This is a genomic window from Polynucleobacter sp. JS-Fieb-80-E5, from assembly GCF_018882015.1.
Classification (GTDB): Bacteria; Pseudomonadota; Gammaproteobacteria; order Burkholderiales; family Burkholderiaceae; genus Polynucleobacter.
Genome location: NZ_JACVPH010000007.1, coordinates 56,330 through 112,441, shown reverse-complemented (window position 1 = coordinate 112,441; position 56,112 = coordinate 56,330). Strand labels below are relative to the sequence as shown.

Below are 56,112 nucleotides of genomic sequence, written 5' to 3'. Positions count from 1 at the left end.
TCAAAGCATCAGCGATGTCATGATTGGTTACAGAACCAAACAAACGACCGTCAACACCCGCTTTTTGACCGATTTCGAGAACCAAATCTTTGAGCTTTGCGCCAACTACTTCAGCAGCAGCCAATTTCTCAGCAGCTAATTTTTCCAACTCAGCACGACGAACTGCAAAATCAGCAATTGCTGCTTCAGTTGCACGACGCGCTTTGCGTTGTGGGATTAAAAAGTTACGAGCGAAACCGTCTTTAACGCGAACCACGTCGCCAAGGTTGCCCAGGTTAGTTACTTTTTCTAAAAGAATGATTTGCATTGAGGGCTCCCAATTATTTCTTATGTTGATCGGAGAATGGCAATAAAGCCAAGTAACGAGCACGCTTGATAGCAGTGTCTAACTGACGCTGATACTTTGCTTTTGTGCCTGTCAAACGAGCAGGGGTGATCTTGGCGTTTTCGCCAATGAAGTCCTTCAATGTATCTACATCTTTGTAATCAATCTGTTCTACGCCAGCAACAGTGAAACGGCAATAACGCTTACGCTTGAACAATGGGTTCTGAGCTGGTTTCTTTTTGAAATCGGGTTTCTTTCCAAACGCCATGATGATTTCCTCTTTAATTTTTCAATTGAATATGGGTAATATGGAAAACAAGTCTTTGATTACGTAGAGTCTTGGGTGCTAAGAATCCTTCAAACACTGCCTCAGTTCCCAAATCCATTCGCTCTAAGTCCTTTTGTATCGGACCGATTGTGATGGCTTCAACGTTCATCTGAATTTTCCTTGCCACTCCTACCTCGTTTGCTTGGCCGCTATGTTCTAGCTGGCAATGCATCACCGGTATTCCTGCTGGTGTAAATCGAATCGCGTCTTTAGATACCAAGATTGCAGTGAGGGTGAAATGATTCAACGCCGCTCCGCTTCTCTGATACGTTTTCTAGTCTGTGTATTCCTCTTCAAATTTCTAACTTAAGCTGTCGCTACAGGAGCGTCGGCTTGAGCAGATTTACGCGCTTCTTCACGTTGTACTTCTTTCATCATGATGGAAGGCTCTGTTTCAGCTTTCTTAGTCTTGATGATGAGGTGACGCAAAACAGCATCGTTAAATTTGAACGCATGCTCGAGCTCTTCCAGAGTTTTCTGGTCGCACTCAATGTTCATGCAAACGTAATGGGCTTTAGCAAGCTTGTCGATCATGTAAGCCATCTGACGACGACCCCAGTCTTCCATACGATGAATTTTGCCGCCCGCAGCTGCTAATGTAGCTTTGTAACGATCGATCATCGCTGGCACTTGCTCGCTTTGGTCCGGATGGACGATAAAGACGATTTCATAATGACGCATCTAACACTCCTTAAGGATAGAGTCACCTGGGCGTCTTGCTAAGTTCTGATGGTTGTGAACTCAGCGCCAGTGTGACAAGGTAGTAACAAATTGTAGGTACTGCTAACAACACTTTTACAACTGCTTTTCAGCACTTACCGTATTACAGGCAAGACCGCTATTCTAGCAAAAAAATCCTGCCAAGTCAGGGATTTACCAGCTACTTGGGCTTGTTTTTCTGCATTCAACGCTAGCTGGAGTGCAATTCTGGCCCTAGGAGCAGTAAGACTGCCTGATGCCAAACACCCGCCAATGTCTTTTTCAGGCAAATCAGATAGGGTTTCACCCGCGCCCGTTCTTGTAGTTCTCACCAAGGCAATTCCATGCTTTACCGCTGCTCCCAAGGGATCTCTCCAAGCATCATGAAAGCATCCCATGCCAGAACCCGCAAGGACCAAGCCCTTTACTTTGGAGTTCAGCCAATGGGTAATCGTTTCTGAGCGAGCACCTGCATGGCTTGTCAATATCTCTACCCAAGACCATTCGCCCTCTTTAGGAATGGGCAAATCCTCACTCCAAAGCGCCTGAACCGCCTTCACCCCAGACAGCCAGGATGGATTAATCAGCCCAACTGAGCTGCTAGGAGAAGCTTGGATAGGCGCATTGAGGGCGCTACCGTGGCGTTTTGCTAGGTCCATAGCCAAACAACCCCTGCCATCCATTACGGCATATATGCCGCCTGGGCAATCATCTAATGGGCTAGATGCCCAACGAATAGCATCCAGCAAGTTGGATGGACCGTCCGCCTTAGGGGCATTGGACGGCAACATGGAGCCCGTTAAGATCACTCTTTTGCCTAAATTTTGAGCATATTTACCGCAAGTCAGCTGCAAAAAGATACCCGTCTCTTCAATCGTGTCGGTTCCGTGAGTGACCACTATCCCTTTAACCAAGGTATTAGCAAGGGTCTCTCTTACAGCCTCGCCAAGTAAGGTCAATAGGGGCTCTGTCAGGCTGCGGCTATTGATATTGGCAACCTGCCTTGAAACTAAGCTAATGCCTTCTGGGACGGCAGATTGAATATGGGTAAGTAAGGAGGCGACTTCGACCTGGCCAGCTTCATATTGCATAGGTTTATCTGTCGGGCTCGGCGCCAAACCGGCAATCGTGCCGCCCATTCCCAACACCAAGATGTGAGGTGAGGTTTCGGAAGTATTTTGTTGAGAGCTCATACCTCATTATCCCCCTTAAATAGCTTGATCTATCAAATACTGCTGTATACAATCCCAGTATGGACATAAATACAGTTGATTTTCCGGAGGGGCTGACTGCCCTCCCCAAGCTCACTCCACGTCAGAATGAGATTTTGGAGCTGATTACTAAGGCCATCGATGAAAGCGGTCTGCCACCCACTCGTGCAGAAATAGCCACGCAACTTGGATTTGCTTCTGCCAATGCTGCCGAAGAACATTTGCGCGCACTTGCCAAAAAAGGTTACATCGAATTAACTCCCGGCACTTCACGCGGCATTCGAATTCCGCAACGATTTAATCAATCGCACAATAGCAATAAATACCGCCAACTTTCTTTACCGTCAGGCGCATTGCAACAACTCACATTGCCATTAATTGGTCGTGTTGCCGCTGGATCTCCAATCATGGCTGTGGAACATATTGAAAAGCATGTTCCAGTTGACCCCAATTTATTTAGCAAAGGTGCTGATTACTTATTAAAAGTAAAAGGAATGAGCATGCGCGATGCGGGTATTTTGGATGGTGATTATTTAGCAGTCAGAAAAACAACTGAAGTTCGCAACGGTGACATTGTTGTTGCTCGCCTTGATGATGAAGTGACTGTGAAGCGTTGGCAACAAAAGAAAACTGCAAACGGAATGGTCATCGAATTACAAGCAGAGAATCCAGACTTCAAAAACATTTTGGTTGACGATCGTCAGCCCAACTTTGCTATTGAAGGCCAGGCAGTTGGCCTGATAAGAGCTGAAGGGCTGTAAGCTCAAGCCGCTAAAGCAAAAGGCCTCTTGTTAGAGGCCTTTTTTATTTACTACCTTACTCAGTCAAATCATTTACGAGTTGGAGCAACTACGTTTGCATTCTTTGGTGAAGAGGTCACGATGATGACTGACTTAGGGCCGCCGAGAGATCCATCCACGATTTCAACAGTAGCAGTTCTATCGCCTTTAGTGAAAACCAAAATACTCGTTTTTGCTTTCACAGCAGTCACTGTTGTCCACCCACCCTTTGGATATTCTGATTGGAAAAATGCGTAGACATCAGTTGCACCTTGAAGTGCATTGACTACCGCTCTACCAACCCATTCGTTGCCACGGCCAATAATGATGGAATCACCACCAGACAGTCTTGCGCCTTGCGGCAAAGGCATGTCACCCAAAAGTTGGGACTGCACTTCTTGAATCTCTTCCGCTGTACCAGTTGGAGAATCTCCCGAACTAGCACATGCGCCCAAGAGTGCTGATAAAAATAATGCGAGGGCACTGATTTTCAAAGTTTGAATTGTGATCATGTGGGTTATATTTGATTAAGGTGGTTGACGCTTTTTACTTACGATAGTTAAAAGTATTTTAGGTGATGTACCTAATTCGTCAAGACAAATTATTGGAGGCGCGTGAGGGAATCGAACCCCCGTACGAAGCTTTGCAGGCTCCTGCCTAACCACTCGGCCAACGCGCCATACTCTTGAATCAAAAATGGGAAGCTTTTGAGGGCTTCCCATGGAACTTGGAGCGGGAAAGGAGGTTCGAACTCCCGACCTATACCTTGGCAAGGTATCGCTCTACCAGCTGAGCTATTCCCGCATAACAGGGCAATAGTTTAACAAACAATCTGCAAGAAAGCATTATTCCCAACAAAACCTAAAAGCCAAGGGAATTCAACCTCCCTGAAAAGCTTAACTGGCTGGGCTTTACAACGCCTAGTCTATTTTTCCAGCGAGCTGAGGCAACGCCTTTTTCATGTAATAGAACATCGACCAAAGGGTTAAAAAGGAGGCAATCCAAATTAACCAGGTACCTACTTGCGCACAATTTAACCAACCAAATAAGGTGTCATTGAGCAATAAAAAGGGAATGGCTACGAGTTGAGCAGTCGTTTTGAGCTTACCAACCATATGAACTGCCACACTTTTTCCGGCCCCTAATAAAGCCATCCACTCTCTCAGAGCGGAGATCGTGATTTCACGACCAATGATGATGAGTGCAACCCAAACTTGCACTCGATCCATATTCAATAAAACCAATAGTGCAGCTGCAACAATCAGCTTGTCTGCAACCGGATCTAAAAATTGGCCAAATGCCGATTCTTGTTTTAAACGGCGGGCCAAGAAACCATCTAACCAATCAGTAATGGCGGCAGAGATAAAGATGATTGCGGCAATCAAATTCTTATCAAACGGAGTAAGCCAGGAATTGGGAAGATAAAAAATAGCTACCAATAGCGGAATCGCAGCAACACGCAACCAGGTTAGGGCGATCGGTAGATTGAAAGGCATTGGATAAGCATAACCCAAGAACGGTCAATGCTCCTAGTGAAGCTGACGATATATCTGTTCAGCAAGCGTCAAAGAGACGCCTTCAACACTGGCAATCTCTTCGATACTGGCATTAGAGACGCCCTTTAAGCCACCAAAACGAGCCAATAACTTTTGACGACGCTTGGCACCAATGCCCTCAATCTCCTCTAGCCGGGAGATTGTCCTAGCCTTAGCGCGTTTAGCGCGCATGCCGGTAATCGCAAAGCGGTGCGCCTCATCCCGTATCTGAGCTACTAATAGTAATGCTGCACTGTCGATACCCAACTCCAACTCCTTACGTCCATCTGCAAATATGAGTGTTTCCAGTCCAACCTTACGACCTTCACCCTTAGCAACACCCACAATCAAACCCACATCCATGCCAAATTCAGAAAGAACTTGTCTTGCCATTTCTACCTGGCCTTTGCCGCCGTCAATCAAAATCACTTGAGGAATCTTTTCAACAGGCAGTTCTTGAAAATTAGCATAGCGTCTCTGCAAGACCTGGCGCATAGCTGCGTAATCATCACCTGGTGTGATGTCATTAATATTGAACCGTCGATACTCACTCGACTGCATCGCGTTTTTGGCATACACCACACAAGATGCTTGGGTTGCTTCACCAGAGGTGTGGCTAATATCAAAACATTCGATGCGCAACTGCTCAAGACTTTCCAATTCGAGGCTCAAGATATCAGCCAATGCACGTGCCCTAGCCAACTGTCCACCCGTCTCAACTAAGCGTTTAGTAAGTGCAATCTTCGCATTTCCCTCTGCCATTCCAAGCCAGTGACGTCTTTGACCTTGAGGTTGGTGCAAGAAAGTAATTTTTCTACCAGCTTGTACATTTAATAGCTCGTGCAAATCTTCAGGCGGAGATTCATTGAGTTGAGTCAAATCATCACTCGCTGATTGCAGGGCATGATTTAGAACGAGTACAGGTGGAATTAAATTGGCAGCAGTTTCATCCGCATGCTCTTCTAAATAATGCTGCGTAATAAAGGCCTCTAGTATTTCCGCAGGGGATGGCAACTCACCGGAAGTGGAGCGCAGACCTTTGGGAAAATACGCCCTATCACCCAAGTGACGGCCGCCACGAATCATTGCTAAGTTCACACAAACCATGCCCTCCATTTGCGCTACAACGATCACATCCACATCACCCTCACCCTCAGCAACGGTATCCATCGACTGTTGCTGCAACACACTGGATAAGTCAGCAATGCGATCTCGCAACACCGCAGCCATCTCAAACTCCATTGATTCGCTATGTTTGTGCATTTCTTTTTCAAGCTCGGATAACACTCGGCTGTGATCGCCCTCTAAAAATCGAGTAGCTTGAGCAACATCCTGCCCATACTGCTCAACACTGAGGCGACCGACGCATGGGGCACTGCAGCGATGAATTTGATGCAAGAGGCAAGGACGGCTGCGATTCTTGAAAACAGAATCCTCACAAGTTCTTAAGCGGAATACTTTTTGAAGAATCTGCACGCTATTGCGTACTGCCCAGCTATTCGGGAATGGTCCAAAGTAATGATTGCGCTTATCCACTTTTCCACGATATGACGCTAACCTGGGAAATTGATGCCCCGTTAACATCACATAGGGATAAGACTTGTCATCACGAAAGAGAATGTTGAATGGGGGAGCCAACTCTTTAATGAGATTGTTCTCTAGAATAAGGGCTTCCGTTTCAGTCCGTGTTACCGTTGTCTCATAGCGGGCAATTTTGCCCACCATCAGCTCGATACGCGGTGATAACTGGGTACGCTGGAAATAACTAGAGACACGCTTTTTGAGGTTGCGCGCTTTGCCTACATACAGAATATGTCCCACTTCATCAAAAAAGCGATATACCCCCGGCAATCCGGGTAGCCGTTTAACATCCTGCTGAAGGGTTTCGAAAAGCGAATTACTCATGCGTTGGGATATTTTCTGCCAAATCGTCGATAACTATGGTGATGCCGGTGTTTGCTGGCGTCTAGCCCGAAGCTTATCAAGCAATCATGGGCAAGAGGTTCGTATTTTTTGCGATGACCTGCCAACCCTTAATTTACTCGCATCTGGAGTAGACCCATCCATTAAGCAAAAAATTGATACGCAGCCATGGGAGGCTAGTCACGCTAATGCTCGTCACCCAGTAAAAATACCCGATGTTGTGATTGAGGCCTTTGGTTGTGAATTACCAGAACGTTACTTGGCAGGCCTATTTATCGCCCCGGTCAAACCCATCATCATTAACTTGGAATACTTGAGCGCAGAGCCCTGGGTGATTGATTTTCATGGCAAGGCCTCACCTCAATCACACGGCATTCCGAAATATTTTTTCTTTCCCGGCTTTCAGGATGAGGCGGGTGGGCTATTGCTGGACCCCATTCCACCAGAAGGTCATCTTGTGGCAAAAAATATTCCTGACGATCTGAAGGCTTCCTGGTCCAAGCTGCGTACTGGGGCAAAAAGAATCAGTGTTTTTTGCTACCCAGGCGCTCCTCTCAAAAAATGGCTAACTGACTTAGGCCGTCTTGGTGAAGATTTTGATGTCTTACTTGCTCATGGTCATGCTGAGCAACTCAGTCTTTATGGAGAGCACCCCATCTCTCTACCCAACAATATCCAGCTGCTCTCAATGCCATTTGTATCTCAGGATGAATATGACTGGGTGCTATCGCAATGCGACTTTAACATTGTGCGAGGAGAGGATTCTTTTGTGCGAGCGCAGCTTGCGGGCAAACCATTTATTTGGCACATCTATCCACAAGAAGATCGCGCCCATGAAGTGAAATTAGCAGCGTTTCTGGATCTATATCTGGAAGAGGCTAGCCAAGAATTAAGGTTGGCTACCATTGCCGCCATGACCTGGGCAATGCCCGGTGAATGGTTTGGCAGCCTGGATGCTTGGAATGCGCATGCCAAGCACTGGCGCACCCATTTACTAGAAAAACAAGCGGATGGCGGCTTGCCAGCACGTTTAATCCGCTTTGTCGCCTAATCCCAAGCAATAAAGGCTTGCGGGCGGTTACAATCTTGTTTTTGATTAAAACCGCAGAAAATTAGCTCTGCCCCCAGGAATAGCAAGATGAAAACAGCACAAGAACTCCGCGTTGGTAACGTAGTGATGATCGGCACCGATGCCCAGGTCGTTTTAAAAGCAGAATACAGCCGCTCTGGCCGCAACTCCTCTGTTGTGAAAATGAAATTTAAGAATTTGTTAACTGGCGCGCCAAACGAAGGCGTTTACAAAGCGGATGACAAGTTTGATGTTGTGATTCTTGATAAGAAAGAATGTACTTATTCTTATTTCGCAGATCCAATGTATGTGTTTATGGATACTGAATACAACCAGTACGAAGTTGAAGCTGAGTTCATGGGTGATGCATTGAACTATCTCGAAGAAAGCATGCCATGTGAAGTGGTGTTCTACGAAGGTAAAGCACTCTCAGTAGCAATGCCAAACTCATTGGTTCGCGAAATCATCTACACAGAGCCAGCGGTTAAAGGTGATACCAGCTCAGGCAAGGTATTAAAGAACGCAAAATTGGCAACTGGCTATGAATTGCAAGTTCCATTGTTCTGCAATACTGGCGACAAGATCGAGATCGATACTCGGACTGGCGAATATCGTAGCCGCGCTAACTAATTTGTAATTAACTAGCTAAAGATGTTAAAAAGCCCGGCATGCCGGGCTTTTTTATTTCTACAGACCAATATTTACTTATTCAGCAATCAGACTTAACTGCGCAAGTAAGCCTTTAGCGTGCTGGTACTGAGCCTCGTTCTGCAACTCACTCCATGTCGGCGCTGGCGCCACCGGCATCAGACGATTTAAACGTACCGCAGATTCAGATTGTTTTGCTTTTGAGACCTTGAGTTTGGAGAGCAATTGATCCGCAAGATCTGGGCGATTGCAGATTAACACTGCATCGCAACCAGCATCTAAGGCCATTTCAGCGCCCTTCACTACTGACCCTGCAACACTTGCACCCTCCATCGACAGATCATCACTAAAGATCACACCCTCAAAGCCTAATTCTTGACGGAGGATGGAATGGAGCCAGATCTTTGAAAATCCTGCTGGGTTCTTATCTACCTTTGGATAGATCACATGTGCCGGCATCACCGATGCCAAGCTCAAATCGAGCCATTCATACGGCTTAGCATCATCACTCAAGATTTCTTTTAACGAGCGCTCGTCTACCGGAATAGCTACGTGCGAATCAGCCTCAGCCCAGCCATGCCCAGGGAAATGCTTGCCGCAGTTGGCCATGCCAGCAAAACGCAAACCTTCATTCAGACTCTTCGACAAAGCAAAGACTATTTGTGGATCACGGCTAAAAGACCGATCGCCAATCACGCCACTGCGACCAAAATCTAAATCCAGCACTGGTGTAAAACTGAAGTCAACTCCACAAGCACGTAGTTCAGTAGCAAGCACATATCCACAGGCTGTAGCAGCAGCCATTGCGATAGCAGCAGATTCTGCAGCATGGGTTGATTTATTTTTAGCGCTCCACAATTCACCCAATTTACGCATAGCTGGTAAATGGGTAAAGCCATCAGTTCTTGCGCGCTGTACTCGACCACCCTCATGATCAATGGATATAAGCACATCAGGACGCAACTTCTTAATGGCAGCAGTTAATTTAGTAAGTTGCTGACGATTGGCAAAGTTCCTACCGAATAAAATAACGCCGCCAGTTAGGGGATGCAAGATGCGCCGACGATCCTCGGCATTTAATTCCAGACCAACTACATCTAGAGTGATTGGGCCGGGGGTCATGGTTGACTTACTCATTTCTTCCTCTATTTCAACTGTAGTTTTTATTTACTTTTGAGTAACGATGACATGTGCAATTGCCATATCTTGCTCATCACTCACAGTAACGTGAGCTTCCCAATTTTTTTCTTTCATAAATAGCGCCAAAGCTCCTAAGTAAGAAGTAATTGGCTTGCCACTAGGCTCATTTAGGGTTTGGAGTGAACGCCAAGTCATCGGCATTCTCATTCCCAAACCAATCGCTTTTGAGAAGGCCTCCTTGGCAGCAAAACGGGTGGCTAAGAATGCAATACCACGCTTGTGATTTCTGGCAAGTCGGTGTTTAAAAACTAACATCTCATCTGGCCCCAGAATTTTTTCAGCTAGGCGGCCATTAGTGCGATCGTACGCCGCTTGTAAGCGCTCAATCTGTAGAATATCTGTGCCGATACCGATGATCATATTGACTGTAATGGCTTTTTTGTTATTTGCTGTTATTAATACTTAAGCGCTGGCTCTGCCCTGATCCATCAAGGCTTTCATGTCGATAATTGCTTTTTGCCAACCCTTAAATAAGGCCTCAGCAACAATGGCATGACCAATATTGAGTTCAGATAATTCTGCAATTGCCGCAATCGGTTTCACATTACCTTCATGCAAACCATGACCGGCATTGACTCTGAGCCCGATACTTTTTCCGAATATTGCAGCCTTACGAATACGCTCTAACTCTTTAGCCTGGTCGATGCCAGATAAATCGGCGTAACGACCGGTATGCAATTCCACTACGGTTGCACCAACTTCTTTAGCTGCTTGGATTTGTTTTTCTTCTGGATCAATAAATAGAGATACTCGAATACCAGCATCAACTAATTTTTTTGTAGCGGCTTTCACCGCCTCAAAATGCCCTAAGACATCCAAACCACCTTCTGTTGTAACTTCTTCACGCTTCTCCGGAACCAGGCACACATCGTGTGGCTTAACCTTGCATGCGATATCAATCATTTCGGGCGTCACTGCGCACTCTAAATTCATGCGCGTTTTAATGAGTGGGTGCAGTGCCAATAAATCCGCATCTTTAATGTGACGACGATCTTCTCGTAAATGCAGAGTAATTAAATCAGCGCCAGCCTCCTCAGCAAGGGCTGCTGCTCTCAGTGGATCAGGATAGATCGTACCCCTTGCATTACGCAAAGTGGCGACGTGATCAATATTGATACCCAGTTCAAGGCTTGGATGGCTGCTCATCTCTGTAGATTACTAGATTTTCTTTAAATCAATCAAAATTTGGCGAGTCGTCAATACCTGATCCTGCAAGTGCAGGCCAAGAAGAAAACGCATCAATTGCTTACTCTCAGAAAGCGTCTCAGGGTCTGAGAAATCCCCCGCCGCAATTGCTAAAAGAGATTTCCCAGTGAGAACGGGCCAATGTCCTGGATCATCCACTTGAACTGGGCGAACACCCCGCTCTGGTTGATAGATGTATTGCTCTTGAGCCAGGGGCGCTTCATTGGTTTCAACGCAGCGATCCAAGGCAGCCGCATAACCCGTCTCTTGCAAGAGTGCCAACTCAAATGGACGCAAAATCTCTTCTAAGCCCTTAGACTCGAACTCCAGATTTGATAAAGCATTAATAGTCTCGGAATAGCGATCGTAAAGCCTTTCGTAATCATCTTCACGCGCTAAAAACTTGACGAGCAATTCATTGAGATAGAAGCCGCAGAGTAAAGCATCGCCAACCAAAGAAGGCATACCTCCCACCCACTCTGACTTCGTTAAAGTGCGGAGCTCTGATTTACCACTCCAAGAAACAAGCAGTGGCTGGAAGCGCTGCAATACCGGCCTTAGTGTGGAGTGCGGACGCTTGGCGCCCTTAGCAATTAAAGCCATACGGCCATATTGCCGAGTAAAGACATCCAGAATTAAGCTGGTCTCTTTATAGGGAATGCTATGCAATACAAAAGCAGGCTCGTCAGCAATGCGAATCGAGGCCATGAAACTTATTCCAGACCTTGAGCCCGCAATTCAGCTCGATCATCTGCCCAGCCACGCTTGACCTTAACCCAAGTCTCTAAAAAGACCTTGCCGTCAAAGAGCTTTTCCATATCGATGCGGGCATCAGTAGAAATCTTCTTGAGACGCTCACCCTTTTGACCAATGATCATTGCCTTGTGGCTATCGCGATCAACCAAAATGGTTGCGGCAATGCGACGCATCTTGCCATCCATCTTGAACTGATCGATCACTACCGTGCTGGTGTAAGGCAGTTCTTCACCAGTAAAGCGGAATACTTTTTCACGCAGAATCTCAGCAGCTAAGAAGCGCTCGCTACGATCGGTAATAGTGTCGCCATCATAGACAGCCTCAGCCTCAGGCAGATAACCCTCGAGAACATCTAACAATCTTTCAATATCACCAGGACTCTTGGCGCTCATCGGCACGATCTCAGCAAACTCACACTTCTGATCTTCATGGCCACCTAGTTCGCACCAAGGGCGAGCCATATCTTTAATGAAGCTAAGGAGTGCTTGGTCACGCTCTGATGGAGTCTGAAAGCGGCTGTTAAACAAGTCCAACTTATTTAAGACCAGAACAACTGGTAAGTCATCCGGCAGGAGCTTTAATACCTTTTTATCATCTTCACCAAAGTACCCAGCCTCAACCACGAAGCAGGCGACATTCACGTCTTGCAAGGCGGTGGTTACAGTGCGATTCAGCGCTTTATTTAAGGTGTTCATTAAACGTGTCTGAAAGCCTGGGGTATCGATAAAGATAAACTGCGCTTCTTCGCGATTCTGAATACCCAAAATACGGTGGCGTGTAGTTTGCGCCTTGCGAGAGGTAATACTGATCTTCTGACCAACCAATGCATTCAGAAGGGTTGATTTACCCATATTAGGACGCCCAACAATGGCGATGGTGCCGCATCTAAACACGATTAGCCCTTCAGCTTAAGGTTGAACTGCTCTTCGGTCACTTCCTTTTTGGCTGCCTTCTTTTTGGCCGACCGAGTCTTCTTAGGTTTACGAGATTCTTGCGGCAAAGCCTTGAGCATAGCAATCAAGGCCAACTTTGCTGCGGCTTGCTCAGCTGCACGGCGCGAGGCACCCTCACCTTTGACTGCCACTTTGTGACTAGGAATCAAGCACTCCACCTCAAACTGCTGATTGTGTGCAGCACCAGTAGTGCCGGTAACGTTATAGGTCGGCAATGGCAATTGATAGCCTTGCAAGCATTCTTGCAATAAAGTTTTGTCGTCCTTACCTAAGGTTTTAGGATCAACGTGCGCCAAGATGATGGAATACAGCTTACCTAAGCTGGCCTTAGCTGCATCAAAACCACCATCCATAAAGATCGCACCAGTCACCGCTTCTAAGGTATCAGCAAGGATAGAGGGGCGACGGAAGCCACCGCTCTTCAACTCACCTTCGCCCAGGCGCAAGTAATCCGACAAGGATAAAGTTTGGGCAATTTCGTATAAAGCTTGTTGCTTTACTAAGTTTGCACGTACGCGAGAGAGGTCGCCCTCATCTAAATCTGAATAACGCTCATAGAGCATTTCAGCAACAACGCAATTCAGAATAGAGTCGCCCAGAAATTCCAAGCGCTCGTTATTTTTCTTGCTATGACTACGATGAGTTAGCGCTTGATTTAGTAGCTCCGGCTTCTTGAAGGTATAGCCAAGGCGCTCTTGCAACGGTCCAGTTTCGATAACGGCGCGCGCATTCATAATATTTACTCGAATCCACCAATGCGGCCAAGATTACCCAGGTTCAACCAAACAAAGAAGGCCTTACCGACAATGTTTTTATCCGGTACAAAGCCCCAATAACGTGAGTCTGCACTGTTGTCACGGTTATCACCCATCGCGAAGTAATGCCCTGGAGGTACTTTGCAAGTTACGCCAGACTGCTGGTACTGGCAGAACTCAGAACCTGGAAAACGTTCAGTCGGAAATACGGTGGCTAGACGATCTGGGTCATTGAGGATGTCATGACGATTGCCGCTTAAGTCTGCTGGGAAAGTCTCTGTGAAACGTTTGGCATAGCGCATATTCTCGGGATCGAGATACGGCTCGCCACCACTATATTGCAGAGGCTGACCATTAATAGTCAGGCGCTTATTTTCATAAGTGATTTCGTCACCCGGCAAGGCCACTATGCGCTTGATGTAATCCACCGACTCATCACGTGGGTAACGAAACACGACAACATCACCGCGCTTGGGTGATCCCAAGTCAACGACTTTTTGATTGAGCACCGGTAAACGAATTCCATAGGTAAATTTATTGACCAAAATGAAGTCGCCGATTTGTAATGTAGGGATCATTGAGCCAGAAGGGATCTTAAAAGGCTCAGCGATAAAAGAGCGCAATACAAATACCGCACAAATTACTGGGAAGAAACCTGCTGTGTATTCAAGCCACAAAGGCATACGGTCAATACCAGCCAAACGTCTTTGCGGGGCAAAGTGCAATTTGTCAGCAACCCAAGCGATTCCAGAAATAATCACCAAGATAAAAAGGACTAGAGCAAAGTTCATTAATCCTCCACCTGCAGAATAGCCAAGAAGGCTTCTTGTGGAATTTCCACGTTACCGACTTGCTTCATACGTTTCTTACCTTCTTTTTGCTTCTCTAATAACTTACGTTTACGGGAGATGTCACCACCGTAGCACTTAGCCAATACGTTCTTACGCAATGCCTTGACGTTTTCACGCGCAACAATATTGCTGCCAATTGCCGCCTGAATAGCCACATCAAACATTTGACGAGGAATAATGCCGCGCATCTTGGCTACCACTTCGCGCCCGCGATGTTGACTATTGCTGCGGTGAACAATCACAGAGAGGGCATCTACCCGCTCACTATTAATCAGGATATCGACCTTAACAACATCTGCTGGGCGATATTCTTTGAACTCGTAATCCATTGAGGCATATCCGCGTGAGATGGATTTCATTTTGTCAAAGAAGTCCAAAACAATCTCGGCCATCGGCAACTCATAAGTGAGCTTGACCTGACGACCTAAGTAATTCATGTCCATCTGAATACCACGCTTACCGACGCACAAGGTAATCATCGCCCCTACATACTCTTGCGGCATGTATAGATTAACTGTCACGATAGGCTCAAGAATCGTATTGATCTTGCTGGCCTCAGGCATCTTCGACGGGTTATCCACCATCATGAGCGTGCCATCAGACTGCTCCACTTGGTACACCACCGTTGGAGCAGTCGTGATGAGATTCATGCCGTACTGACGCTCTAAACGCTCTTGCACAATCTCCATGTGCAACAAACCTAAGAAGCCGCAGCGGAATCCAAAACCTAAAGCCTGAGATACCTCTGGCTCATACAAGAGTGAGGCGTCGTTTAACTTGAGCTTTTCAAGGGACTCACGCAACTGATCGTATTCACTCGCTTCTACTGGATATAGGCCAGCAAAAACTTGGGGCTTCACTTCTTTAAAACCGGGCAGTGGCTCGGCTGCAGGAACTCGCCCTTGCTGCCCAGGAGTATGTGTCACGGTGTCACCAACCTTGGCGGCCTTTAATTCTTTAATGCCGGCAATCACAAAACCCACTTGACCAGCAGATAACTCTGGACGATCGACTGACTTCGGACTAAACACGCCTACATGCTCGACTAAATGGCTTGAACCATTAGCCATCAAGGTGATTTTTTCTTTTGGTTTTAAGGTGCCATTCACAACGCGCACCAACATGACAACGCCTACGTAATTATCAAACCAGGAGTCAATAATCAAGGCTTGCAATGGATCTTCTGCATTACCCTTTGGCGGCGGCACTCTGGCGATCATTTCCTCGATGACATCCGCAACACCCAAACCTGTTTTGGCTGAGCAGGTGACGGCCTCAGAAGCATCGATACCAATGACGTCTTCAATTTCTTTTTTAGCGCGCTCAGGATCGGCTTGGGGCAAGTCAATCTTATTGAGTACTGGTACAACCTCAACGCCCAACTCAAGCGCCATGTAACAGTTGGCAACCGTTTGCGCCTCAACACCTTGACTCGCATCTACGACTAACAACGCACCTTCACAGGCAGACAAAGAGCGACTGACCTCATAAGAGAAGTCGACGTGTCCCGGGGTGTCAATCAGGTTGATATGGTAAATCTTGCCGTCTTTGGCTTTGTAATTTAAAGCTGCGGTTTGCGCCTTAATAGTGATGCCGCGCTCACGCTCAATATCCATTGAGTCTAGAACTTGGGCCTCCATTTCACGATCGGAGAGACCGCCACAGAGCTGAATAATGCGATCAGCAAGCGTCGATTTGCCGTGATCGATATGGGCGATGATAGAAAAATTGCGGATTAAATCCATAGCGTCTTAATAGGTCATTCAAAAAACGCCTTGTCAGAACGCACCACGATGATGCGCTGCAAAAAGTCGTCTTAAAGTGATTGTAATGGGTGGCGCCTAAAAGGCGCCAAACCGCTTTTTTAGGCCCAAAATGGGGTTATTTAGGCCTTACAGGAACGACTAAAGTACTGTCAGCGCGGCGGATAAAGACCGGTACAGCCTTATTGGCGTCCAAACCCTTAACTAGAGCCTCAAACTGCTTAACGCTTGTAATATCAGCATCTGCCACCCGAATAATGACGTCAGCTGGTCGAATCCCCGCTTTTGCCAAAGGGCCATCCCCTAAACCGGTTACCTCAACCCCGCCCTTGATATTCAAATCCTTCTTTTTGGCATCCGATAGTTCACCAACAACAACTCCCAGGGTATTGGCGCTATTGCCATTTGCCGCAGGGGCATCTGCCTTTTTATTAGCCGCCTGAGTAGATTCGGTATCAGTTACGGTAACTGTTAAATCACGGGTTCCACCTTTACGCCAAACTTGAACTGGCACGGAAGTGCCTGGCTTCGTTTCGCCAACTACTCTGGGTAAGTCGGTTGATTTAGAAATCTCGCGCCCGTTGAAACTCAGAATCACATCACCCGCTTCAATGCCACCAGCTGCTGCTGGTCCACCTGGCTCGACATTGCGAACATATGCACCACGAGGTTTACCTAAACCAAGACTCTCAGCAACTTCTTTTGTCATTTCACCCAAAGCAACACCAATTCGACCACGAGTCATCTTGCCATTAGTGCGCAATTGATCTGCAACACGCATTGCCTCATCAATCGGAATTGCAAAAGAGATACCCATATAGCCACCAGAGCGACTAAATATTTGCGAGTTGATACCAATCACTTGACCAGCAGTATTTAAAAGTGGTCCTCCGGAGTTTCCTGGATTCACAGCAACGTCAGTCTGAATAAAAGGTAAGTAGTCACCTGTATCGCGACTCTTCGCCGACACAATACCTGCAGTCACCGTGTTCTCAAGGCCGAACGGGGAGCCAATTGCTAGCACCCATTCACCTACACGCACCTTGGATGAATCACCTAAAGGTAGCTTTGGTAAATCACGTGCTTCAATTTTCACAACCGCAACATCAGTGCGCTTATCCATACCAAGCAACTTTGCTTTGAACTCGCGCTTATCAGTCAGAGTTACATAAATAGTAGTGGCACCTTCAACAACGTGAGCGTTAGTCAAAATCAAACCATTGGATTCAATAATGAAACCAGAGCCTACGCCACGATCTGCTTCTTGCGGCTTGCCTGGATTAGGTTGCGCCGGTTTAGGTCCGTTAGGAATTCCTGGAATAGGTACGCCAAAGAAACGGCGAAAGAATTCCGCTTGATCTTCTGGCATCCCAGGAATGCCACCTTGCGCTTGCTGCACTACTACTTTTTCAGTGGTACGAATATTGACAACTGCAGGACTTGCGCGTTCAACCAAATCCGCAAAGTCAGGAATAGTGACTCGAGGATTTTGAGCTAATGCAGGCGGAATAAACGCAACTTGCCCCAGACCAAAGATAGCCAAGAGCGCAATTAAATACTTTTTCATAATGCTATAGACCTACTTGGTGAAAACCAACAATGAAGATATTAAGAATATTAGGTCAGCTTGCCAAAAATCAAGGTACCGTTAGTACCCCCAAAGCCAAAATTGTTTTTGACTGCATGGTCAATCTTCACATCCCTAGCGGTATTGGCGCAGTAGTCCAGGTCGCACTCAGGATCTTGATTGAAGATATTGATAGTAGGTGGTGATTTTTGGTTATGAAGAGCCAAAATCGTGAAAACAGACTCCAAGCCACCGGCGCCGCCCAAAAGGTGGCCAGTCATCGACTTGGTAGAGTTAATTAAAGCCTTTTTGGCATGATCGCCCAAAGCAGCTTTAATCGCTTCGGTTTCATTCTTGTCGCCCAAAGGCGTAGAAGTTCCGTGAGCATTTAAATACTGAATTTGATCTGGATTGAGTTTGGCATCGCGCATTGCATTCACCATGCAACGACGGGGGCCATCCATATTTGGTGCAGTCATGTGATAAGCGTCACCGCTCATACCGAAGCCCAGTAATTCGCAATAGATTTTTGCGCCACGGGCTTTAGCGTGCTCATACTCTTCAATCACAACTACACCTGCGCCTTCACCCAGAACAAAACCATCGCGGTCTTTATCCCAAGGGCGTGATGCGGTAGCAGGATCATCATTGCGAGTAGAAAGCGCTCTTGCAGAAGCAAACCCACCAACTCCTAATGCGGAGATAGTAGATTCAGCACCGCCAGCAACCATGACATCAGCATCACCGTACTGAATTAAGCGTGCAGCCAATCCAATGCTGTGTAAACCCGTTGTACAGGCTGTTACCGCAGCCACGTTTGGACCTTTGAGACCAAACAAAATGCTGAGGTGGCCAGAAATCATATTGATGATGGAGCCTGGAACAAAGAAAGGGGAGATACGACGAGGGCCACGAGCCAATAACTCAGCGCCCGTTTCCTCAATCATAGGTAGGCCACCGATACCGGAGCCAACCATGACGCCAATACGCTCAGCGTTTTGTTCGGTGATCTCTAAACCACAGTCGCGAATGGCTTGCGTACCAGCAGCAATGCCGTAATGGATAAAGGTATCCATATGGCGCGCCTCTTTGGCAGAAACATATTCTTCGACATTGAAATCTTTCACCTCTCCAGCGAAATGAACGCTAAGCGGAGTATGGTCAAACTTAGTGATGGTAGCAATGCCTGATTTGCCCGCAAGCAAGTTAGACCAAGCTACATCAACTGAATTACCAACGGGTGAGATAAGGCCAAGGCCGGTAACTACAACCCGGCGTCGGCCATTTGATGCTGACACAGTAATACCTAGGCTAGGGAATTAACCCTGAGCTTTTGATGTAGCGAAGTCGATCGCGAGCTGAACTGTGGTGATCTTTTCAGCTTCCTCATCAGGAATTTCGATGCCGAATTCATCTTCCAAAGCCATAACCAGCTCAACAGTGTCAAGAGAGTCAGCGCCCAAGTCGTTCACGAAAGAAGATTCATTCTTGATGTCTCCTTCTGCGACGCCTAATTGCTCAGCGACGATTTTCTTAACGCGTTGTTCGATGTTGTCCATTAATTTCCCCAGGGGTTGTAAAAAACGATGAAAGGATTTTATCAGTTTGGCGGACCGAATTAGCAAATTCGCCTAAAAATGACCAAATCCTAGCTTTGCCGTTAGGCTAAATAGAGTCCGCCATTGACGTGTAGGGTATTACCCGTAATGTAGCCAGCCGCCGGAGAGGCCAAAAAGGCCACCGCTTGGGCGACATCCTCTGGACTACCCAAACGCGCCAAAGGAATGTTCACTTTTAGGGCATTTTGCTGTTCTTCGCTCAAAGCGCGGGTCATATCAGTATCGATAAATCCAGGAGCTACGCAATTCACAGTGATATTACGGCTACCAATTTCACGGGCTAAGGCACGAGTCATTCCAGAAACGCCCGCTTTTGCAGCTGCGTAATTTGCCTGACCAGGATTACCCATATGGCCAACAATTGAAGTGATATTAATAATGCGGCCACCACGAGCCTTCATCATGGGACGCATCACTGCTTGAGAAAGACGGAAGACTGAACTCAAGTTGGTATCAATCACATCAGTCCACTCTTCAGACTTCATACGCATTGATAAATTGTCGCGAGTGATGCCAGCGTTATTCACCAAGATATTGATGCCGCCATACTCTTTCACGATCAGATCAATAATTTCTTCACAAGCATTTGGGGCAGTCACATTCAATACTTTGCCAGCACCGCCTGAAGCTTTTAAACGCTCATCAATCGCCTTAGCTCCACTTTCGGATGTAGCCGTTCCAATTACCTTGGCACCACACTTCACTAGCTCATCCGCGATTGCCTGACCAATACCGCGTGAGGCGCCAGTTACTAAAGCAATTTGTCCGCTTAAGTCGAGATTCATTTTTATCTTCCGCTATTACGTTTGTTTTATTTAAAGCTTGCCAAAACTTCATTCAAGCTAGCTTCGTCAAATACCGGCACACCAGTGACCTGATCATTAATGCGTTTAGTAAGACCTGCTAATACTTTGCCAGGACCGCACTCCACTACCTGAGTAATACCTTGAGAGGCCATAGCCTGAATGGTTTCTTGCCAACGCACAGGCTTAGCAGCTTGACGTACTAAGGCATCTTTAATGGCAATCGGATCATTCAAGATTTCAACATCTACGTTATTGATCACGGAAATAGTTGGTGCTTTAAACTCAATATTGGCTAAATAGACTTTCAATTTTTCAGAGGCTGGTTGCAGCAAAGAAGAATGGAACGGTGCAGATACTGGCAACGGCAAGGCACGCTTAGCACCAGCAGCTTTCAATAATTCACATGCTTTAGTAACGGCATCACTTGCACCAGCAATCACTACTTGGCCAGGGGCATTGAAATTGACGGCTTCAACAACACCGCCAGAAACAGTACTTGCTTCAGCACACACCTGAATCACGATTGCATCATCCAAGCCGAGAATCGCAGCCATACCACCTGTACCTACCGGCACAGCAGTTTGCATTGCTTCAGCACGAAAGCGCACCAATGGAACAGCATCTTTAAAAGAAATAACGCCAGATGCAACCAAGGCAGTGTACTCACCAAGACTATGACCAGCCATCACCTTAGGGGCAGGGCCACCAGCAGCTAACCAAGCGCGGTAGAAGGCCACACCAGCAGTCAACATCACAGGCTGCGTATTGGTTGTTAATGACAATGCCCCAGCAGGGCCTTCAGAAATCAGCTTTGCAACGTCCTCACTTAATGCCTCAGAAGCCTCTTGCAATGTTGCGCGTACTTCCGGGCGCTCAGAAATGGAATTGAGCATGCCAACGGATTGAGAGCCTTGACCAGGAAATACAAATGCAAATGTCATGTGATTAATTCGCTAAAAAGAAATTAAAGAGATGAATAAAGATAGTGTGCCGCTCTTAGTATTTAATCGCAACCGCACCCCAAGCGAACCCACCGCCAACACCCTCTAACAAGAGATGCTGCCCACGCTGAATTTGCCCAGAACGCACGCCAACATCCAATGCCAATGGAATGGATGCAGCCGAAGTATTGCCATGCTCATGCACAGTAACAATCACTTTATCCATGGACATACCCATCTTCTTAGCCGTGCCTTCCATGATGCGAATATTAGCTTGATGCGGTACTAGCCAGTCGATTTGCTCAGCCTTTAGGTTTGCTTTTTCGAGTGCCTCGTGAGCTACCTGCTCTAAGACCTTCACAGCAAGCTTAAAGACCGCTTGACCATCCATAGTCATAAATGGGGAACCATGCACTTCGCCATTACCAGCACGCCCAGGAACACACAAAATACCGCGTTGACTACCATCGGCATGTAATGCAGTAGAGAGAATGCCTGCCTCTTTAGAGGCCTCAAGCACAACAGCTCCAGCACCATCGCCAAATAAGACACAAGTGCCACGGTCTTGGAAATTCAGAATACGGGAGAATGTTTCTGCGCCAATGACCAATACTTTTTTGTATGAACCAGAACGAATAAATGCATCTGCAATGGCAAGCGCATAAGTAAAGCCAGCACAGACTGCTTGCACATCAAAAGCAGCACAAGCTGTGTGTGCACCCAATTTGTCCTGTACTACGCAAGCGGTACTTGGAAAACCACCCAAATGATCTGGAGTAGAAGTGGCCAAAATGATGAGGTCCAAATCCTCCGAGGTAATGCCGGTACTAGTTAATGCAGCTTGTGCCGCTTTGACAGCCAGATCACTAGTTAACTCATTTTCAGCAGCAAAGTGACGTGCAGAAATACCGCTTCGTGTCTTAATCCACTCATCACTGGTCTCTAGCCCTGTCTTGGCGAGACGCTCGACCAAATCCTGGTTAGTTAAACGTAATTCCGGAAGATAACTTCCGGTACCTGCTACTCTCGCAAAAATACTCATAGTTTTGTCTCCACCACAAAGGCTGCAGCAATACGCTCCACCATGCGGTTCTTAGCCGCCTCATAGGCGCGATCCAAGGCAAAGCCAAAAGCAAAGCGATCAGCAGAACCATGGCTCTTAATCACGCAACCACGTAAACCCAACAATACTGCGCCGTTATAACGACGATGATCAACACGCTTACGTACTCTTAGCAATGGCACCATTGCACAGATCGCCATCAACTTCGTAAGCAATGAGCGATTAAATTCTTGCCGAATCAAGCCACTCATCATTTTTGCTAAACCTTCACTGGCTTTAAGAACTACGTTACCAACAAAGCCATCGCAGACCACAATATCAGTCGTTCCCTTAAAAATGTCATTGCCTTCAACGTTGCCATAAAAGTTTAAAGAGGTTTGGCGAAGTAACTCGCTGGTTTGCTTAACAACTTCATTGCCCTTAATCACTTCTTCACCAATATTGAGAAGGCCAATTGAAGGGTTTTCTTTACCATCAACCACCTGCACCATCACGTTTGCCATCTGGGCAAACTGCACCAAGTGCATTGGTTCACAGTCGGCATTTGCGCCTAGGTCCAGCATAGTTGTCCCGCGCCCTAATTCATTGGGGATCGCGGTAGCAATCGCAGGACGATCAACACCATCAAGCGTTTTGAGAATGTAGCGAGAGATCGCCATGAGTGCGCCAGTATTACCAGAAGAGATCACTGCATCGGCGGCGCCCTCCTTCACTTGCATGATGGCAACGCGCATAGAGGAATCTTTTTTGCGACGCAGAGCAATCTCAATGGGATCATCCATCAAGACAACTTCACTAGCGGGAATAATTTGAATTCGCTCCATAGGAGCTTTGGGTGATTTACTCAAGGCTTGCTTAATTAAATCAGGATCACCAACGAGGGTAATCTTCACATCAGCGTGTTTTTCTAAAAAATCGCAGGCAGCCGGAACCGTCACGACGACTCCATGATCTCCGCCCATGGCATCAATAGCAAGAGTAACGCTCATAAGCTCATTGATTGCTGCAAGTGATTTATCCAAGAAAAAAGCGGCTTTTACTGGAGCCGCTTCTATCTGTTTAGACTAAAAAATTAGTCGTTTTTAGTTTTAACAACTTTACGACCACGATAGTAGCCATTAGGTGAAATGTGGTGGCGCAAATGAGCCTCACCAGTTGTGGCTTCAACAGCCGTAGCAGGTGCGGTCAAGAAGTCGTGCGCACGGTGCATGCCACGTTTGGAAGGTGATTTTTTGTTTTGTTGAACGGCCATATTGAACTCCTAAGCAAGGCGATATTCTAGCATGGAAATGCGCCTAAATGCTTGATTTATTGACAAAAGATACTTAAAACAACAACTGAAATCAGACCCCTAATTTCAGTTTTTCTTCATATTTTTCAATATGTTAAAGGGGTTTTCCCGCTCATTTGACAGCTCCTCATCAACCTCATCACCAAAGGTAGATGCGTGGGGCTCACAAAACCCATCCGGATGCTTTGGAATCAGAGGCAAAGACAGCAAAACCTCATCCTCCATGGTTTCCAGGAGGTTGAAGTGCTGATTTACGACCAGAGGCTCTTGCTCCTCATCCTCAAGAGGGTATTCATCAGCCTCAGAATCTGTCAAAACCAGAATAAATCGACGGTTTTCATCCAAATCTACTGCGCAATCTTGTAAACAGCGCTGACAGACCAGGTGCAAACGTCCTTTTAGCCCTAATTCGAGGATTTGATGGGGCTCGCTAGCCGGGGAATCCTCAAAATAGGTCCTCACAGACCAATTAAAGCCATCGGCTGGGTTAACGGTTGATGCCTCCTCGGCCAGCCTTGGCATATCTGACATGCTTAAAAAACCAGACCCCACATAAGATTGAGGGGCACAAAAATCTACCCTCTTTAAGGCACTAGGCTCAGCAGATAGTTCGACTTGAGGTAAAACTTGATTACGATTCATAGCATCAGTCTAAATGAATGCCAGCCCGAAAGTGCAGAACACCATGAGTATCCCAGCAAACTCGTCCCAAAACCCAAGCCTAATTTTGGCATCCACCTCCCAATATCGCCGTGAACTTTTAGAGCGCTTACGAATTCCGTTTGAAGTTATTTCACCAAAGGTAGATGAAACCCCACATACTGGAGAGAGCACTCTTGATTTGGCACTCCGACTTGCTCAAGCAAAAGCAGCTGCAGTTGCTAAAGAGCATCCTGATGCTTGGGTCATTGGCTCTGATCAAGTTGCCGATCTTTGTGGAGCAGCGATTGGTAAGCCTGGTAATTTTGAAAGAGCCTTAGCCCAACTACAACTCATGCGTGGTCAAGCGGTGACTTTTCAAACGGCGCTATGTTTGATGAAGGGTGATAGCCAAACCACTTTATGTGTTCCTACTGAAGTTACTTTTCGCAAACTTCCAGACAGCACCCTAGAGGCGTACCTACTAGCTGAAGAGCCTTATGATTGCGCTGGCAGCGCCAAGTCAGAAGGCCTAGGCATCAGTCTGCTAGAGTCCATCAAGAGCGATGATCCAACCGCCTTAATTGGTTTGCCGCTGATTGCATTAACCAGCATGCTACGCGATGCTGGCTTTGCAATTCCAACAAAAAAATAAAGCAAAAATTAATAACTAGATTCATTAGAAAAATAATTCATGAGCAAACTTGGCGCCCTGTATTTAGTTCCCAATACCTTGGGCGATGATGGTCGTGTTGAGCAATTGCCCTGGGTACTTCCATCTGAAACGATTACGCAAACAGCCAAGTTAAAGCACTGGATTGTTGAAGATGCCAAGACGGCGCGAGCGTTGTTAAAAGCAATCGATTCTGTCTCTCCGTTGGCATGCACCATCCAAGAAATGCACATGAGTGAATGGCGTGGTGCTGCGCGCAATGCAAAGTATGGTGATGCGGTTAAGCCGGCCGATTTACTCAAACCTTTGCTTGCTGGCAATGATATGGGCTTGATGTCTGAAGCAGGAGTCCCTGGCGTTGCAGACCCTGGTGCAGAGTTAGTGCTAGCGGCACATAAGCTAGGCGCCCAAGTGAAGCCACTCGTTGGACCGAGCTCTATCTTGTTAGGCCTGATGGCAAGCGGACTCAATGGCCAACGCTTTGCATTTCAGGGTTACTTGCCTCATGACACCCATGAGCGCACTGCCAAACTTAAGCAACTCGAAGTTGAGTCTCGTAAATTACAACAAACCCAAATTTGGATTGAGACACCTTATCGAAATACTGCCATGCTCATGGCTTGCATCAATTCTTTAGCGCCGCAAAGCCTGCTATGCCTCGGTGTGGACCTCAGCCTGCCATCAGAATTGATTGCCACCCTTTCAATTGCAGATTGGCGTAAACGCTATCCGAATGAAGCCGCTTGTGCATCATTACAAAATAGGCCAACAGTATTTCTACTATTGGCCTAAGTCTTCAAAGCTTTAGTTTTGCTTTTTTCTTATTTCTATTTAAGGTCAGGTGTCTTTACCAACGCCTTGCCAGCAGCAGCTCCAGCTTCAGCACCAAAGCGTTTAGCAACCCGTTCAGCGAAATTCTCTTTCATGGTGTAGTCCAGAATATCGGGCGCCTTAAAGATGTCGCGGGCAACGGTATCTACCGTGCCATACCCATCAGCCAAACCAATCTTGACCGCTTGCTCGCCATTCCAGATGCGGCCAGAAAATAAATCTGGCACGTCTTTTAAGCGATCGCCACGGCCCTCTTTCACCACTGCAATAAATTGCTGGTGTATCTCATCAATCATGGTCTTAACCATTTCAACTTGCTTTGGATTCTCTTTGCTAAACGGATCCATCATGCCCTTATTAGAGCCTGAGGTAATCATGCGACGAGTGACTCCCAACTTATCCATGAGGCCTGTAAAACCAAAGCCTTCCATAATCACGCCAATGGATCCCACCAAGCTAGCTTTATCAACCAAGATTTGATCCGCAGCGACTGCCACGTAGTAACCGCCAGATGCACAGATGTCTTCGACTACGACATAAAACGGTTTTTTGGGATAGAGCTTACGCAAGCGGTGAATCTCATCATTGATCATGCCGGCTTGAACTGGCGAACCTCCAGGACTATTAATACGCAACACAACACCAGCGCTGTGCTCATTTTCAAATGCAGACAATAAAGAGGAATTGATATCCATTGCATTAGCCATCGAGCTGGAAGAAATTTCTCCTTCAAGTGTTACCAATGCAGTGTGTTTTTCAACCCCCATGCCCTTGCCTGGAAGGTGAAAATCAAATATCGAAAGCAATGCGCCAACAATAACCAGCAAGGTAAGTACTCGCAGCACTGCTTTCCAACGACGTGCTTTACGAGTTTCTTTTAAATTCTCCAACAAGAGATGTTCGAGAGCTTGACGTTCCCAATTAGGGTTTGGGTTGTTTTCCATCTTTTTGCTTCCTTAGTATTGCAGGTTATTTTTAAGCCATTGTGAGAGTTGTGCGACATCATCTACATGCGTTAATGATGGTGAAGCTTTTAAGGTATCGGGTGGGTGAGCGCCATAAGTCACAGCTACCGCATCAACCCCAGCATTCGCTGCCATATCGAGGTCGTGGGTTGTGTCGCCAATCATCAGCATGCGACGAGTCGGCACTTGAGTCACATCCGATAGCTCAAGCAACATTCCTGGATGAGGCTTAGAAAAAGATTCATCCGCTGTACGGGTCTCATGAAAGAGATGGCCGATCTGATGATGGCCAAGCGAGCGATCCAATCCGACACGCGACTTTCCAGTGGCAACAGCTAATAAATACTGTTTAGCATACAGCTCCTCTAAGAGCTCTCGAATACCCACAAACAAATCGAGCTCATGATCTTTGGCTAAGTAGTGATAACGAAAACGCTCAGTCAGCTTTGGAAAATGGGTCGGTTCTATCCAAGGCACAGCTCTGCGCAATGAATCCTGAATTCCCAAACCAATAACTGAACTCGCCAATGTATCGTCAGGCGCTTTAAAACCTAAATCGCAACAGGCTTGCTGAATACAATGCACGATGGTTGGTGTGGAATCCATGATGGTTCCATCCCAATCCCACACAATCAGGTCATAGGGTCGATTCGATTTATTTGCTTGAGACATTCTGATATTTACTGCTCAAAAGTTTTCATCATGGCGGTAAATTCTGCGGGCAATGGCGACTCAATCCGCATCTTTTCGCCAGTACGTGGATGAGTAAAACCAGCCAGATGAGCGTGTAGATATAAGCGTTTAGATTTAACTACTTTATCCAAATCTTCAAAGCCATACTTATCATCACCCAAAATTGCGTGGCCCAATTTTTGCAAGTGCACCCGAATCTGATGAGTACGCCCCGTCTTGAGTTGCGCCTCAGCGAGAGTGATTGATGCGCCCTCGCGCTTGAGTACTTTAGTCACTCTTAAAGAGGTATGGCTTGGTAATCCATCTGGATCAACCCGAACGCGGCGCTCGCCATTAGGCAGGAGATATTTATGCAGCGGATATTTGAGCTGCATGGTTTGAGCGCCTTGGACAATTTCACCATGTGCAAGCAAGTAATAGCGCTTATCCGTTTGACCCTCACGAATTTGACGATGCAGTTCCACCAAAGCGCTTCGCTTTTTAGCCAAGAGTAAAACGCCTGATGTGTCACGGTCTAAGCGATGGACCAATTCCAAAAACTTGAGCTCTGGGCGAGTAATGCGCAGGGTCTCAATGACACCAAGTGCGATGCCGGAGCCACCATGCACCGCTAAACCTGTTGGCTTATTGACTATTAAGAGTGCTTCATCCTCAAAAAGAATCGGCATTTTGTCCGAGTAGCCATGCGCCCGAGATTTGATTTGAGCGCTATTAACCGCAGCCATTTGGGCGGGTTCAGCAATTCGAACCGGAGGCAGCCGCACCACATCCCCCTCAATCAGACGGGTTGTTGGCTCAGCCCGCTTTTTATTGACTCGGACCTCGCCAGATCGAATAATTCGGTAAACGTGGCTTTTGGGAACCCCTTTGGCCCAACGCAACAAATAGTTGTCTAGGCGTTGACCGGCCTCTTCGGGACCAATGGTCTGAAGATGCACTGCAGCAGGCGCTGAAGTAGTGGGCGTTTTCGCCTTTAAGGGCTTGGAAATGGGCTCGGATTTCATGATTTATCTCTCTTGCGACCCCACAAGGGGATGACAAGGGACTCAACAATACCCCATTGTCACGCAACTTGTGCCGTATAATCAACGCTCTAGCCAATTTATTGGCCCGAGACCAACCTGAAGTCAGGTTTGAATCGTGGAGCTTGGAGTCGCCCTTTAAAAGACTCCCGGGGTTGCCCCTCCCCCGTTTAATGAGGCGCAGGGTTGGTGTGCCGTATGCCGCGACCCGCGATTAGAAGACAGTTTTCAGGCGCGCGCCTGCATTGATGACCTGAAGGAGGTCTCTGCGGCGATCGTCAGGTGTGGCACCAAATTAACCAACAGTTAAGCTGGTGAACTAGGCAAAAAATGTCTAGATTTGCATGATCCACACTCATAAACCGCCTTGGGCTTAGTCCCAAGTGGTATCAAACTTGTCCCCTAACGCAGCGCGCAACGACGCCCTCCCCCATAGGAGAGTGTTATGAAACGCATGTTGTTTAATGCAACTCAACAAGAAGAGTTGCGAGTTGCCATCGTTGATGGTCAAAAACTCATTGATATCGATATCGAAGCTGCCGGCCGTGAACAACGCAAAGGCAATATCTACAAAGGTGTCATTACCCGTATTGAACCTTCCCTTGAGGCCTGCTTTGTCAATTACGGCGAAGAGCGTCATGGCTTCTTGCCGTTTAAGGAAGTAGCTCGCAGTTACTTTAAAGAAGGTACCGACGTCCGTAATGCTTCTATTAAGGATGCCTTACGCGAAGGTCAAGAAATCATTGTTCAAGTAGAAAAAGAAGAGCGCGGCCAAAAGGGTGCAGCCCTCACATCCTTTATCTCCTTGGCAGGACGTTATTTGGTCTTGATGCCGAATAACCCACGTGGAGGTGGCGTTTCCCGCCGTATTGAAGGTGAAGACCGTCAAGAACTCCGCGAAGCGATGGCTCAATTAGAAGTGGCAGATGGCATGAGCATCATTGCTCGTACCGCTGGTATTGGTCGTGATGCTACTGAATTGCAGTGGGACTTAAGTTACCTCATGCAATTGTGGAAAGCGATTGATGAAGCTGCTAAAGGCAACTCTGCTCCATTACTGATCTACCTCGAATCTAGCTTAGTGATTCGCGCGATTCGCGATTACTTCCAGCCTGATATTGGTGAGATCCTCATCGATACCGATGACATCTACGAACAAGCTGCAGCATTTATGTCTGTAGTGATGCCTGACAATTTGCCACGAGTAAAGCGCTATCAAGACGATGTACCTTTGTTCTCTCGTTTCCAAATTGAGCATCAAATTGAAACTGCTTACTCACGCACCGTGCCATTGCCATCTGGCGGCGCAATCGTGATCGACCACACTGAAGCCTTGGTTTCAGTAGACGTCAACTCAGCACGTGCAACCCGTGGCTCTGATATCGAAGAGACTGCTACTCGCACCAACTTAGAAGCCGCTGATGAAATCGCCCGTCAAGCACGTTTACGTGACTTGGGTGGCTTGATCGTGATCGACTTCATTGATATGGAATCGAGCAAGGCCCAGAAAGATGTTGAGAACCGCTTACGCGATGCTCTGCGTCATGACCGTGCTCGTGTTCAGATGGGCAAAATCTCCAAGTTTGGCTTGATGGAAATGTCTCGTCAGCGCTTGCGCCCTGCGCTATCTGAAGGTAGCCATGTCACCTGCCCACGTTGTAACGGCACTGGCCACATTCGCGATACTGAATCTTCTGCATTGCAAGTTCTGCGCATCATCCAAGAAGAAGCGATGAAGGAAAACACAGCAGCGATTCATACACAGGTACCAGTCGAAGTGGCTGCCTTCCTCCTGAATGAAAAACGTGCTGAAGTCATCAAGATCGAGACTCGCTTCAAAGTGAACGTCTTGATGGTTCCTAACAAGCATTTAGAAACTCCACATTACAAACTAGAGCGCTTGCGTCATGACGACCCACGTCTTGATGACCAAAAGGCTAGCTATGTGATGGCGGAAGAAGCTGCTCGCGAACTCGAGACAGACACAACAGTTAGCAAAAAAGATGCGGATGTAAAAGTACGTCCAGAAGCAGCGGTTAAAGGCATCACTCCGACACAACCTGCACCAGTCAGTCAGCCACGTCCTGCACGTACTGAAAAAGTGGTGACTGAAAGTTCTGGCGGTCTCTTTGGATTTATCAAAAAGCTTTTCTCCTCATCCCCAGCAGTTGAAGAGAAGCCTGCACCAAGCAACCCACGTGGCCGCAATCAAGGCCGCAATGGTAACGACCGCAATCGTGGTCGCAACCGTCGTGGCGAGCGTACTGAGCGCCCAGCAGCGGCTGCAGCTGAAGGTGCTCCAGCAGAAGGCGCTAACAACAATCGCAACCGCAACAACCGTAACGGCAATCGTAACCAGGGCAATCAAAATGGTCCGAAGCCAGAACGTCAAGATGCGAACCGCAATCAAGCCAATCCAGCAGCAGTAACGCCTGCAACTGAAGCCGCTCCTGGTAGCGAAACTACTCCAGGCGCTGAGGGTGAAGAGCGTCGTGGTCGCGGTCGCAACCGTCGTGGTCGTGGTCGTGGTCAACGTGGCGAGCGTACTGAAGGTGGCAATGATGTTGCTAATACACCAGCAACTGCTGTGTCAGCAAGCCCATTTGCAGGCCCTCCAGTAGGTATGGCTGGTGCATCTGCAAGCATGCCTATTCAGAACATTGCGAACAGCTTTGGTAACGCAAAACCTGTAGCAGAGAAACAAGAAAGACAAGAGCGCGCACCACGTGCTCCACGTCAATCAAATCGTCCTGCACAAAACTCTGCTCCCGCATCCACTCCAGCACCAGTTGCTGTTGCGGCTGCCACGTTAGAAGTAATTGCCAAACCTGCGCCAGAGCTTCCTAAGGTCGCCTTCAAGGCGCTTGAAGAAACTCCATTGCTCAGCGTTGTGCAATCAGCCGGCATGATTTGGGTCGCTACTGACTCTTCAAAGCATGCTGAAGCACAGAACCAGATTCAGGCAGAGCCTGTTGCTCATAACTTAGGCAGAGCACCTAAACCGGCCGTTAGTCTTCATGATGGTCCAATGGTTTTAGTAGAAACCGGCGGCCAAGAAAAAACGGTTTAATACTTATTGAAGCTTTTTCTCCAGACCGCCATTTATCTCAAAAGGATATTTGGCGGTTTGGCAGAAACCCCGTTTCACAGCCATAATTACGTACATGGTTGAAAAAGTAATTCCCATCCGAATAGACGAAGGCAAAGGCCTAACGCCACCCATTGGTGCCGAACTCGTCACCCCTCACGGCCATACGAAAGACACTCGGGGACGTACCCTAAGAGATCTCCGCATCTCAGTGACTGATCGCTGCAACTTCCGCTGCACCTATTGCATGCCTAAGGAAGTGTTTGACCAAAACTATCCTTACTTAGCTCACAAAGAATTATTAAGCTTTGAAGAAATCACTCGTCTTACCTCCATCTTCGCCACATTAGGCGTTGAAAAAATTAGACTGACTGGTGGCGAGCCTTTGCTACGCAAGAACTTAGAAGTGCTGATTGAGATGTTGGCAAAAGTGCGCACACCAGAAGATAAAGTGCTGGACCTTACTCTGACTACTAACGGTAGCATCTTGCGCAAGAAAGCTCTTGCTCTAAAAGCAGCCGGCCTGCAAAGATTGACAGTGAGCCTTGATGGTTTGGATGATGCGATCTTCAAGAAAATGAATGATGTTGATTTCCCAGTTGCCGATGTACTTGACGGAATTGCCGCAGCACAAGAAGCAGGCTTCCAGAACATCAAAGTAAATATGGTCGTGAAAAAAGGTACCAATGATCATGAGATTGTTGCGATGGCTAAGCACTTTAAAGGCAGTGGTGTCATTCTGCGTTTTATTGAATTTATGGATGTGGGTAGCTCTAATGGCTGGAATATGGAGCAAGTACTTCCATCCAAAGAGGTCATTGCCAGAATTCATGAAGTGTTTCCTTTGGAGCCTGTTGAAGCTAACTACACTGGCGAGGTTGCACAGCGCTGGCGCTATGTCGATGGCTCAGGGGAGATTGGTGTGATTTCCAGTGTTACCCAAACCTTCTGTCACGAATGCTCTAGAGCGCGTATCTCGACTGATGGGCAAATGTATCTTTGCCTTTTTGCCAATGAAGGTTTTGATTTCAAAACCTTACTGCGCTCTGGCAAGAGTGATTTAGAAATCGCTAATGCGGTAATGAATACTTGGTCAACTCGCGACGATCACTATTCAGAAATTCGGGGTTCGCATACCGCGAATCTGTTATCCGGAAACCGCAAGGTTGAAATGTCTTATATTGGTGGTTAATGATTTCTACTAAAGATATTACTGGGCTGATACTTGCCGGTGGACGAGCACAACGCATGGGCGGCATTGATAAAGGCTTAATTCCTTTTCACGGTAAACCACTCATCGAGTCAACTATCGCAAAACTCAAGCCCCAGGTACAAACCATTCTGATTAATGCCAACCGCAACATCACAAAGTATGCGAGCTATGGGTATCCAGTGATCATGGATGAAACGCCAGATTTTTCAGGGCCATTAGCAGGCTTCTCTGTAGGCTTGAAGTCCTGCAAGACGGCTTATCTCCTAACTTCACCTTGCGACTCCCCCCTGTTACCCAATAATCTCGCAGAGTTATTAATTGCTGAGATGGAGCGAGGTGATTTTCAATTGGTGTACGCCTCCACTAAAGAAGCGGATGGCAAAGTATGGGCGCAGCCTGTTTTTTGTCTTATGCGTAGTAACTTGCAAGATTCATTGGATCAATTCCTCCAAAAGGGGGATCTCAAAATTGATCGTTGGTTTAAAGGGTTGAGAAGTAGCACTGTGGTTTTTGAAGATCCGCAGGTATTCGCCAATATAAATACCCCTGAAGAGCTAAAGTCACTAGAAGAAGTATCGGCATGAGTCATTCCCCAAACCAAGCAATTCTCTTGACCTCGTCACTACATGTTGATGATGCACGCAAGGCAATTGCTGCGTTGGTAGAAGATCTCATTGAAGAATCTAAGACGATTAAAGATCCTGCAGATGTTGAAACTGTTGCATTGGATCAAGCGATTAATCGGATATTGGCAGTCGATTTACTTTCGCCTATCGATGTTCCAGCTGCAGACAATTCAGCTATGGATGGTTTTGCATTTGATGGACAATGTCTTGACACCAACAGTACGGCCATCACTTTAAGAGTGATTGGTACAGCGCTTGCTGGCAAACCCTTTGAAGGCAGGATTGGTCCTGGGGAATGCCTAAAAATCATGACGGGTGCCGTGATGCCTGCTGGCTGCGATACCGTCATTCCACAAGAATTCACAAGTGCCAAAGATGAGAATGTAATTGAATTCAAGCAAGATCAATTAAAGCCTGGCGAGAACAGACGCCTACGTGGCGAGGATCTTCAAAAGGGTAAACCTGCAATTGCTGCGGGTCGCTTACTGCGTCCTTCTGATCTAGGTCTAGCCGCATCACTTGGCATTGCCTCCTTACCTGTAAAGCGCAAACTCAAAGTAGCCATTCTGTCTTCCGGTGATGAATTGCGCGCGCTAGGCCAAGCATTGGATGCAGGCAGCATATATGACAGCAACCGCTACAGCCTTACTGGTTTACTCAATCGCCTGAATTTAGAAATCATTGACTGCGGCATTGTGCGCGATGATCCCACCTCTTTGAAGCAAGCCTTTATCGAGGCAGCTAGCAAAGCAGATGTATTGATCTCTTCTGGGGGCGTTTCGGTTGGAGAAGCAGATTTCACAAAACAGATCATGCAAGAGTTGGGTGATGTCGGTTTCTGGAAAATTGCCATGCGTCCAGGACGCCCTATGGCGTTTGGAGTTCTCAAACCAGTCGCCGGAAAATCCCCTTCTCGCAAAACGCTCTTCTTTGGTTTGCCCGGAAATCCAGTGGCGGTCATGGTGACCTTCTATCAATTTGTTCGAGCAGCACTTTTACAACTCAATGGTGCCAATCAGACTGAACCGCCTCTGACCCAGGCCATTGCCGAAGCTCCCATTCGAAAAAAACCAGGTCGAACAGAATTTCAGCGCGCCATTCTGGGGCGTGGAGCCGATGGCAAACCAACGGTACGTCTGACTGGCAGCCAGGGTGCTGGGATTTTGCGCTCGATGAGTGAAGCTAATTGCTTTGTGATCCTAGCTCACGAGCAGGGAAATGTTGCCGCTGGAGACTGGGTAGATATAGCACTTTTTGATGGACTGCTTTAAGATTGCGTCATCATGAAACTTAGCAAAAAAGAACTCGTCTTTCTAGACCCAATGCATACCGCCAAAACCTTAGTTTTGGTTTACCTCTGCTTCTCCGTACCGATTGTCTTGTTAGCTCTATTTGTAGCTTTCATTCGTGACGGTGCTATCCCAGGATTTACTGTGTTGTCCGCACTCATTCTCAATGCCCTGCTCGGGTTTGGATTGTTATGGATTGCCTGCAAAGTCTATAACTGGGTTGCTGGAAAATTCGGCGGCATTGAATTAGCGATGCGCGAACTCCCAGAAGAAATTGACGCTGAGTAAAAATTCGATATTCGGGGTTATCTCCAAGCAATAAAGCAAATTAATGCTCGGCTTTATTTTTTATTCAGCTTTGTAGACTTCTGCATTAATAAGACTGGGTGGTTTTTTTCCTGCAAGCGCTGCACGTAAATTAGCTATTGCTAAATCCACCATCGCTCTACGTGTTTTTTCTGTAGCACTAGCAATGTGTGGAGCAAGTACTACGTTACTCAATTTCAATAGCTCGGGATGCACTTTGGGCTCGCCTTCGAATACATCTAAGCCGGCTGCAAAGATTCTTTTTTCCTTGAGAGCTTGAGCTAGAGCCGCATCATCCACAATGCCACCACGGGCAATGTTTATCAGGGTTGCCGTTGGTTTCATGAGAGCAATTTCTTTGGCGCCAATCGTATGATGACTCTCGGCGCTATAAGGCAACACCAGAACTACGTGATCAGCGGTGCGAAGCAATTCTTCTTTAGAAACATATGTAGCGCAACAGGCTTTTTCATCAGCCTCTGATAAATGGCTGCGGTTGTGATAAATCACATTTATACCAAAACCCAATGCGCGCTTTGCAATGCCTTGACCAATTCGACCCATACCAATAATGCCTACTGTACTATGATGCAAATCCATGCCAAGAGGATTATTCACAATCGACCACTTGTCCCACTGTCCTGCCCGCACCCAGTGCTCAGATTCAGTTATACGTCTTGCGGTTGCCATCAATAAAGCAAAGCCAAAGTCAGCTGTTGTGTCAGTTAAAACATCTGGCGTATTGGTTGCCATCACTCCAACAGCAGTCATTACTGGCACATCAAAATTGTTATATCCCACAGAAATATTGGCCACCACCTTCAAATCATTAGCTTGAGCCAGAGCATTAGCATCAATTCTTTCGCTGCCAGTAACCAAAGCCCCTACAACCCCAGAGAGTTCTTTTTGCAACTCTTCAGGGCTAAAAATGCGATCCTCCTGATTGGATCTCACCTCAAAAGATTCCTCTAATTTGGCCAATGCCTCTGGAAAAATGGCTCTTGCCACCAAAATCTTGGGTTTTTGCTGATTAACTGGGCTATTGGGCTGTGTATTCATATTGGGAACTTTACCTCAAGTAAATAGACCCTTTCGCCTGAAAAATAGGCTATTTCAGCTAAAATTGAGCTTTTATAACCTAGCACCCGGCTTTTTGGGGCTCTTGAAACTAAACCGCCATGACTTACGTTGTTACCGAAGCCTGTATCCGTTGCAAATACACCGACTGCGTTGATGTTTGCCCAGTTGACTGCTTTCGCGAAGGTCCTAATTTTTTAGTGATTGATCCAGATGAATGCATCGATTGCGCAGTTTGCGTTCCAGAGTGTCCTGTTAACGCTATTTACGCTGAAGATGATGTCCCTGGTGACCAACAGGCATTCATCAAACTCAATGCTGAACTCTCTCCTTCTTGGACTTCGATTACCAAGTCCAAAGCAGCTCTTCCGGATGCCGAAGAATGGAAAGACGTTAAAAACAAACTTGATCAGCTAGTAAAGTAATTTTCTAGCCAAAGAAATTGGTGTCGAATAAACCTATAGAAACCGATGCCGTCATCATTGGTGCCGGTCCTGTGGGTCTCTTTCAGGTTTTTGAATTAGGCCTCTTAGAAATTAAAGCGCACGTGATTGATTCGTTACCAGAGGTAGGCGGTCAATGCATTGAGTTATACCCAGATAAACCCATCTACGATATTCCTGCAATACCTGTCTGTACTGGTCGCGAACTCACTAACAATTTACTAAAGCAAATTGCACCCTTTGGCGCTCAATTTCATTTGGGTCAAGAGGTTGCTAAGCTTGAACCCCAAGCCGATGGCCGCTTTCTCATTAGCACCTCGCAAGACAATCATTTTCTGAGTAGAACTGTATTCATTGCTGGCGGTGTTGGGGCTTTTCAGCCACGTACCATCAACCTTGAGGGGATTGATATCTTTGTAGACAAACAGCTCTTCTATCACGTTAAAAATCCCGAGCAATTTGCGAGGAAAAGAATTGTGATTTGCGGAGGTGGAGATGCAGCTTTAGACTGGGCAATTCATTTTTCTGAAATTGCAGCCAGCGTTACCTTAATTCATCGTCGTGATGACTTCAAGGCTGCGCCAAAATCAATTGCCAGAATGCGCGAACTTTGTAATAGCAACCAGATGCAACTGCTGATCGGACAAGTGACTGCTTATGAATCGAAAGATGACTTACTTTCTGAGATCACCTTCACAAATATTGATGGCGAATCCAAACAAATTCCTTTAGACGATCTTCTAGTGTTCTATGGACTCTCTCCTAAGTTAGGCCCAATCGCCGAATGGGGTCTGAATATCGATCGCAAACAAATCTGCGTCGATACCGAGAAATTTCAAACCAGTATTCCTGGGATTTACGCTGTTGGCGATATCAATGTCTACCCCGGTAAGAAAAAATTGATTCTGTCTGGATTCCATGAGGCAGCTCTTGCCGCCTTTGCTGCCGCAGCATACCTAAACCCCGAAAAACAGATTCAACTCCAGTACACAACCACCTCCCCCAAGCTTCACAAGGCCTTGGGGGTGAAGTCGCCCACATTCGAGTAAGCTATCCTTAATTCGTTAATACATAACCACTTTTAGCCAATCTATATGCATCAATATCACGATCTAATGAAAGAAGTCCTCGCCAAGGGGGTTCAAAAGTCCGACAGGACCGGCACTGGCACAGTCTCCGTATTTGGACACCAGATGCGCTTTAACTTGGCGGATGGCTTTCCTATGGTGACCACCAAGAAGCTTCACTTGAAGTCAATCATCTATGAATTACTCTGGTTCCTCAAGGGCAGCACAAACAATAACTGGCTGAAAGAGCGCGGCGTATCGATTTGGAATGAATGGGCAGCGCCCGATGGTGATTTAGGCCCCATCTATGGCTATCAGTGGCGTTCATGGCCTGCGCCGAATGGTCAGCATATCGATCAAATCTCAGAAGTAGTGGAGACCATTAAAAAGAATCCGGACTCACGTCGCATTATTGTTTCTGCATGGAACGTAGCCGATATTCCTCGCATGGCTTTAGCGCCTTGTCACGCCTTCTTTCAGTTTTATGTGGCCGATGGCAAGTTGTCATGCCAACTTTATCAACGTAGTGCGGATATCTTCTTGGGCGTGCCCTTTAATATTGCCAGCTATGCATTGCTAACGCACATGATGGCGCAACAATGCAATCTGGAAGTAGGCGATTTTGTTTGGACCGGTGGTGACTGTCATTTATATAGCAACCATCTAGAGCAAGTGGAACTTCAGTTATCGAGGGACTTCTTCCCTTTGCCTAAGCTTAATATTTTGCGCAAGCCTGATTCAATCTTTGATTATGAGTTTGAAGACTTCGAAATCGTCGGCTATGAATCTCATCCCCACATTAAAGCTCCTGTAGCCATTTAAGAATCGTACTTATGACTCAACCCGCTATTTCTATGATTGTTGCGCGCTCACGCAATCACGTCATTGGCCGCGACAATCAAATGCCTTGGAAGATCTCGGCTGATTTGCAGTTCTTTAAGCGCGTCACCATGGGGCACCCTGTGATCATGGGTCGTAAGACTTGGGAATCGATTGGGCGCCCACTTCCTGGACGTCGCAATATCATCGTAAGCCGCAATGCAGCCTATGAAGCTAATGGTGGCGAATTAGTCAGATCACTCGATGAAGCCTTGAATAGGCTAAGTGAGTTCCCACGTGTTTTTGTCATTGGCGGTGAGCAACTCTTCACGCAGGCCTTTCCGAAAGCAGATCGACTCTATATTACCGAGATCGATATGGATGTTGAGGGTGGCGATACCTTTTTTGAAATTCCCAATGAGGCGGACTGGAAAGAACTAGAGCGCACCCCAGGATCTGAGGGTGATATTACCTTTAGCTTCATTACGCTAGAGCGCAAATAAAAAGGGCTCCTAGGAGCCCTTTTTCACAGTAAAGCATTGCTGCTTTTACTGGACCACAATCTTTGCATCTTTTGCAATCTGGCCTAAGAATTCGTACTGCTTTCTTTGTGTCATGCCAGCACGAATAGCCGCCTTAGCTTGCTCGAATGCTGGTGGTTTGCTGGATTTCTTATCTTCTAACTTGATCAAATACCAACCTTGTTGCATCTGAATTGGCGCTGGTGAAACCTGGCCTTTAGAAAGAGTTATTAATACAGAAGCTAATTGTGGCGCTACTTGACCAGGCTGAATCCAGCCTACAGCCCCACCCTGCACCTTGTTCGGCGCTAAAGAAACGCTCTTAGCAACCTTATCAAATGGCTCGCCTTTTTTGATGCGCGCCAATGCTGCTTGCGCATCAGCTTCGCTAGCTAATGCAATATCACTAACTTTATATTCTGTAATCATGCCCTGAGGACCCAAAGATGCAATCTCTTTGTTGTATTCAGCTTGAACATTCGCATCAGTAATTGGATTTTTAGCCATATACGTTGACAGCTCTAGATCTGCCAAATAATTTTGACGAATCATCATTAGCTGTGTATTGGCTTTTTCTGAGTTTGCTAAACCATCTTTTTCTGCTTGCTGTGAAAGCAGTAGTACTTCAATATATTTTTCGATCACCACTTTGCGTAACTCTGGAGAATCTTTTTGCCCTTGTGAAAGCGCTACTTTAATTCCCTGCTCGACCATATCATTGGTAATGATGGTTCCATTCACAGAAGCTGCAGCATTAATAGGTAAACCGCTCTGTTGAGCATAAGCACCGCCAACAAGTGCACCGGTCAACAAGCCTGCGGCGATAAAACGAACAACCATTGGATTTAATACTGAGATAAAAGGTTTCATAGGGAAGATATCTTTCTAAAATTTAGCCTCAATACTACCAGTAGGCATCGGGTCAAGAGCAATAAGGCGCAGTAAAATAGCTTTATGTGTGTTCAATATCTCACTACTGTAAATGTTGATTGGGTAAAAACCCACTTTGACCTCGAATTACCGATATCAACGGCCCATGATGTATTCCCAACCTATCCGGGATCCATCATCCTCAAAAGCCATCATACTGATCGTACCGCAATCGGTTTGGCACGCTTTGGCTTATTACCATCCTGGGCTAAAGAAGAAACCTTCGGCAGAAAAACTTATAACGCGAGAGTTGAAACGGTAGCTGAAAAACCCTCTTACAAGTTTGCCTGGACAAAGCGACATTACGCCTTAGCCTTGGCGGATGCTTTTTATGAGCCTTGTTATGAGTCTGGAAAAGCAGTCCGAACTACTATTAAACAAGTCAATCAGGAACCGATGGCTATTGCTTCTATCTGGGATACCTGGACTGAACCAGAAACCGGTGAACTGATCGTTTCATTTTCCATGCTCACTATCGATGCCAGTAAGCACCCAGTGATGCAACGAATGCACAAAGCCGAAGATGAGAAACGTACCGTGGTTCCTTTACGACCTGAACTTTTTAAAGCATGGCTCAATGCCACACCAGATGAAGCGCAAGCGCTATTGCAAATAGGCTCTATTCCTGAGCTAACGCTAGCCTAGAAAGTGATCACGGGTTTTGTGGCTTGATAAGGATCGGCTGATTGCGTTTCGATTGCCTCAGCCTCCTCTTCACCCTGTGGTTGATTATAGAATTTCGCATCCAAAGCGCGCTCTTTTGCAATACGAGCATCTTCTGCTCTTGGATCAACTGGACCAAATGGTCCTTCTACTGGCGACATGGGCTGCTGGTTAAATTCCTGAATCTGCCCGGGAGTATATGGGGAATAAGTGGTCGACCCAGGAGGCAAGGGAGGAGTTTGGGAACAAGCGAAAACACTCATCAACAACAGGAGTGGGCTCAGCTTCGAAAAGAATGTATTCATGAGACTCATTGTATGGCAGCAGCCATTACTTCATCTAAGCGAATTACTTCGGCAACTCTGGAGGATCTTTCTGACCGCTGGGATGCGACACATCAGCAATAGAAAAATAACTGCCGCATAAATCGAGACTGTTCCCAAATCATTTTTACCCGCCTTGTGCCACCAATAGTGAACTATTGCAGTGCATGCGATCAAGTACACAAGCTTGTGCAATAAAGTCCAACGTCTACCAAGCTGACGAACTGCCCAATGATTTGATGTCACCGCCAATGGGACAAGCAATACCAAAGTCAGAAAGCCCATCGTAATGAAGGGGCGCTTTACAACATCACTCCACATGGACTGAATATTTAAATTCTGATCCAACCAGAACCAAATCGAAAAGTGCATGCAGGCATAGAAGAAGCAAAAGAGTCCTAACATGCGACGCAACCGAATCCAAGCAGACAAGCCCGTAATTAAGCGTAAGGGGGTCATCGCCAACGTAATACATAAAAAGACTAACGCCCAAGTACCAGTAGAGCGGGTAATGAATTCGATTGGATTGGCACCCAAACCTTCGTGATCGCCAAGCCAAACTAAGCGAGCTAAGGGCAGCAAAGAAAGCAAGAAGACCGATGTCTTAATCAAATTCATAAGCCATATTAAACGACCCCATTGATTCAGAATCAATGGGGTCGTTTAATTAATTGCAATACGATTAAAACTTAAGCTAAAACTAAGCCAAACTCAGACCTTCCTTGCTCAGCGGGAAGTTTCGAACCGGTCTACCAATCGCAGCAGAAATGGCATTCGCAACGGCGGGGCCAACTACGCAGATCGTTGGCTCACCCACTCCACCCCAAAAATCAAAACTCGGCACTAAAACTGTTTCAATTCTTGGTGTGGCCGATAACTTCAATATTGGGTAGGTATCCAGATTCTGCTGTTTGATGCGGCCTTTTTCTACCGAGATCTCTGGTAAGAAGATTGCGCCCAATGCCATCGCCACAGAACCTTCAATTTGCTCTCGAGTTAAGTAGGGGTTAACGACATGCCCAGAATTTAAGGCAAATACCAAGCGCGTAACCTTCACTACATTATTCTGTACAGTCACTTCAGCAACGCAAGCAGAGTAGCTGGCATAGCCCATAAACTGAGCAACGCCACGATAGGTTCCTGCTGGTAAAGGCTTATCCCAATCCGCCTTCTTCGCAGCAGCATTGAGCACTCCCAAATGCTTTGGATGACTTTGCATAAGCGCCTGCCTAAATTTCACAGGATCCTTACCTGCCGCCTTAGCGCACTCATCCATAAAACATTCCATGAAGATGCCGTTTTGGTTGGTGTTTACGCCACGCCATGGGCCAACTGGCACATGGGTATTCTTCATTACATACTCTGTTAAGAGTGTCGGGAAAGTATAGCCAAGCTGCGCATCAGGACCCTTCTCATAGAAGCCCTGGAGCTGACGCTCATCTTTTCCATTTTTGATGGCCTGTGGCGCCAATGTGGCATTAATCGATTGACCGGCAACTTTAATATGCATGCCTGTCAAATTGCCAAAACTATCTAGCCCAGCAGTCATTTTTGCCATCGCTATCGGATGGTAGTAATCATGAGTCATATCCTCTTCTCGACTCCAAATTACTTTGACCGGCACCCCTGGAAACTTTTGCGCCACTTTGGCGGCAAAGGTTGTGAAGTCTTGAGTAGATCCACGACGACCCAAGCCACAACCAGAATCTAATTTATATACTTCGCAATTCGCGAGTGGTAATCCAGTAGCTTCAGATAAAGCTGCATGCGAACCTTCGCCATTTTGAGTTGGTACCCATGCTTCTGCACGGTCACCCGTGATTTTGACGGTGGCATTCATAGGCTCCATCGTGACGTGTGCACGATAAGGCGTGTAATAGATGGCTTCAACTTTCTTAGCAGCGCTATTGATGGCGGCAGGTGCATCACCTTCCTTGCGCTGCCAAAAGTCACCCTCTTCATCCAAACCATCGCGCAACATCTTATTAATGCCATCTTGTGAGACGTTGGCAGCCTTACCCTCGTCCCAAACAATGGGCATTGCATTGAGTGCTGTATTCGCATGCCACCAGGTATCAGCTACCACCGCTACAGTACTGTCATCAATCTTGACTACACCCTTCACACCGCGCATTTCTTTAATTTTGGCTTCGTCATAACTCACTAATTTGCCGCCAAAGACAGGGCAAGCTTTTACAGAAGCGCAGAGCATGCCTGGAAGCTGTAAATCAACACCATATACTTTTGATCCATTAACCTTATTGGCAGTATCTAAACGCGCATAAGGTTGCCCAGCAACCTTCCAATCCCTAGGGTCCCTCAAGGTGATCGACTTGGGATCAGGCGGAGTTAAGGTAGATGCCAGCTCAGCTACTTTGCCGTAGGTCGTTTTTCGACCTGTTGCTTTATGTGTGATCACACCCTTATCTACAGTCAACTCTGCAACGGGCACATTCCATTGATTGGCAGCTGCCTGCATCAACATGATGCGAGCTGCTGCTGCGCCACGGCGCACATAATCTTCAGAGATTCGAATGCCACGGCTACCACCAGTACCGTGCTCACCCCACACGCGCTTGCGCGCCAAACTTTGTCCTGGCGTAGCTGACTGAGTTTTAACCTTTTTCCAATTGCACTCGAGCTCCTCAGTAACCAATTGAGCCAGCCCCGTACGAGTGCCCTGCCCCATCTCTGATCGAGCAATTCTGATGTAGACAGTATCGTCTGGCTTAATGCTGACCCAAGCATTGACTTCAGCATCACCTGCTTGAGTTGGCGTATTCGGGTCATATTTCGCGCTAGCCTGAGCGAATGCGGCATCGGGTAAAGCGCCTATCCCCAGCATAAGCCCACCACCCAGCATAGTGCCCTTGATGATGAAATCACGACGAGAAGAATTTTCTAAATCAGGAGTTTGTTTTTGTGTTGTCATGTTCTTCTCCTTAACCACGTGTCGCAAGAGTGGCGTTGTACTGCGCTAAAACATCCGCCAACTTCTTTTGACCGGAGGCAACATAAATTCCATCCCGAATTTTTTGGTACGTTCCACAACGACATAAATTACCCATTGCATTATCGATGTCTGTATCCGTAGGCTTTGGATTCCTCTTTAAAAGAGCGGCTGCTGCCATGATTTGGCCTGATTGGCAATAACCGCACTGAGGCACATCGAGTGCAACCCATGCTTGCTGTACTGGATGCGTATTGTTTTTAGAGAGTGCTTCAATGGTGGTAATTTTGGCTTTACCAACGGCAGATACTGGAATTGAACAAGAACGTACTGGCTCACCATTGAGGTAGACGGTACAGGCTCCGCATTGCGCAACTCCACAGCCATACTTCGTACCAGTGAGTCCTACCACTTCCCGAATAGCCCACAATAAGGGCATATTTGGCTCTACATCAATACTCTGCACCTGACCATTAATGTCTAATTGCATGTTATCTCCTATGGTTTTGTTTTCAAAAGACTATAAATCATTCTGAACTTTTTGCGCTCGCACATAAATGTCTCGGTCTAGGGCAAAACCCTATCGAATTAGGCTGTAATTTGCTATCCTGAAAGCTCAATTAAGGATAAATATGACTGAAGAGAACCAAACCCAGAATGACGAAGATTTTGACTATGGGTGCGAGTGTGCAATGACCTTGCTCAACGAGCCAACCGAAGACCGTCTGAACGACTTAATTGATGAACTAGATGAAGATGGCATGATCTCCACCGAAGTAGTCTATGGCTTGCTAGCTACCATCCTCATGAGCATGAATGAGGAAGAGCACGAAGGCGACGAACACTAATTAGTGTTGATTTACTTGGGAAGCAAAGGCATCCATTGCCTTTGCCAACTGAATATCTAGTTTAGTTAAAGCGCCGACTGAGTGCGTACTCAATTCCACAGTCACTTTATTCCAAGTATTTGACCAATCTGGATGATGGTCAATTTCTTCCGCATACTGCGCACAGAGCGTCATAAATTCAAAAGCTTTTTTGAAGTCTACAAAAGTAAACCCCCTCGATATCTTTTTGCCACAGGCCTGCAAAGACCACAACGGAATTTCTTTTTTCAAATCGATGCCATCAACCAACACAGAATCTCCTTTAAACAACAACACTTTGCGAGAGCTGCTTTAAGTCTTCTGGATAGAGCCAGCGCCATTCACCTTCTGCCAAATCTGTAGGCATTCGGTATGCCCCAATTTCAGTACGGTGCAATTTGGCGACATGATTTCCAACAGCTGCCATCATACGCTTTACCTGATGGTAGCGCCCCTCAACAATCGTCATCGCTAACGCATGATCAGAAATTTGCTCACATGCTGTAGCAAAGCACGGTTTTGGATCATCATCAAGCACAACGCCACTTATCAAATGATCGATTTGTTTTTGCGTAATCGGCTCTGGTGTTGTGATTTCATAGACCTTACCAATATTTTTCTTTGGGGTCGTCATCTTATGAATAAACTGACCATCATCCGAGATCAAGAGCAATCCGGTGGTGTCATAATCCAGGCGCCCAACGCATTGGAGTCCCCGCTCAACAAAAGGACTAGGTAGCAAGCTATAAACACTGGGATGGTGTGTCGTTTTATGCGAGCACTCGTAATTCGCTGGCTTATTAAAAGCAAGATAAGCTTTCTCGTGATACTCCCAGTCTTTACCCTCTACGTTCAGCATCAGATTGTCGGTGGCAATTCTTTCTTCCGGGTCATCAGCCAACGCGCCGTTCACTTTAACTAGGTCGGCATACACCAAATCACTGCAATAGCGACGGGTACCAAAGCCTTGGCTAAAAAGAATTTTTTCTAGGGAAATAGGTTTTGCCATATGCTGCAGAGCATACTACAGAGCAGGCCCCCATTGAGTTGAGTATTCATATGCTGCAATTCATTATCATTAGATAACCCTCAATTAAATAGTCCCATCACCATGCTATCCACCCCAAAACCACGCTCCCTATTACATACCCGAGAAATTACTTTTCAGGGTTATGCAAGGGAAGATGGTTTATGGGATATCGAGGGTCATCTCAAAGATTTCAAGACAAACCCTTTTCAAACAAGTGCAAAAACCTGGCAGCCGGGCGAAGCCTTTCATGATATGTGGGTACGAGTCACGCTTGATAAAGAGTTTGTCATCAAAGGGATTGAAGCAGTCATGGATGGGCAACCCCATGCAGAATGCACAGCAGCTATTCCGCCGATGGATTCCCTCATTGGAGAGCGGCTAGGTAAGGGCTGGCGAAAAACGATTGATAACCACCTTGGTGGAATTAAAGGCTGCACGCATTTGCGCGAACTTCTCTTCAACCTTGCTACTGCAGCTTATCAATCCATTCCAGGAGCATTCTTTGATCCGAATGGCGATAAGCCGCCACTGTACTTGGGCACCTGTAAATCCTGGGACTTTGATGGTCCTGTAGTGATGCGCGTGTATCCCAAATTTTATCGCTGGAAACCTTAAATCTTACAAAGCGCCTCGATGCAAAGTTGTGCCCGCAAATGATTGCTGAACCGGCATCACTTCTAGGGCATTGATATTCATGTGTGCAGGTAAGGTAGCAGTCCAATAAATTGCTTCCGCAATATCATCCGCACTTAAAGCGTGTACGCCCTCGTAGACCTTTTCTGCTTTCTCATCATCACCCTTAAAGCGAACATTTGAATATTCAGTGCCCGAACTTAAGCCTGGCTCAACACAAGTAACGCGCAAGGGAGTTCCTAACAAGTCAGCACGCAAATTTAAACTAAATTGCTTAACAAATGCTTTGGTAGATCCGTACACATTACTGCCGGGATAGGGATACAAGCCCGCTACCGACCCTACATTGATGACGTGACCACATTTACGCTCCACCATTCCAGGTAAAAAGGCTCTTGTCATGTGCACTAAGCCTTTGATATTGGTGTCAATCATCTGATCCCAATCGGAAACCTTTGCCTGGTAAGCTGGCTCTAGACCCAAAGCAAGGCCTGCGTTATTAACCAAAACAGTCACCTCAGAAAACTCTACTGGCAAAGTACTTGCCAAAGTATCTACATGAGCACTATCACAAACATCCAGAACCAAGGTTAAGAGGTTTTTCTGTTGATCAGCAGGCAAGGAGCTCTTGAGGGCCTCTAAACGATCTGTTCTTCTGCCAACTGCGACTACCTTGTGGCCATGGGCTAAAAAACGTCGGGCAGTTGCCTCCCCAAATCCAGCAGTGGCACCAGTAACTAATACGGTATGTTCCATACTTCCTCTTCAAATCTTTAGTAAATTGTGTTTTGTAATTTAATATTAATGCCTATATGGTATTCCTGCGTGCGCTCACCTTCTTCTTGCTATGCATTCCTACCGCTATAGTGTGCGCCACGGAGCAATCCTCTTCCACGCCTATTTTAGGGCTCATTAATTCATCCCAAGAAAGATCTCAAGATCACATACTGGAGTTCTGGGGCTACCATGCCGCCCAGGGCTCTGAAAATTATGCTGACACGCTTAAATTACGTTATTACAACCCCTTAAATCTTGGTAGCTGGCATGGCACTATGAGGTTGGATACAGCATATACCGCCGTCTATGGACCAACGCTTGCCGCACAATCCACCGGCACCTATTCACCCAATAATGCAATGCTCACAATTTGGGGTGGTCAAGCTGATTGGTTTGCAAATGTGGGGGCCAGGATATTAGCCCCGCTCGGCAACACAGGTCAATGGCTAGCAGGGCCTCAGGTAAGCACCTCCTTTAAACCCGCAGGTGGTGGTCAAAATATTCTTTCGGATATTTCGCCCCTAGCCAGATACATGATGGGTTTTAATCGAAAGGCTCTTACCAGCGCTAGTTTGCCGCCAGTTGATAATCATCTTGAGCTTTATCCAACGGTAGGTCTAAACCTCGGCCCTAGCACCCAGCTTCGCTTCTGGGATGAAAATGGTGCTGTATATAACTCAGCAGGTGGCGGCTGGTTTGTACCAATCGACGCAATGGTGACTCAACGTATTAATAAAAATCTTCTAATCGCCGTTGGTGGTGCTAAACAAGTTGTGCAAACGTATCAACTCTACAACTGGACCGTGTACGGAAAAATTTCACTGAGCTTTTAAAGCGGGTGATAAAAAAGATTAGTTAAGATCAACCAAGGTCCACTAAGGTCTCATTCTCTATTTTTGCGGCGCCAGATTTGACCAAAGCCTTAGGTAGCCACTGCGTAAATTCATCTATGCTCATATTGAGCAGTTTTGCTGCGCTCATTAACGCTGGTGTATTTGAAATCCATTCATTCACTTGCGTAAGATCACGACTGCGCCACTCTAAGAGACGATATTTCAGCAACACTTTAGCGCCGTGGCGGGCATTACGATCTGGATCAGAGGCCAAGTAGTCTAATCTTGATCTTGCGGTGGCAAGAGATTTAGAGACATCCACAAAAGGTGTACCATGCCCAGGAATCACCAAATTGACTGGCAAGGTCTCTATTAGATCCAAGGTTTGCGCTACCTCCTCAAAACCTGTTTCTCCCCAGAGCTCAGGGAAAATCACCCCAAAGCCCTCTTCCCATAAGGCATCTGCTGAAATCAAGATGTGATGATCCGCCTGATACAGCATGACAGAGTGTGGATCGTGCCCTGGTGCCGCCAATATCTTCCAAAGATATCTTCCTAACAATATTTCCTCGCCCGGAACTAATACATCCTGATACTGAAACTGTGGGCACTCTTGACCCAAGTTGTCGTAGCTTAATAGAGTGCTATCCCAGTTTTTAACTGCTATCGCTTCAGCAGTCGGAATGTATACCTCACAATGAAAAGCGTCTACCAAGGCAGCATTGCCGCCACAGTGATCTGAATGCAGATGGGTATTGACCATCTTATTTAATTTCAGTAGGCGATGCTTTTGCAAAGCATTCTGAACTAAACCAATAGTCAAATTTTGATGAGCACAATATCCCGAGTCCACTAAGGAGACGTCATGTTCACCAAAGTGAAAAATATTATTTGCTGAGAGCCAGCCTCTTTCAAAGACTTCAATTCCAGGAGGCAGCAAATGCGTAGTCATAACTGAGTTGCTTTGTACTTACTTTACAGTTACTTGAGTAGTTAGCTCTAACTTATGCACATCAAACTGCTGTGCCTGAATGCGCATCAAGGTGTCTTCATAGACTTTTTTGTCTAACTGTGGCGTTCTAGACAGAATCCAAAGATATTCACGGCGAGGATCACTCACGACAGCCACTTGATACTGAGCATCTAGATCAATCACCCAATAATCGCCCCATACCAAAGGGATAAAGGCCAGCCACGCGGGTGCGAATCGCACTTCAAGCTTGGGAGAGTCTTTTGATCCAATCTGCCTTGCAGTACCCTCGGCCTCTGATACATCGCCCTCAGCCGTCTTGCAGCTATTAAGCACTTTTAGCGTGCCATCAGCCCTAGCCGAATAGACTGCCTTGGTATTGCTAGCGCACTTCTTCTGAAACCAATTAGGATATTTAGCAATCTCATACCAAGCACCCAAATAACGCGGTACATCTAGAGAGGGAATCGTCTTTACCGGTGCATCACTTCCCTGCCCGTAAGCAGAAAAGTGAAACAACAAAATGCAGGTACTAAAAAGTAATGAGTAAATTTTGCTCATTACTAATAGTACTTCTTCAGATCCATGCCCGTATACATACTAGCCACTTGCTCACCATAGCCATTAAACATTTGAGTTTTAACTTTTGGCGCAAACATGCCTTTGGGGTCGCCAATGCGACGCTCAACCGCTTGACTCCAACGCGGGTGATCTACCTGAGGATTGACATTGGAATAGAAGCCATACTCACGTGCATCGAACTGATTCCAGCTGGTCTTAGGCATCTCTTCTGTAAGACGAATTTTGACAATCGACTTGGCGCTCTTGAAGCCGTATTTCCAGGGCACCACTATGCGAACTGGTGCACCATTTTGTTTTGGCAAGACTTCACCATACAAGCCAAAAGTCAGCAGCGTCAATGGATTCATGGCCTCATCCATACGCAAGCCTTCACGATAGGGCCAATCAATAATATTGCTCTTAACTCCCGGCATTTGCTTGCGATCAGCTAAGGAAATAAATTCCACATACTTTGCAGATCCCAGTGGCTCCACTTTATTAATGAGCTTAGAGAGCGAGTAACCATCCCAAGGAATGACCATAGACCAACCCTCAACACAGCGCATCCGATAAATTCGCTCTTCCATTGGAGCCAGTTTCAGAAGCGCATCAATATCAAGTGTCATTGGCTTTTTGACCAAGCCCTCAATTGAGATGGTCCATGGTCTTGTCTGCAAGGTGTCGGCATACGCTGCTGGATCAGCCTTATCAGTACCAAACTCATAAAAGTTGTTATAGCTGGTGACGTACTTCAGAGCAGTCAAATCATCCTTATTCGCATAGGCGGGATTCAGTGTAGCGGCCAACTTTTCTGGGCTAGCAGCAAGCGCCTCCCTAGAGAACCAAGGCGCCAGCGCCATTCCAAAGCCCCCTGCAGCCGCAGTCTTAATAATATTTCGGCGGTTTTCAAATACGTCTTTTGGGGTGATATCACCTGCAAGAATGGTCTTATCAGTAAAACGCATGTTGCGCTCCCATAAATGTAATAAACCTATTTTGCTACCGATGGGAATTTCTTGCTTAAAACTAACTTGCCCGCATTTGGTTCATCAAAGCGAGGCTATTTCTATCCATACCGCCAACCATTTGAGCCAAGTCGGGGTAGTCTCTAACTAAAGACTCGCCGCCATCAAAGCGAAGTAGCCAATCTGGATAGCTTCTTTCGGAAATTTCTTTAATCTCCAATAATTCAATACGATGATGCCGTTTATCATCCTGGATTCTCTTCCATACCTTCATAATGTTTGTGTGCTCACCTTCAATCACCTGAGCAAACTGCTGGTTATCGTATAAGAGAATTCCGGTAACACCATTTTTTTGATTAAACGCGCGCGCCGACTCGAGCAAGCGCATTAAGTCAAGAAAAGACATATCCGAGATAGCTTCGCTCAGATAACTCAATTCAACCAGGTCTTTTGGTTTAGGCATCACTTAGAAATGGAATTGATAAATAAAAAAGGCAAACCCGAAGGTTTGCCTTTAAATACTAAAGCTATTTTAAAATTTAAATACTTATCGCTTATACCTATTATGCATTTGCTGCCTTTAAAGCTGCATTCAAAGTAGCGCTAGGACGCATTACCGCTTCAAACTTCTCAGAATCAGGCATAAAGTAACCACCAATATCTGCTGGTTTACCTTGAACCGTTTTGAGTTCGGCTGCAATCTTTTGCTCATTCTCAATCAAAGATTTTGCCAAGGGAGCAAAGTGCGCTTGCAGTTCCTTATCTTCCGTTTGAGCAGCCAATGCTTCAGCCCAGTACATTGCTAAGTAGAACTGGCTACCGCGGTTATCCAACTCACCAGTACGTGGTGAAGGTGACTTATTGTTATCCAATAACTTACCAGTCGCCTCATCCAAAGTGCGGGCTAAGATCTTTACCTTGTTATTACCTGTCTTATCACCGATATCCTCAAGAGATACAGCCAAAGCCATGAACTCACCAAGTGAATCCCAACGCAAGTGGTTTTCTTCTACCAATTGTTGAACGTGCTTAGGAGCTGATCCACCAGCGCCAGTTTCAAACAAGCCGCCGCCAGCCATTAAAGGCACGATGGACAACATCTTTGCACTAGTACCTAGTTCCATAATTGGGAATAAGTCAGTGAGATAGTCACGCAAAATGTTGCCAGTCACAGAAATCGTGTCCTTGCCACGAATCACGCGCTCTAAGGTGTAACGCATTGCACGAGTCTGAGACATGATTTGAATATCCACACCCTTCAGATCGTAGTCTTTAAGGTAGGTATTGACCTTCTTGATCAATTCAGCTTCGTGTGGGCGGTACTCATCAAGCCAGAATACTGCAGGAGTATTAGAAAGACGCGCGCGATTTACAGCCAACTTGACCCAGTCACGAATTGGCGCATCTTTAACCTGGCACATACGCCAGATATCACCCTCTTCCACATTTTGCTCAAGCAATACGGTGCCATCATCGGCAACGATACGCGCCACACCAGCCTCAGGAATTTCAAAAGTCTTATCGTGCGAGCCGTACTCTTCAGCCTGTTGGGCCATCAATCCGACGTTAGGAACCGTACCCATCGTTGTTGGATCAAAGTTGCCATGTGTCTTACAGAAATTAATCATTTCTTGATAGATGCGGGCAAAGGTACTTTCTGGAATCACTGCCTTCGTATCATGTAAACGACCATCAGCACCCCACATTTTTCCACCAGCGCGAATCATTGCAGGCATAGAAGCATCTACGATCACATCGCTTGGGGAATGAAGGTTGGTAATGCCTTTTGCAGAATCCACCATCGCCAATGCTGGACGATGTTCGTGGCAGGCATGCAAATCTTGAATGATTTCTTCGCGCTTAGATTCTGGCAAAGTTTTAATCTTTTCGTAGAGGCTGCTCATGCCGTTATTAGCATTCACGCCCAACTCTTCAAACAGCTTGGCATGCTTTGCAAAAGCATCTTTGTAGAAAATCTTTACGGCGTGACCAAATACGATTGGGTGAGAAACCTTCATCATGGTTGCCTTGACGTGCAAGGACAGCATCATGCCGGTCTTATAAGCATCTTCGATTTCTTTCTCATAGAAGTCACATAACGCTTTTTTGCTCATGTACATGCTGTCGATGATTTCGCCAGCTAATAAAGAGACTTTTGGTTTAAGGACGATAGTCTTACCGCTCTTTGTGACCAAGTCCATCTTCACATCACAAGCCTTAGTCAAGGTCATGGACTTCTCGCCAGCATAGAAATCGCCGCCATGCATATGAGAAACGTGAGTGCGTGACGCCTGACTCCACTCTCCCATCGAATGTGGATTTTTACGAGCGTAACGTTTGACAGCAGGAGGAGCGCGGCGGTCAGAGTTACCTTCGCGTAATACAGGATTTACTGAGCTTCCCAAGCATTTGGAATAGCGAGTACGAATGGATTTTTCTTCATCCGTTTTTGGATCTTCAGGAAAATCAGGAATCTTGTAGCCTTTGGATTGCAGCTCTTTAATGGCCGCGAGTAACTGAGGAATAGAGGCGCTAATATTTGGCAGCTTAATAATGTTGGTATCAGGCAATAAAGTCATTTTGCCTAGCTCAGCCAAATTGTTAGGAACTTGCTGTTCAGGGGTCAAGCACTCAGGAAACTCAGCCAAGATGCGGGCGGCAACTGAAATATCACTCGTCACGATCTCCACGCCAGCAGGAGCTGCAAAAGTACGAATAATTGGCAGAAATGCGCGAGTAGCCAAAAGTGGCGCCTCATCTGTCAGCGTATAAATAATCTTTGATTTCTCTGAAGCCATGAATGTTTCCTCAATATTGAAAAAATTACAGAGTCAGGTTTTTACCCTGTCGCCCTCAAATCCACATTTTGCAAGTCGCTTTTAGCGCATCTTTTGCCAATGAGGCGAGTTTTCCATTTTAAATCATCGGGCTTGGCAAAAATGCTGGTTTTGCACCTTAAAGCACCTAATTAAGGGAATCCACCGAGACAACTTCGACTTCAAATTCACCGTACACTGCAAGCCATGACCAGCAAACATCCTTTACTCAACAAAAATCTTGTGCTGCTGATCATTTGTCAGGGGCTATTCCTCACCAATAACGTCACTTTTATCGCCATCAATGGGCTTGTGGGGCTCAGCCTTGCGCCAGCCAGCTGGATGGCCACCCTACCCGTCATGGGCTATGTTGTCGGGGGCGCCTTTTCTACCTCCATTGTGGCCAAATCTCAAAACTACTTCGGGCGCAGAGTTTCTTTCCAGCTGGGCTTGCTAGTAGCAATGCTCTCAGCACTTCTATGCGCTTACGCCGCCACTACTAGAAACTTTTGGTTGTTGGTGCTGGGGACCTTTATTGCAGGCTATTACAGCGCCAATGGGCAGCTCTATCGCTTTGCCGCAGCAGAGCTGACAGACCAGAGCCAACGCGATAAAGCGATTTCTTGGGTGTTAGCTGGTGGCATTCTAGGTGCAGTTATTGGACCCAATCTAGCCTCCTGGACTCGAGATCTGTTTGATACTGCCTTTCTAGGGGCCTATCTCACTCTATCCATTGCCGGGTTCATCGGCATCTTCGTGATGCAATTCATTCAGTTTCCGCAAGAGCTAAAGACTCAGCATGCCCTTACTGATGGACGCCCACTGAAAGTCATTCTCCAACAGCCAGTCTTTATGGTTGCCATCATTGGAGCAGCATTGGGATATGGGGTCATGAATCTACTCATGGCCGCCACACCTTTGGCAATGCAAATCTGTGGGCTACCATTTTCGGACACCGCTTTAGTTCTGGAGTGGCATGTGATTGGCATGTTTGCTCCCGGATTTTTTACAGGATCACTCATCCAACGATTTGGGGTATTAAAAGTGATGGGGACTGGGGTGTTTCTGAACTTCATCTGCATTGCAATCGCTCTTACCGGAACTAATCTCCATCAATTCTTTATCGCGTTATTTTTGCTCGGCGTTGGCTGGAACTTTTTATTTACTGGCGCCACCTCTTTAGCGATGACTGCCTATCAACCCAATGAGCGAGACAAGGCACAGGCTGCCATTAATTTCTTTGTCTTCGGAACGATGGCCTTCACTTCCTTTGGATCGGGCGCCCTAGTCACATCGCATGGTTGGAGCATCCTCAATTGGGGATCACTCATCCCTGTTGTAGTAAGCGGTCTTGCGATTTTCTGGCTGGCTCAGCAACGGAGAAAATCGCAAGTGACGGCCTAAGAGGCTTTAGCTAGCGGCAAGTTAAACAAAAGGTTTTGTGGCTTTAACTTCAGCTGCTGCTGGTCGTTCATGGCAATAGCCATATATACCGGCTTGCCAGCCTGCGCTTGAGCTACAGCAGCCTCATCAATAAAGTCTAGGCGGAATAAACAAATTACCTTCTGCAACTCATCTGCCTCAACCAACTCTTTGTTGTAAAGCTTATTGAGTATTTCGGTAGCGGCTGCATCTAGGCCAACATGCCATGACCACTTAGGATCCGTAATTTGCTGCATGGGGGTAATGCGCGCACTAACTCCTAGAAAATGTTTTATCCATTTCTCTAAGACGCGACAAAAATGATTAATAGGCTCATGCCCAAAATTGAGCTGAACTGCTAAATCAAAATCTTCGTTTCGAGTCCAATAGGTATCAGCATTGTCTTCGTGCAGCACATCTAGATCAGCTGAACGCATCGTCATTGACTTGCCTTTAAGCAAATCCATGATGTTGCCCGTATCACTAGCTTGAGCATTGCGCGCAACTACCTCATCGTCCGCACCCATCACGATACCATCCTCGATAACAGTAATCTTCTGAGTTCTAAAAAAGAGCTCGCCTATGCGGGCTTCTAGTGGATGAGCATTGTTACCCAGGATATGTCTAATAAAAATTTGGGCGAGTTGAGCAATAAATAAAGGGGGTACGTCCACTCCCTCACCTTTAAATAAACTCATATAAAAGTTCTCTAGGGAGCTTGCCGCCAATAAACGCTTTCGGTAGCGCAGCCAAACGCGATAGTTCTCCTGAATATCCTCATCAGCCATCGTCGAGATTTCATCATCAACAACATCTGTACGAGGGTTGTCAGTTAAACGTTGATGGAGCGAACGTTCGATAGCGCAGGATTCAGGAACCAGCTTGAGCTCCGGCCTCTGCATATAAGTACGCAAAAAGTCGTCTGTCACCAACAACTGATCATCGGAACCGATTGATAGGGTGCTATATGCAGAATTTGGCCAATAATTAGTCATACGTTTTAGCTAAAGCATCATTACCGAAGAGATTTACAGAGCTCAGAATATACTAGCCATTCAATTTGTGTGAAATAGGAAAACATCATGAGTGAACTCAAAAAAATCGATACTGTTGTGGGCGAAGGCAAAGAAGCTGCCGCAGGCAATCATGTGGATGTGCATTACACCGGCTGGCTTTATGACGAGAAGGCTGCTGACCATAAAGGTCAAAAGTTTGACAGCTCCCTAGATCGTGGCCAACTCTTTAGCTTCCCCTTGGGTGCTGGTCATGTGATCAAAGGCTGGGATGAAGGCGTAGCTGGCATGAAAATTGGTGGCAAACGAACACTCATCATTCCTTCTGAGATGGGCTACGGTCCTCGCGGTGCGGGCGGCGTTATTCCTCCAAATGCCACACTGGTATTTGATGTGGAGCTCCACGGCGTTAACTAAGACTTACGTATTTGACAGCAAAACAAAAGCCACCCTAGGGTGGCTTTTGTGCATACCTTAATCAACTGATGGTCCATGAACTTAGGAGCGCAAATCCTTACCGTTCAGCGTTAAGCGATTAGTCGAACGATTTTGACATAAACCAATCAGACGATTTCTTTCGGCCATCACTTTGTCCGCGTAGCCGCCATCATCCTCGGCATTCGCCGCGCCAACGTAGTACTTCAGACCATTACGCAATGAACCAGCTGTAGCAATGAGGTATTTCAAGATATAGGCGCCAACGCGGATATTGACTTCAGGCTTAGCAGCCTCAGAAGTTCCGCCAAAGATTGCATATTTATCTTTATGAACTGAAGTCATCACTTGCATAAGACCTTCAGCACCGGCGTGACTCTTAGTGT

The 56,112-nt window shown here is 46.6% G+C and carries 64 protein-coding genes and 2 tRNA genes (2 of these 66 only partly in view); 20 read left to right on the top strand and 46 right to left on the bottom strand.

The features are described from left to right. The 5 genes from rplI to ICN44_RS11035 all read right to left on the bottom strand — a co-directional run. Positions 1–307, bottom strand: partial view of a 50S ribosomal protein L9 gene (gene rplI / locus ICN44_RS11055; RefSeq protein ID WP_072583119.1) — the 5' portion only. It extends 146 nt beyond the left edge of the window; only the first 307 of its 453 coding nucleotides appear in the window; it begins with the start codon at positions 305–307; its stop codon lies beyond the left edge, outside the window. A gap of 13 nt (positions 308–320) precedes the next feature. Beyond that, on the bottom strand, positions 321–593 hold the full coding sequence (gene rpsR / locus ICN44_RS11050) for a 30S ribosomal protein S18 (protein ID WP_011902267.1): 273 nt from the start codon (positions 591–593) through the stop codon (positions 321–323). Between the two features lie 13 nt (positions 594–606). Beyond that, positions 607–900, bottom strand: a complete 294-nt coding sequence (gene priB / locus ICN44_RS11045; protein ID WP_072583120.1) for a primosomal replication protein N — start codon at positions 898–900, stop codon at positions 607–609. A gap of 59 nt (positions 901–959) precedes the next feature. Next, entirely contained in the window at positions 960–1,334 is a 375-nt protein-coding gene (gene rpsF, locus ICN44_RS11040; protein WP_072583121.1) for a 30S ribosomal protein S6, read from the bottom strand. A gap of 134 nt (positions 1,335–1,468) precedes the next feature. Then, entirely contained in the window at positions 1,469–2,545 is a 1,077-nt protein-coding gene (locus tag ICN44_RS11035) for an asparaginase (RefSeq protein WP_216263989.1), read from the bottom strand. A gap of 59 nt (positions 2,546–2,604) precedes the next feature. Here ICN44_RS11035 and lexA point away from each other — a divergent pair, with 59 nt between their 5' ends. After that, the gene (gene lexA, locus ICN44_RS11030; RefSeq protein WP_216122116.1) at positions 2,605–3,324 is read left to right on the top strand and encodes a transcriptional repressor LexA; all 720 of its coding nucleotides are present in this window, start codon (positions 2,605–2,607) and stop codon (positions 3,322–3,324) included. A gap of 68 nt (positions 3,325–3,392) precedes the next feature. Here lexA and ICN44_RS11025 read toward each other — a convergent pair whose 3' ends face one another. The 5 genes from ICN44_RS11025 to uvrC form a co-directional block, all read right to left on the bottom strand. Further along, positions 3,393–3,854, bottom strand: a complete 462-nt coding sequence (locus ICN44_RS11025) for a hypothetical protein (protein WP_216263988.1) — start codon at positions 3,852–3,854, stop codon at positions 3,393–3,395. A gap of 93 nt (positions 3,855–3,947) precedes the next feature. Beyond that, positions 3,948–4,021, bottom strand: a tRNA-Cys gene (locus tag ICN44_RS11020). 49 nt (positions 4,022–4,070) lie between these two features. Continuing rightward, a tRNA-Gly gene (locus ICN44_RS11015) sits at positions 4,071–4,146 on the bottom strand. A 116-nt stretch (positions 4,147–4,262) separates the two neighbouring features. Next, entirely contained in the window at positions 4,263–4,838 is a 576-nt protein-coding gene (gene pgsA / locus ICN44_RS11010) for a CDP-diacylglycerol--glycerol-3-phosphate 3-phosphatidyltransferase (RefSeq protein ID WP_215359402.1), read from the bottom strand. A gap of 33 nt (positions 4,839–4,871) precedes the next feature. Further along, a complete protein-coding gene (gene uvrC, locus ICN44_RS11005; protein WP_216263987.1) occupies positions 4,872–6,782 on the bottom strand; it encodes an excinuclease ABC subunit UvrC in 1,911 nt (636 codons plus the stop codon). On the opposite strand from uvrC, the gene earP reads away from it, so the two are divergent. After that, on the top strand, positions 6,781–7,851 hold the full coding sequence (earP, locus tag ICN44_RS11000) for an elongation factor P maturation arginine rhamnosyltransferase EarP (protein ID WP_216263986.1): 1,071 nt from the start codon (positions 6,781–6,783) through the stop codon (positions 7,849–7,851). The genes uvrC and earP overlap by 2 nt on opposite strands. Positions 7,852–7,938: 87 nt before the next feature. Then, positions 7,939–8,499 carry an elongation factor P gene (gene efp / locus ICN44_RS10995; RefSeq protein WP_072583128.1) on the top strand — a complete coding sequence of 187 codons (561 nt, stop codon included), beginning with the start codon at positions 7,939–7,941 and terminating at the stop codon, positions 8,497–8,499. A gap of 75 nt (positions 8,500–8,574) precedes the next feature. On the opposite strand, the gene nagZ is transcribed toward efp, so the two are convergent. The 17 genes from nagZ to ICN44_RS10910 form a co-directional block, all read right to left on the bottom strand. Then, positions 8,575–9,654 (bottom strand): beta-N-acetylhexosaminidase, encoded by a 1,080-nt coding sequence (nagZ, locus tag ICN44_RS10990; RefSeq protein ID WP_216263985.1) that lies wholly within the window; start codon positions 9,652–9,654, stop codon positions 8,575–8,577. Positions 9,655–9,684: 30 nt separating this feature from the next. Then, positions 9,685–10,077 (bottom strand): holo-ACP synthase, encoded by a 393-nt coding sequence (acpS, locus tag ICN44_RS10985; protein ID WP_215359394.1) that lies wholly within the window; start codon positions 10,075–10,077, stop codon positions 9,685–9,687. Positions 10,078–10,119: 42 nt separating this feature from the next. Next, a complete protein-coding gene (pdxJ, locus tag ICN44_RS10980) occupies positions 10,120–10,863 on the bottom strand; it encodes a pyridoxine 5'-phosphate synthase (RefSeq protein WP_216263984.1) in 744 nt (247 codons plus the stop codon). 12 nt (positions 10,864–10,875) lie between these two features. Further along, on the bottom strand, positions 10,876–11,610 hold the full coding sequence (recO, locus tag ICN44_RS10975) for a DNA repair protein RecO (protein ID WP_215359390.1): 735 nt from the start codon (positions 11,608–11,610) through the stop codon (positions 10,876–10,878). A 5-nt stretch (positions 11,611–11,615) separates the two neighbouring features. Continuing rightward, the gene (gene era, locus ICN44_RS10970; protein ID WP_216238885.1) at positions 11,616–12,551 is read right to left on the bottom strand and encodes a GTPase Era; all 936 of its coding nucleotides are present in this window, start codon (positions 12,549–12,551) and stop codon (positions 11,616–11,618) included. Between the two features lie 2 nt (positions 12,552–12,553). Further along, the gene (gene rnc, locus ICN44_RS10965) at positions 12,554–13,345 is read right to left on the bottom strand and encodes a ribonuclease III (protein WP_216263983.1); all 792 of its coding nucleotides are present in this window, start codon (positions 13,343–13,345) and stop codon (positions 12,554–12,556) included. 5 nt (positions 13,346–13,350) lie between these two features. After that, positions 13,351–14,157 carry a signal peptidase I gene (gene lepB / locus ICN44_RS10960; RefSeq protein ID WP_216263982.1) on the bottom strand — a complete coding sequence of 269 codons (807 nt, stop codon included), beginning with the start codon at positions 14,155–14,157 and terminating at the stop codon, positions 13,351–13,353. Then, entirely contained in the window at positions 14,157–15,962 is a 1,806-nt protein-coding gene (gene lepA / locus ICN44_RS10955; protein ID WP_215359382.1) for a translation elongation factor 4, read from the bottom strand. The genes lepB and lepA overlap by 1 nt, the downstream gene beginning before the upstream one ends. 136 nt (positions 15,963–16,098) lie before the next feature. After that, positions 16,099–17,547, bottom strand: a complete 1,449-nt coding sequence (locus ICN44_RS10950) for a DegQ family serine endoprotease (protein ID WP_216263981.1) — start codon at positions 17,545–17,547, stop codon at positions 16,099–16,101. 50 nt (positions 17,548–17,597) lie between these two features. Further along, positions 17,598–18,845, bottom strand: a complete 1,248-nt coding sequence (fabF, locus tag ICN44_RS10945) for a beta-ketoacyl-ACP synthase II (RefSeq protein ID WP_216263980.1) — start codon at positions 18,843–18,845, stop codon at positions 17,598–17,600. Positions 18,846–18,866: 21 nt separating this feature from the next. Beyond that, entirely contained in the window at positions 18,867–19,106 is a 240-nt protein-coding gene (acpP, locus tag ICN44_RS10940; RefSeq protein ID WP_011902246.1) for an acyl carrier protein, read from the bottom strand. A 101-nt stretch (positions 19,107–19,207) separates the two neighbouring features. Beyond that, entirely contained in the window at positions 19,208–19,951 is a 744-nt protein-coding gene (gene fabG, locus ICN44_RS10935) for a 3-oxoacyl-ACP reductase FabG (protein WP_216263979.1), read from the bottom strand. Between the two features lie 26 nt (positions 19,952–19,977). Continuing rightward, positions 19,978–20,913 (bottom strand): ACP S-malonyltransferase, encoded by a 936-nt coding sequence (fabD, locus tag ICN44_RS10930; RefSeq protein WP_216263978.1) that lies wholly within the window; start codon positions 20,911–20,913, stop codon positions 19,978–19,980. A gap of 55 nt (positions 20,914–20,968) precedes the next feature. Next, positions 20,969–21,955 carry a beta-ketoacyl-ACP synthase III gene (locus tag ICN44_RS10925; RefSeq protein ID WP_216263977.1) on the bottom strand — a complete coding sequence of 329 codons (987 nt, stop codon included), beginning with the start codon at positions 21,953–21,955 and terminating at the stop codon, positions 20,969–20,971. After that, the gene (plsX, locus tag ICN44_RS10920) at positions 21,952–22,965 is read right to left on the bottom strand and encodes a phosphate acyltransferase PlsX (protein WP_216263976.1); all 1,014 of its coding nucleotides are present in this window, start codon (positions 22,963–22,965) and stop codon (positions 21,952–21,954) included. The genes ICN44_RS10925 and plsX overlap by 4 nt, the downstream gene beginning before the upstream one ends. A gap of 83 nt (positions 22,966–23,048) precedes the next feature. Then, entirely contained in the window at positions 23,049–23,228 is a 180-nt protein-coding gene (gene rpmF, locus ICN44_RS10915) for a 50S ribosomal protein L32 (protein WP_011902241.1), read from the bottom strand. Between the two features lie 105 nt (positions 23,229–23,333). Continuing rightward, positions 23,334–23,909: a YceD family protein gene (locus ICN44_RS10910; protein WP_216263975.1), complete on the bottom strand. Its 576-nt coding sequence runs from the start codon at positions 23,907–23,909 to the stop codon at positions 23,334–23,336. A gap of 43 nt (positions 23,910–23,952) precedes the next feature. On the opposite strand from ICN44_RS10910, the gene ICN44_RS10905 reads away from it, so the two are divergent. Both ICN44_RS10905 and ICN44_RS10900 read left to right on the top strand, forming a co-directional pair. Beyond that, positions 23,953–24,561: a Maf family nucleotide pyrophosphatase gene (locus ICN44_RS10905; protein ID WP_216264011.1), complete on the top strand. Its 609-nt coding sequence runs from the start codon at positions 23,953–23,955 to the stop codon at positions 24,559–24,561. Positions 24,562–24,600: 39 nt separating this feature from the next. Continuing rightward, positions 24,601–25,371, top strand: a complete 771-nt coding sequence (locus tag ICN44_RS10900) for an SAM-dependent methyltransferase (RefSeq protein ID WP_216263974.1) — start codon at positions 24,601–24,603, stop codon at positions 25,369–25,371. Between the two features lie 35 nt (positions 25,372–25,406). Here ICN44_RS10900 and sppA read toward each other — a convergent pair whose 3' ends face one another. Genes sppA through ICN44_RS10885 form a run of 3 tightly spaced genes read right to left on the bottom strand, consistent with a single transcriptional unit; the run spans position 25,407 to position 28,072 of the window. Next, the gene (sppA, locus tag ICN44_RS10895; protein ID WP_215359364.1) at positions 25,407–26,354 is read right to left on the bottom strand and encodes a signal peptide peptidase SppA; all 948 of its coding nucleotides are present in this window, start codon (positions 26,352–26,354) and stop codon (positions 25,407–25,409) included. 12 nt (positions 26,355–26,366) lie between these two features. Beyond that, a complete protein-coding gene (locus tag ICN44_RS10890; protein WP_216263973.1) occupies positions 26,367–27,047 on the bottom strand; it encodes an HAD-IA family hydrolase in 681 nt (226 codons plus the stop codon). An 8-nt stretch (positions 27,048–27,055) separates the two neighbouring features. Then, the gene (locus ICN44_RS10885; protein ID WP_216263972.1) at positions 27,056–28,072 is read right to left on the bottom strand and encodes an RluA family pseudouridine synthase; all 1,017 of its coding nucleotides are present in this window, start codon (positions 28,070–28,072) and stop codon (positions 27,056–27,058) included. A 463-nt stretch (positions 28,073–28,535) separates the two neighbouring features. On the opposite strand from ICN44_RS10885, the gene ICN44_RS10880 reads away from it, so the two are divergent. The 5 genes from ICN44_RS10880 (at position 28,536) to ICN44_RS10860 (ending at position 34,594) form a co-directional block, all read left to right on the top strand. Continuing rightward, positions 28,536–31,160 carry an Rne/Rng family ribonuclease gene (locus ICN44_RS10880; RefSeq protein ID WP_216263971.1) on the top strand — a complete coding sequence of 875 codons (2,625 nt, stop codon included), beginning with the start codon at positions 28,536–28,538 and terminating at the stop codon, positions 31,158–31,160. A gap of 94 nt (positions 31,161–31,254) precedes the next feature. After that, positions 31,255–32,370 (top strand): GTP 3',8-cyclase MoaA, encoded by a 1,116-nt coding sequence (gene moaA / locus ICN44_RS10875; RefSeq protein WP_216263970.1) that lies wholly within the window; start codon positions 31,255–31,257, stop codon positions 32,368–32,370. Then, positions 32,370–32,975 carry a molybdenum cofactor guanylyltransferase MobA gene (mobA, locus tag ICN44_RS10870; RefSeq protein ID WP_216263969.1) on the top strand — a complete coding sequence of 202 codons (606 nt, stop codon included), beginning with the start codon at positions 32,370–32,372 and terminating at the stop codon, positions 32,973–32,975. The genes moaA and mobA overlap by 1 nt, the downstream gene beginning before the upstream one ends. Beyond that, positions 32,972–34,288 (top strand): gephyrin-like molybdotransferase Glp, encoded by a 1,317-nt coding sequence (glp, locus tag ICN44_RS10865; protein WP_216263968.1) that lies wholly within the window; start codon positions 32,972–32,974, stop codon positions 34,286–34,288. Before mobA ends, glp begins: the two co-directional genes overlap by 4 nt. Before the next feature lie 12 nt (positions 34,289–34,300). Continuing rightward, positions 34,301–34,594, top strand: coding sequence for a hypothetical protein (locus ICN44_RS10860; RefSeq protein WP_215348514.1), 294 nt, complete (start codon positions 34,301–34,303; stop codon positions 34,592–34,594). Between the two features lie 60 nt (positions 34,595–34,654). On the opposite strand, the gene ICN44_RS10855 is transcribed toward ICN44_RS10860, so the two are convergent. Then, positions 34,655–35,671 (bottom strand): D-glycerate dehydrogenase, encoded by a 1,017-nt coding sequence (locus tag ICN44_RS10855; protein ID WP_216263967.1) that lies wholly within the window; start codon positions 35,669–35,671, stop codon positions 34,655–34,657. Between the two features lie 119 nt (positions 35,672–35,790). On the opposite strand from ICN44_RS10855, the gene fdxA reads away from it, so the two are divergent. Genes fdxA through ICN44_RS10835 form a run of 4 tightly spaced genes read left to right on the top strand, consistent with a single transcriptional unit; the run spans position 35,791 to position 38,521 of the window. After that, positions 35,791–36,114 (top strand): ferredoxin FdxA, encoded by a 324-nt coding sequence (fdxA, locus tag ICN44_RS10850; protein WP_216122099.1) that lies wholly within the window; start codon positions 35,791–35,793, stop codon positions 36,112–36,114. Between the two features lie 20 nt (positions 36,115–36,134). Continuing rightward, positions 36,135–37,181: an FAD-dependent oxidoreductase gene (locus ICN44_RS10845; RefSeq protein WP_216263966.1), complete on the top strand. Its 1,047-nt coding sequence runs from the start codon at positions 36,135–36,137 to the stop codon at positions 37,179–37,181. A gap of 45 nt (positions 37,182–37,226) precedes the next feature. Further along, a complete protein-coding gene (locus tag ICN44_RS10840) occupies positions 37,227–38,021 on the top strand; it encodes a thymidylate synthase (protein WP_216263965.1) in 795 nt (264 codons plus the stop codon). Positions 38,022–38,032: 11 nt separating this feature from the next. After that, a complete protein-coding gene (locus ICN44_RS10835; RefSeq protein ID WP_216263964.1) occupies positions 38,033–38,521 on the top strand; it encodes a dihydrofolate reductase in 489 nt (162 codons plus the stop codon). Between the two features lie 45 nt (positions 38,522–38,566). Here ICN44_RS10835 and ICN44_RS10830 read toward each other — a convergent pair whose 3' ends face one another. Further along, positions 38,567–39,409, bottom strand: coding sequence for a peptidylprolyl isomerase (locus ICN44_RS10830; protein WP_255537604.1), 843 nt, complete (start codon positions 39,407–39,409; stop codon positions 38,567–38,569). A gap of 84 nt (positions 39,410–39,493) precedes the next feature. Here ICN44_RS10830 and ICN44_RS10825 point away from each other — a divergent pair, with 84 nt between their 5' ends. Next, a complete protein-coding gene (locus tag ICN44_RS10825) occupies positions 39,494–40,114 on the top strand; it encodes an SOS response-associated peptidase (RefSeq protein ID WP_216263963.1) in 621 nt (206 codons plus the stop codon). On the opposite strand, the gene ICN44_RS12355 is transcribed toward ICN44_RS10825, so the two are convergent. The 4 genes from ICN44_RS12355 to ICN44_RS10805 form a co-directional block, all read right to left on the bottom strand. After that, positions 40,111–40,293, bottom strand: coding sequence for a hypothetical protein (locus tag ICN44_RS12355; protein WP_255537603.1), 183 nt, complete (start codon positions 40,291–40,293; stop codon positions 40,111–40,113). The two genes, ICN44_RS10825 and ICN44_RS12355, sit on opposite strands and share 4 nt — an antisense overlap. A gap of 174 nt (positions 40,294–40,467) precedes the next feature. Then, a complete protein-coding gene (gene msrQ / locus ICN44_RS10815) occupies positions 40,468–41,073 on the bottom strand; it encodes a protein-methionine-sulfoxide reductase heme-binding subunit MsrQ (RefSeq protein WP_216263962.1) in 606 nt (201 codons plus the stop codon). An 82-nt stretch (positions 41,074–41,155) separates the two neighbouring features. After that, positions 41,156–43,387, bottom strand: coding sequence for a molybdopterin cofactor-binding domain-containing protein (locus tag ICN44_RS10810; RefSeq protein WP_216263961.1), 2,232 nt, complete (start codon positions 43,385–43,387; stop codon positions 41,156–41,158). A gap of 10 nt (positions 43,388–43,397) precedes the next feature. After that, the gene (locus ICN44_RS10805) at positions 43,398–43,895 is read right to left on the bottom strand and encodes a (2Fe-2S)-binding protein (RefSeq protein WP_216263960.1); all 498 of its coding nucleotides are present in this window, start codon (positions 43,893–43,895) and stop codon (positions 43,398–43,400) included. A gap of 142 nt (positions 43,896–44,037) precedes the next feature. Here ICN44_RS10805 and ICN44_RS10800 point away from each other — a divergent pair, with 142 nt between their 5' ends. After that, on the top strand, positions 44,038–44,253 hold the full coding sequence (locus ICN44_RS10800) for a hypothetical protein (protein WP_068322043.1): 216 nt from the start codon (positions 44,038–44,040) through the stop codon (positions 44,251–44,253). On the opposite strand, the gene ICN44_RS10795 is transcribed toward ICN44_RS10800, so the two are convergent. Next, complete coding sequence (locus ICN44_RS10795; RefSeq protein ID WP_216233746.1) at positions 44,254–44,544, bottom strand: 4a-hydroxytetrahydrobiopterin dehydratase; 291 nt, start codon at positions 44,542–44,544, stop codon at positions 44,254–44,256. Positions 44,545–44,554: 10 nt separating this feature from the next. Next, on the bottom strand, positions 44,555–45,280 hold the full coding sequence (locus ICN44_RS10790) for a pseudouridine synthase (protein ID WP_216263959.1): 726 nt from the start codon (positions 45,278–45,280) through the stop codon (positions 44,555–44,557). Between the two features lie 102 nt (positions 45,281–45,382). Between ICN44_RS10790 and ICN44_RS10785 the strand changes: the two genes are divergently transcribed. After that, positions 45,383–45,916, top strand: a complete 534-nt coding sequence (locus ICN44_RS10785) for a DUF2889 domain-containing protein (RefSeq protein ID WP_216263958.1) — start codon at positions 45,383–45,385, stop codon at positions 45,914–45,916. Between the two features lie 3 nt (positions 45,917–45,919). On the opposite strand, the gene ICN44_RS10780 is transcribed toward ICN44_RS10785, so the two are convergent. Next, the gene (locus ICN44_RS10780) at positions 45,920–46,690 is read right to left on the bottom strand and encodes an SDR family NAD(P)-dependent oxidoreductase (protein WP_216263957.1); all 771 of its coding nucleotides are present in this window, start codon (positions 46,688–46,690) and stop codon (positions 45,920–45,922) included. 56 nt (positions 46,691–46,746) lie between these two features. On the opposite strand from ICN44_RS10780, the gene ICN44_RS10775 reads away from it, so the two are divergent. Further along, on the top strand, positions 46,747–47,544 hold the full coding sequence (locus ICN44_RS10775; protein WP_255537602.1) for a hypothetical protein: 798 nt from the start codon (positions 46,747–46,749) through the stop codon (positions 47,542–47,544). Between the two features lie 28 nt (positions 47,545–47,572). Here ICN44_RS10775 and ICN44_RS10770 read toward each other — a convergent pair whose 3' ends face one another. From ICN44_RS10770 to ICN44_RS10750, 5 genes are all read right to left on the bottom strand, one after another. Further along, complete coding sequence (locus ICN44_RS10770) at positions 47,573–48,496, bottom strand: MBL fold metallo-hydrolase (RefSeq protein WP_216263956.1); 924 nt, start codon at positions 48,494–48,496, stop codon at positions 47,573–47,575. 18 nt (positions 48,497–48,514) lie between these two features. Then, positions 48,515–49,075, bottom strand: coding sequence for a lipocalin family protein (locus tag ICN44_RS10765; protein ID WP_216263955.1), 561 nt, complete (start codon positions 49,073–49,075; stop codon positions 48,515–48,517). A 2-nt stretch (positions 49,076–49,077) separates the two neighbouring features. Continuing rightward, positions 49,078–50,040 carry a protein-methionine-sulfoxide reductase catalytic subunit MsrP gene (gene msrP, locus ICN44_RS10760; protein WP_216263954.1) on the bottom strand — a complete coding sequence of 321 codons (963 nt, stop codon included), beginning with the start codon at positions 50,038–50,040 and terminating at the stop codon, positions 49,078–49,080. 61 nt (positions 50,041–50,101) lie between these two features. After that, positions 50,102–50,503, bottom strand: coding sequence for a BLUF domain-containing protein (locus ICN44_RS10755; RefSeq protein ID WP_216263953.1), 402 nt, complete (start codon positions 50,501–50,503; stop codon positions 50,102–50,104). Between the two features lie 100 nt (positions 50,504–50,603). Further along, positions 50,604–52,838, bottom strand: a complete 2,235-nt coding sequence (locus tag ICN44_RS10750) for an NADP-dependent isocitrate dehydrogenase (RefSeq protein WP_216263952.1) — start codon at positions 52,836–52,838, stop codon at positions 50,604–50,606. 225 nt (positions 52,839–53,063) lie between these two features. On the opposite strand from ICN44_RS10750, the gene ICN44_RS10745 reads away from it, so the two are divergent. Continuing rightward, positions 53,064–54,260 (top strand): MFS transporter, encoded by a 1,197-nt coding sequence (locus ICN44_RS10745; RefSeq protein ID WP_216263951.1) that lies wholly within the window; start codon positions 53,064–53,066, stop codon positions 54,258–54,260. Here the strand turns inward: ICN44_RS10745 and ICN44_RS10740 are convergent. Beyond that, entirely contained in the window at positions 54,257–55,273 is a 1,017-nt protein-coding gene (locus ICN44_RS10740; protein WP_216263950.1) for a DUF6352 family protein, read from the bottom strand. The two genes, ICN44_RS10745 and ICN44_RS10740, sit on opposite strands and share 4 nt — an antisense overlap. Positions 55,274–55,360: 87 nt before the next feature. On the opposite strand from ICN44_RS10740, the gene ICN44_RS10735 reads away from it, so the two are divergent. Further along, complete coding sequence (locus ICN44_RS10735) at positions 55,361–55,708, top strand: FKBP-type peptidyl-prolyl cis-trans isomerase (RefSeq protein ID WP_072583173.1); 348 nt, start codon at positions 55,361–55,363, stop codon at positions 55,706–55,708. Between the two features lie 81 nt (positions 55,709–55,789). Here ICN44_RS10735 and ICN44_RS10730 read toward each other — a convergent pair whose 3' ends face one another. After that, positions 55,790–56,112: the end of a transglycosylase SLT domain-containing protein gene (locus tag ICN44_RS10730; protein ID WP_216263949.1), read on the bottom strand. Its footprint extends 670 nt past the window's final position; only the last 323 of its 993 coding nucleotides appear in the window; its start codon lies beyond the right edge, outside the window; it ends in the stop codon at positions 55,790–55,792.

Coding starts and splice junctions, on each gene's coding strand:
- ICN44_RS10770 (WP_216263956.1), bottom strand. CDS start 48,496: ATGACTACGCATTTGCTGCCTCCTGGAATTGAAGTCTTTGAAAGAGGC.
- ICN44_RS10775 (WP_255537602.1), top strand. CDS start 46,747: ATGGTATTCCTGCGTGCGCTCACCTTCTTCTTGCTATGCATTCCTACC.
- glp (WP_216263968.1), top strand. CDS start 32,972: ATGAGTCATTCCCCAAACCAAGCAATTCTCTTGACCTCGTCACTACAT.
- ICN44_RS10810 (WP_216263961.1), bottom strand. CDS start 43,387: ATGACAACACAAAAACAAACTCCTGATTTAGAAAATTCTTCTCGTCGT.
- ICN44_RS10805 (WP_216263960.1), bottom strand. CDS start 43,895: ATGCAATTAGACATTAATGGTCAGGTGCAGAGTATTGATGTAGAGCCA.
- ICN44_RS10925 (WP_216263977.1), bottom strand. CDS start 21,955: ATGAGTATTTTTGCGAGAGTAGCAGGTACCGGAAGTTATCTTCCGGAA.
- pdxJ (WP_216263984.1), bottom strand. CDS start 10,863: ATGAGCAGCCATCCAAGCCTTGAACTGGGTATCAATATTGATCACGTC.
- ICN44_RS10840 (WP_216263965.1), top strand. CDS start 37,227: ATGCATCAATATCACGATCTAATGAAAGAAGTCCTCGCCAAGGGGGTT.
- ICN44_RS10735 (WP_072583173.1), top strand. CDS start 55,361: ATGAGTGAACTCAAAAAAATCGATACTGTTGTGGGCGAAGGCAAAGAA.
- uvrC (WP_216263987.1), bottom strand. CDS start 6,782: ATGAGTAATTCGCTTTTCGAAACCCTTCAGCAGGATGTTAAACGGCTA.
- ICN44_RS10890 (WP_216263973.1), bottom strand. CDS start 27,047: ATGTCTCAAGCAAATAAATCGAATCGACCCTATGACCTGATTGTGTGG.
- lexA (WP_216122116.1), top strand. CDS start 2,605: ATGGACATAAATACAGTTGATTTTCCGGAGGGGCTGACTGCCCTCCCC.
- moaA (WP_216263970.1), top strand. CDS start 31,255: ATGGTTGAAAAAGTAATTCCCATCCGAATAGACGAAGGCAAAGGCCTA.
- msrQ (WP_216263962.1), bottom strand. CDS start 41,073: ATGAATTTGATTAAGACATCGGTCTTCTTGCTTTCTTTGCTGCCCTTA.
- ICN44_RS11025 (WP_216263988.1), bottom strand. CDS start 3,854: ATGATCACAATTCAAACTTTGAAAATCAGTGCCCTCGCATTATTTTTA.
- ICN44_RS10910 (WP_216263975.1), bottom strand. CDS start 23,909: ATGAATCGTAATCAAGTTTTACCTCAAGTCGAACTATCTGCTGAGCCT.
- ICN44_RS11035 (WP_216263989.1), bottom strand. CDS start 2,545: ATGAGCTCTCAACAAAATACTTCCGAAACCTCACCTCACATCTTGGTG.
- lepB (WP_216263982.1), bottom strand. CDS start 14,157: ATGAACTTTGCTCTAGTCCTTTTTATCTTGGTGATTATTTCTGGAATC.
- recO (WP_215359390.1), bottom strand. CDS start 11,610: ATGGCCTCGATTCGCATTGCTGACGAGCCTGCTTTTGTATTGCATAGC.
- ICN44_RS10800 (WP_068322043.1), top strand. CDS start 44,038: ATGACTGAAGAGAACCAAACCCAGAATGACGAAGATTTTGACTATGGG.
- ICN44_RS10745 (WP_216263951.1), top strand. CDS start 53,064: ATGACCAGCAAACATCCTTTACTCAACAAAAATCTTGTGCTGCTGATC.
- mobA (WP_216263969.1), top strand. CDS start 32,370: ATGATTTCTACTAAAGATATTACTGGGCTGATACTTGCCGGTGGACGA.
- acpS (WP_215359394.1), bottom strand. CDS start 10,077: ATGATCATCGGTATCGGCACAGATATTCTACAGATTGAGCGCTTACAA.
- ICN44_RS10755 (WP_216263953.1), bottom strand. CDS start 50,503: ATGCCTAAACCAAAAGACCTGGTTGAATTGAGTTATCTGAGCGAAGCT.
- rpsR (WP_011902267.1), bottom strand. CDS start 593: ATGGCGTTTGGAAAGAAACCCGATTTCAAAAAGAAACCAGCTCAGAAC.
- fdxA (WP_216122099.1), top strand. CDS start 35,791: ATGACTTACGTTGTTACCGAAGCCTGTATCCGTTGCAAATACACCGAC.
- acpP (WP_011902246.1), bottom strand. CDS start 19,106: ATGGACAACATCGAACAACGCGTTAAGAAAATCGTCGCTGAGCAATTA.
- ICN44_RS10780 (WP_216263957.1), bottom strand. CDS start 46,690: ATGGAACATACCGTATTAGTTACTGGTGCCACTGCTGGATTTGGGGAG.
- ICN44_RS10885 (WP_216263972.1), bottom strand. CDS start 28,072: ATGAAATCCGAGCCCATTTCCAAGCCCTTAAAGGCGAAAACGCCCACT.
- fabG (WP_216263979.1), bottom strand. CDS start 19,951: ATGAATCTCGACTTAAGCGGACAAATTGCTTTAGTAACTGGCGCCTCA.
- rpsF (WP_072583121.1), bottom strand. CDS start 1,334: ATGCGTCATTATGAAATCGTCTTTATCGTCCATCCGGACCAAAGCGAG.
- msrP (WP_216263954.1), bottom strand. CDS start 50,040: ATGCGTTTTACTGATAAGACCATTCTTGCAGGTGATATCACCCCAAAA.
- ICN44_RS10860 (WP_215348514.1), top strand. CDS start 34,301: ATGAAACTTAGCAAAAAAGAACTCGTCTTTCTAGACCCAATGCATACC.
- sppA (WP_215359364.1), bottom strand. CDS start 26,354: ATGGAAAACAACCCAAACCCTAATTGGGAACGTCAAGCTCTCGAACAT.
- rpmF (WP_011902241.1), bottom strand. CDS start 23,228: ATGGCCGTTCAACAAAACAAAAAATCACCTTCCAAACGTGGCATGCAC.
- ICN44_RS10830 (WP_255537604.1), bottom strand. CDS start 39,409: ATGAAACCTTTTATCTCAGTATTAAATCCAATGGTTGTTCGTTTTATC.
- pgsA (WP_215359402.1), bottom strand. CDS start 4,838: ATGCCTTTCAATCTACCGATCGCCCTAACCTGGTTGCGTGTTGCTGCG.
- ICN44_RS10765 (WP_216263955.1), bottom strand. CDS start 49,075: ATGAGCAAAATTTACTCATTACTTTTTAGTACCTGCATTTTGTTGTTT.
- fabD (WP_216263978.1), bottom strand. CDS start 20,913: ATGACATTTGCATTTGTATTTCCTGGTCAAGGCTCTCAATCCGTTGGC.
- ICN44_RS10855 (WP_216263967.1), bottom strand. CDS start 35,671: ATGAATACACAGCCCAATAGCCCAGTTAATCAGCAAAAACCCAAGATT.
- ICN44_RS10790 (WP_216263959.1), bottom strand. CDS start 45,280: ATGGCAAAACCTATTTCCCTAGAAAAAATTCTTTTTAGCCAAGGCTTT.
- ICN44_RS10905 (WP_216264011.1), top strand. CDS start 23,953: ATGAGTATCCCAGCAAACTCGTCCCAAAACCCAAGCCTAATTTTGGCA.
- ICN44_RS10900 (WP_216263974.1), top strand. CDS start 24,601: ATGAGCAAACTTGGCGCCCTGTATTTAGTTCCCAATACCTTGGGCGAT.
- plsX (WP_216263976.1), bottom strand. CDS start 22,965: ATGAGCGTTACTCTTGCTATTGATGCCATGGGCGGAGATCATGGAGTC.
- ICN44_RS12355 (WP_255537603.1), bottom strand. CDS start 40,293: ATGTCGCCAGTAGAAGGACCATTTGGTCCAGTTGATCCAAGAGCAGAA.
- ICN44_RS10825 (WP_216263963.1), top strand. CDS start 39,494: ATGTGTGTTCAATATCTCACTACTGTAAATGTTGATTGGGTAAAAACC.
- rnc (WP_216263983.1), bottom strand. CDS start 13,345: ATGAATGCGCGCGCCGTTATCGAAACTGGACCGTTGCAAGAGCGCCTT.
- ICN44_RS10950 (WP_216263981.1), bottom strand. CDS start 17,547: ATGAAAAAGTATTTAATTGCGCTCTTGGCTATCTTTGGTCTGGGGCAA.
- lepA (WP_215359382.1), bottom strand. CDS start 15,962: ATGGATTTAATCCGCAATTTTTCTATCATCGCCCATATCGATCACGGC.
- nagZ (WP_216263985.1), bottom strand. CDS start 9,654: ATGAGTAAGTCAACCATGACCCCCGGCCCAATCACTCTAGATGTAGTT.
- ICN44_RS10740 (WP_216263950.1), bottom strand. CDS start 55,273: ATGACTAATTATTGGCCAAATTCTGCATATAGCACCCTATCAATCGGT.
- ICN44_RS10880 (WP_216263971.1), top strand. CDS start 28,536: ATGAAACGCATGTTGTTTAATGCAACTCAACAAGAAGAGTTGCGAGTT.
- efp (WP_072583128.1), top strand. CDS start 7,939: ATGAAAACAGCACAAGAACTCCGCGTTGGTAACGTAGTGATGATCGGC.
- ICN44_RS10750 (WP_216263952.1), bottom strand. CDS start 52,838: ATGGCTTCAGAGAAATCAAAGATTATTTATACGCTGACAGATGAGGCG.
- ICN44_RS10835 (WP_216263964.1), top strand. CDS start 38,033: ATGACTCAACCCGCTATTTCTATGATTGTTGCGCGCTCACGCAATCAC.
- earP (WP_216263986.1), top strand. CDS start 6,781: ATGCGTTGGGATATTTTCTGCCAAATCGTCGATAACTATGGTGATGCC.
- ICN44_RS10785 (WP_216263958.1), top strand. CDS start 45,383: ATGCTATCCACCCCAAAACCACGCTCCCTATTACATACCCGAGAAATT.